The sequence below is a fragment of the Micromonospora sp. CMU55-4 genome, assembly GCF_011602315.1.
GTDB classification, from domain to species: domain Bacteria; phylum Actinomycetota; class Actinomycetes; order Mycobacteriales; family Micromonosporaceae; genus Micromonospora; species Micromonospora chalcea.
This window is the reverse complement of record NZ_JAAOLH010000012.1, coordinates 1-56,717: the sequence shown is the minus strand read 5'-3', so window position 1 is coordinate 56,717 and position 56,717 is coordinate 1. Positions and strand designations below refer to the sequence as shown.

General features: G+C 72.8%; 51 protein-coding genes and 5 tRNA genes (1 of these 56 running past the window's edge). 25 read left to right on the top strand and 31 right to left on the bottom strand.

Translation table 11 applies throughout. The annotated features are described in order from the left end of the window. Positions 1–354, bottom strand: partial view of a cell wall metabolism sensor histidine kinase WalK gene (locus HA073_RS20770; RefSeq protein WP_166457091.1) — the beginning only. 1,050 nt of this gene lie to the left of the window's left edge; the window shows 354 of its 1,404 coding nt (coding positions 1–354); its start codon is at positions 352–354; the stop codon falls past the left edge of the window. Further along, a complete protein-coding gene (locus tag HA073_RS20765; protein ID WP_043325535.1) occupies positions 351–1,007 on the bottom strand; it encodes a response regulator transcription factor in 657 nt (218 codons plus the stop codon). The genes HA073_RS20770 and HA073_RS20765 overlap by 4 nt, the downstream gene beginning before the upstream one ends. Before the next feature lie 95 nt (positions 1,008–1,102). On the opposite strand from HA073_RS20765, the gene HA073_RS20760 reads away from it, so the two are divergent. Both HA073_RS20760 and HA073_RS20755 read left to right on the top strand, forming a co-directional pair. Then, entirely contained in the window at positions 1,103–2,212 is a 1,110-nt protein-coding gene (locus HA073_RS20760) for a sigma-E factor regulatory protein RseB domain-containing protein (RefSeq protein ID WP_166457090.1), read from the top strand. Positions 2,213–2,453: 241 nt separating this feature from the next. Beyond that, positions 2,454–4,673, top strand: a complete 2,220-nt coding sequence (locus HA073_RS20755; protein WP_240925874.1) for an AAA family ATPase — start codon at positions 2,454–2,456, stop codon at positions 4,671–4,673. 499 nt (positions 4,674–5,172) lie between these two features. Here HA073_RS20755 and HA073_RS20750 read toward each other — a convergent pair whose 3' ends face one another. Further along, on the bottom strand, positions 5,173–5,595 hold the full coding sequence (locus tag HA073_RS20750) for a hypothetical protein (protein WP_043325539.1): 423 nt from the start codon (positions 5,593–5,595) through the stop codon (positions 5,173–5,175). A gap of 286 nt (positions 5,596–5,881) precedes the next feature. Here HA073_RS20750 and HA073_RS20745 point away from each other — a divergent pair, with 286 nt between their 5' ends. Then, entirely contained in the window at positions 5,882–6,256 is a 375-nt protein-coding gene (locus tag HA073_RS20745; RefSeq protein ID WP_043325541.1) for a hypothetical protein, read from the top strand. A gap of 61 nt (positions 6,257–6,317) precedes the next feature. On the opposite strand, the gene HA073_RS20740 is transcribed toward HA073_RS20745, so the two are convergent. The 4 genes from HA073_RS20740 to HA073_RS20725 form a co-directional block, all read right to left on the bottom strand. Then, entirely contained in the window at positions 6,318–7,310 is a 993-nt protein-coding gene (locus HA073_RS20740; RefSeq protein WP_104114908.1) for a sporulation protein, read from the bottom strand. Positions 7,311–7,410: 100 nt separating this feature from the next. Further along, the gene (locus HA073_RS20735) at positions 7,411–8,130 is read right to left on the bottom strand and encodes a hypothetical protein (protein WP_104114909.1); all 720 of its coding nucleotides are present in this window, start codon (positions 8,128–8,130) and stop codon (positions 7,411–7,413) included. A gap of 57 nt (positions 8,131–8,187) precedes the next feature. Next, entirely contained in the window at positions 8,188–8,964 is a 777-nt protein-coding gene (locus tag HA073_RS20730; RefSeq protein ID WP_030501763.1) for a DeoR/GlpR family DNA-binding transcription regulator, read from the bottom strand. Positions 8,965–8,999: 35 nt separating this feature from the next. Then, positions 9,000–11,009, bottom strand: a complete 2,010-nt coding sequence (locus tag HA073_RS20725) for a beta-galactosidase (protein WP_166457088.1) — start codon at positions 11,007–11,009, stop codon at positions 9,000–9,002. A gap of 280 nt (positions 11,010–11,289) precedes the next feature. Here HA073_RS20725 and HA073_RS20720 point away from each other — a divergent pair, with 280 nt between their 5' ends. The 4 genes from HA073_RS20720 to HA073_RS20705 are packed head-to-tail and all read left to right on the top strand — an operon-like array spanning position 11,290 to position 16,685. Then, positions 11,290–12,621, top strand: a complete 1,332-nt coding sequence (locus HA073_RS20720) for an ABC transporter substrate-binding protein (protein ID WP_043325545.1) — start codon at positions 11,290–11,292, stop codon at positions 12,619–12,621. Positions 12,622–12,643: 22 nt separating this feature from the next. Further along, positions 12,644–13,600: a carbohydrate ABC transporter permease gene (locus HA073_RS20715; protein WP_064447215.1), complete on the top strand. Its 957-nt coding sequence runs from the start codon at positions 12,644–12,646 to the stop codon at positions 13,598–13,600. Further along, complete coding sequence (locus HA073_RS20710) at positions 13,597–14,478, top strand: carbohydrate ABC transporter permease (RefSeq protein WP_013284905.1); 882 nt, start codon at positions 13,597–13,599, stop codon at positions 14,476–14,478. Before HA073_RS20715 ends, HA073_RS20710 begins: the two co-directional genes overlap by 4 nt. Next, a complete protein-coding gene (locus tag HA073_RS20705) occupies positions 14,475–16,685 on the top strand; it encodes an alpha-galactosidase (protein ID WP_166457087.1) in 2,211 nt (736 codons plus the stop codon). The genes HA073_RS20710 and HA073_RS20705 overlap by 4 nt, the downstream gene beginning before the upstream one ends. Before the next feature lie 87 nt (positions 16,686–16,772). Here HA073_RS20705 and HA073_RS20700 read toward each other — a convergent pair whose 3' ends face one another. Next, positions 16,773–18,161, bottom strand: a complete 1,389-nt coding sequence (locus tag HA073_RS20700; RefSeq protein ID WP_166457086.1) for a cellulase family glycosylhydrolase — start codon at positions 18,159–18,161, stop codon at positions 16,773–16,775. Between the two features lie 293 nt (positions 18,162–18,454). Here HA073_RS20700 and HA073_RS20695 point away from each other — a divergent pair, with 293 nt between their 5' ends. Further along, positions 18,455–19,417 carry a TIGR03557 family F420-dependent LLM class oxidoreductase gene (locus HA073_RS20695; RefSeq protein ID WP_166457085.1) on the top strand — a complete coding sequence of 321 codons (963 nt, stop codon included), beginning with the start codon at positions 18,455–18,457 and terminating at the stop codon, positions 19,415–19,417. Positions 19,418–19,646: 229 nt separating this feature from the next. Here the strand turns inward: HA073_RS20695 and HA073_RS20690 are convergent, their stop codons facing one another. The 7 genes from HA073_RS20690 to HA073_RS20660 all read right to left on the bottom strand — a co-directional run bounded on the left by HA073_RS20690 (position 19,647) and on the right by HA073_RS20660 (position 25,425). After that, the gene (locus HA073_RS20690; protein WP_166457084.1) at positions 19,647–20,444 is read right to left on the bottom strand and encodes an endonuclease/exonuclease/phosphatase family protein; all 798 of its coding nucleotides are present in this window, start codon (positions 20,442–20,444) and stop codon (positions 19,647–19,649) included. A 4-nt stretch (positions 20,445–20,448) separates the two neighbouring features. Next, positions 20,449–21,939: a phosphatase PAP2 family protein gene (locus HA073_RS20685; RefSeq protein ID WP_124778809.1), complete on the bottom strand. Its 1,491-nt coding sequence runs from the start codon at positions 21,937–21,939 to the stop codon at positions 20,449–20,451. A 77-nt stretch (positions 21,940–22,016) separates the two neighbouring features. Continuing rightward, positions 22,017–23,018, bottom strand: coding sequence for a YihY/virulence factor BrkB family protein (locus HA073_RS20680; protein WP_043325557.1), 1,002 nt, complete (start codon positions 23,016–23,018; stop codon positions 22,017–22,019). After that, complete coding sequence (locus HA073_RS20675; RefSeq protein ID WP_043325560.1) at positions 23,011–24,018, bottom strand: diacylglycerol kinase family protein; 1,008 nt, start codon at positions 24,016–24,018, stop codon at positions 23,011–23,013. Before HA073_RS20675 ends, HA073_RS20680 begins: the two co-directional genes overlap by 8 nt. Positions 24,019–24,109: 91 nt before the next feature. Further along, positions 24,110–24,685, bottom strand: a complete 576-nt coding sequence (locus tag HA073_RS20670; RefSeq protein WP_064447209.1) for a Clp protease N-terminal domain-containing protein — start codon at positions 24,683–24,685, stop codon at positions 24,110–24,112. Further along, complete coding sequence (locus tag HA073_RS20665) at positions 24,685–24,921, bottom strand: HTH domain-containing protein (protein ID WP_043325563.1); 237 nt, start codon at positions 24,919–24,921, stop codon at positions 24,685–24,687. The genes HA073_RS20670 and HA073_RS20665 overlap by 1 nt, the downstream gene beginning before the upstream one ends. 78 nt (positions 24,922–24,999) lie before the next feature. After that, the gene (locus HA073_RS20660; RefSeq protein WP_069089423.1) at positions 25,000–25,425 is read right to left on the bottom strand and encodes a helix-turn-helix domain-containing protein; all 426 of its coding nucleotides are present in this window, start codon (positions 25,423–25,425) and stop codon (positions 25,000–25,002) included. Positions 25,426–25,566: 141 nt separating this feature from the next. On the opposite strand from HA073_RS20660, the gene HA073_RS20655 reads away from it, so the two are divergent. The 6 genes from HA073_RS20655 to HA073_RS20630 all read left to right on the top strand — a co-directional run bounded on the left by HA073_RS20655 (position 25,567) and on the right by HA073_RS20630 (position 31,809). Continuing rightward, the gene (locus tag HA073_RS20655) at positions 25,567–26,055 is read left to right on the top strand and encodes an SRPBCC domain-containing protein (RefSeq protein WP_069089422.1); all 489 of its coding nucleotides are present in this window, start codon (positions 25,567–25,569) and stop codon (positions 26,053–26,055) included. Further along, positions 26,052–26,615: an NADPH-dependent FMN reductase gene (locus HA073_RS20650; RefSeq protein ID WP_069089421.1), complete on the top strand. Its 564-nt coding sequence runs from the start codon at positions 26,052–26,054 to the stop codon at positions 26,613–26,615. The genes HA073_RS20655 and HA073_RS20650 overlap by 4 nt, the downstream gene beginning before the upstream one ends. Before the next feature lie 88 nt (positions 26,616–26,703). Further along, on the top strand, positions 26,704–27,504 hold the full coding sequence (locus HA073_RS20645) for a PP2C family serine/threonine-protein phosphatase (protein ID WP_043325565.1): 801 nt from the start codon (positions 26,704–26,706) through the stop codon (positions 27,502–27,504). 83 nt (positions 27,505–27,587) lie between these two features. After that, entirely contained in the window at positions 27,588–28,418 is an 831-nt protein-coding gene (locus HA073_RS20640) for a universal stress protein (RefSeq protein ID WP_064447207.1), read from the top strand. 128 nt (positions 28,419–28,546) lie between these two features. Further along, positions 28,547–30,949 carry a phosphoketolase gene (locus HA073_RS20635; RefSeq protein WP_166457083.1) on the top strand — a complete coding sequence of 801 codons (2,403 nt, stop codon included), beginning with the start codon at positions 28,547–28,549 and terminating at the stop codon, positions 30,947–30,949. After that, complete coding sequence (locus HA073_RS20630) at positions 30,946–31,809, top strand: universal stress protein (RefSeq protein WP_064447205.1); 864 nt, start codon at positions 30,946–30,948, stop codon at positions 31,807–31,809. Before HA073_RS20635 ends, HA073_RS20630 begins: the two co-directional genes overlap by 4 nt. A gap of 48 nt (positions 31,810–31,857) precedes the next feature. Here the strand turns inward: HA073_RS20630 and HA073_RS20625 are convergent, their stop codons facing one another. Further along, entirely contained in the window at positions 31,858–34,206 is a 2,349-nt protein-coding gene (locus HA073_RS20625; RefSeq protein ID WP_166457082.1) for a heavy metal translocating P-type ATPase, read from the bottom strand. A gap of 118 nt (positions 34,207–34,324) precedes the next feature. Here HA073_RS20625 and HA073_RS20620 point away from each other — a divergent pair, with 118 nt between their 5' ends. After that, the gene (locus HA073_RS20620; protein ID WP_064447203.1) at positions 34,325–35,335 is read left to right on the top strand and encodes an Acg family FMN-binding oxidoreductase; all 1,011 of its coding nucleotides are present in this window, start codon (positions 34,325–34,327) and stop codon (positions 35,333–35,335) included. A 93-nt stretch (positions 35,336–35,428) separates the two neighbouring features. Continuing rightward, the gene (locus HA073_RS20615; RefSeq protein WP_176722880.1) at positions 35,429–37,096 is read left to right on the top strand and encodes a GAF domain-containing sensor histidine kinase; all 1,668 of its coding nucleotides are present in this window, start codon (positions 35,429–35,431) and stop codon (positions 37,094–37,096) included. A 7-nt stretch (positions 37,097–37,103) separates the two neighbouring features. On the opposite strand, the gene HA073_RS20610 is transcribed toward HA073_RS20615, so the two are convergent. Then, positions 37,104–37,742, bottom strand: a complete 639-nt coding sequence (locus tag HA073_RS20610; protein ID WP_013284884.1) for a response regulator transcription factor — start codon at positions 37,740–37,742, stop codon at positions 37,104–37,106. 186 nt (positions 37,743–37,928) lie between these two features. Here HA073_RS20610 and HA073_RS20605 point away from each other — a divergent pair, with 186 nt between their 5' ends. Next, entirely contained in the window at positions 37,929–38,903 is a 975-nt protein-coding gene (locus tag HA073_RS20605) for an Acg family FMN-binding oxidoreductase (RefSeq protein ID WP_030501785.1), read from the top strand. 51 nt (positions 38,904–38,954) lie between these two features. Here the strand turns inward: HA073_RS20605 and HA073_RS20600 are convergent, their stop codons facing one another. Next, a complete protein-coding gene (locus HA073_RS20600; protein WP_064447201.1) occupies positions 38,955–39,956 on the bottom strand; it encodes an NAD-dependent epimerase/dehydratase family protein in 1,002 nt (333 codons plus the stop codon). A 926-nt stretch (positions 39,957–40,882) separates the two neighbouring features. Between HA073_RS20600 and HA073_RS20595 the strand changes: the two genes are divergently transcribed. Continuing rightward, positions 40,883–41,470: a hypothetical protein gene (locus tag HA073_RS20595; RefSeq protein ID WP_166457081.1), complete on the top strand. Its 588-nt coding sequence runs from the start codon at positions 40,883–40,885 to the stop codon at positions 41,468–41,470. A gap of 64 nt (positions 41,471–41,534) precedes the next feature. Here the strand turns inward: HA073_RS20595 and HA073_RS20590 are convergent, their stop codons facing one another. The 3 genes from HA073_RS20590 to HA073_RS20580 form a co-directional block, all read right to left on the bottom strand. Then, positions 41,535–43,184 carry a PKD domain-containing protein gene (locus HA073_RS20590; protein WP_166457080.1) on the bottom strand — a complete coding sequence of 550 codons (1,650 nt, stop codon included), beginning with the start codon at positions 43,182–43,184 and terminating at the stop codon, positions 41,535–41,537. Between the two features lie 153 nt (positions 43,185–43,337). Then, positions 43,338–43,409, bottom strand: a tRNA-Val gene (locus HA073_RS20585). 11 nt (positions 43,410–43,420) lie between these two features. Further along, positions 43,421–43,493 (bottom strand) — tRNA-Gly (locus HA073_RS20580). A gap of 159 nt (positions 43,494–43,652) precedes the next feature. On the opposite strand from HA073_RS20580, the gene HA073_RS31190 reads away from it, so the two are divergent. After that, positions 43,653–43,898 carry a DUF6458 family protein gene (locus tag HA073_RS31190; protein WP_158559994.1) on the top strand — a complete coding sequence of 82 codons (246 nt, stop codon included), beginning with the start codon at positions 43,653–43,655 and terminating at the stop codon, positions 43,896–43,898. A 76-nt stretch (positions 43,899–43,974) separates the two neighbouring features. Here HA073_RS31190 and HA073_RS20570 read toward each other — a convergent pair whose 3' ends face one another. The 6 genes from HA073_RS20570 to HA073_RS20545 form a co-directional block, all read right to left on the bottom strand. Continuing rightward, complete coding sequence (locus HA073_RS20570; RefSeq protein WP_166457079.1) at positions 43,975–44,658, bottom strand: hypothetical protein; 684 nt, start codon at positions 44,656–44,658, stop codon at positions 43,975–43,977. A 96-nt stretch (positions 44,659–44,754) separates the two neighbouring features. Beyond that, on the bottom strand, positions 44,755–46,140 hold the full coding sequence (locus HA073_RS30350) for a response regulator transcription factor (RefSeq protein WP_205798030.1): 1,386 nt from the start codon (positions 46,138–46,140) through the stop codon (positions 44,755–44,757). 124 nt (positions 46,141–46,264) lie between these two features. Next, entirely contained in the window at positions 46,265–47,083 is an 819-nt protein-coding gene (locus tag HA073_RS20560) for an isocitrate lyase/phosphoenolpyruvate mutase family protein (protein WP_064447195.1), read from the bottom strand. Between the two features lie 111 nt (positions 47,084–47,194). Further along, positions 47,195–47,269, bottom strand: a tRNA-Val gene (locus tag HA073_RS20555). Positions 47,270–47,281: 12 nt separating this feature from the next. After that, positions 47,282–47,352: transfer RNA gene (locus tag HA073_RS20550), tRNA-Cys, on the bottom strand. 34 nt (positions 47,353–47,386) lie between these two features. Next, positions 47,387–47,459: transfer RNA gene (locus HA073_RS20545), tRNA-Gly, on the bottom strand. A gap of 275 nt (positions 47,460–47,734) precedes the next feature. Between HA073_RS20545 and HA073_RS20540 the strand changes: the two genes are divergently transcribed. Beyond that, positions 47,735–48,337, top strand: a complete 603-nt coding sequence (locus HA073_RS20540; RefSeq protein ID WP_043330511.1) for a TetR/AcrR family transcriptional regulator — start codon at positions 47,735–47,737, stop codon at positions 48,335–48,337. Positions 48,338–48,376: 39 nt separating this feature from the next. Here HA073_RS20540 and HA073_RS20535 read toward each other — a convergent pair whose 3' ends face one another. Beyond that, positions 48,377–49,204, bottom strand: coding sequence for a hypothetical protein (locus HA073_RS20535; RefSeq protein ID WP_064447271.1), 828 nt, complete (start codon positions 49,202–49,204; stop codon positions 48,377–48,379). A 189-nt stretch (positions 49,205–49,393) separates the two neighbouring features. On the opposite strand from HA073_RS20535, the gene HA073_RS20530 reads away from it, so the two are divergent. Together HA073_RS20530 and HA073_RS20525 are read left to right on the top strand one after the other, a co-directional pair. Then, positions 49,394–50,062 (top strand): methyltransferase, encoded by a 669-nt coding sequence (locus HA073_RS20530; RefSeq protein WP_064447194.1) that lies wholly within the window; start codon positions 49,394–49,396, stop codon positions 50,060–50,062. 9 nt (positions 50,063–50,071) lie between these two features. Beyond that, complete coding sequence (locus tag HA073_RS20525; protein WP_166457078.1) at positions 50,072–51,235, top strand: cytochrome P450; 1,164 nt, start codon at positions 50,072–50,074, stop codon at positions 51,233–51,235. A gap of 61 nt (positions 51,236–51,296) precedes the next feature. Here HA073_RS20525 and bioD read toward each other — a convergent pair whose 3' ends face one another. Together bioD and HA073_RS20515 are read right to left on the bottom strand one after the other, a co-directional pair. Continuing rightward, the gene (bioD, locus tag HA073_RS20520; protein WP_069089410.1) at positions 51,297–52,025 is read right to left on the bottom strand and encodes a dethiobiotin synthase; all 729 of its coding nucleotides are present in this window, start codon (positions 52,023–52,025) and stop codon (positions 51,297–51,299) included. After that, the gene (locus HA073_RS20515) at positions 52,022–53,158 is read right to left on the bottom strand and encodes an 8-amino-7-oxononanoate synthase (protein ID WP_166457077.1); all 1,137 of its coding nucleotides are present in this window, start codon (positions 53,156–53,158) and stop codon (positions 52,022–52,024) included. The genes bioD and HA073_RS20515 overlap by 4 nt, the downstream gene beginning before the upstream one ends. 156 nt (positions 53,159–53,314) lie before the next feature. Here HA073_RS20515 and bioB point away from each other — a divergent pair, with 156 nt between their 5' ends. From bioB to HA073_RS20500, 3 genes are read left to right on the top strand one after another with little or no spacing between them, the layout of a single operon-like run. Next, complete coding sequence (bioB, locus tag HA073_RS20510; RefSeq protein ID WP_064447187.1) at positions 53,315–54,310, top strand: biotin synthase BioB; 996 nt, start codon at positions 53,315–53,317, stop codon at positions 54,308–54,310. Positions 54,311–54,317: 7 nt separating this feature from the next. Then, a complete protein-coding gene (locus tag HA073_RS20505) occupies positions 54,318–54,533 on the top strand; it encodes a hypothetical protein (RefSeq protein ID WP_064447186.1) in 216 nt (71 codons plus the stop codon). 3 nt (positions 54,534–54,536) lie between these two features. Next, positions 54,537–55,043, top strand: coding sequence for a GNAT family N-acetyltransferase (locus tag HA073_RS20500; protein WP_043325589.1), 507 nt, complete (start codon positions 54,537–54,539; stop codon positions 55,041–55,043). 68 nt (positions 55,044–55,111) lie between these two features. Here HA073_RS20500 and HA073_RS20495 read toward each other — a convergent pair. Next, positions 55,112–56,717: non-reducing end alpha-L-arabinofuranosidase family hydrolase (locus HA073_RS20495; protein WP_166457076.1), on the bottom strand; the 1,606-nt coding region annotated here is incomplete at its 5' end.

The following is a 56,717-nucleotide window of genomic DNA, read 5'->3' as shown; positions in this document are numbered from 1 at the left end:
CAGCCGCTGCCGCTGCCCGGGCCGCAGCTCGTCCGGGCCGAGCATCGGCACCAGGCGGTCCGCGTCGATCGAGGCGGCCCGGATCCGGCCCTGAACGTCGACCACCTGCACCCGCAACTGCCCGCCGGCCACCGGCAGCGGGTCCGGCAGCGCGTCCTCGGCGGTGAGCAGCGCCACCGCGTCGGCGGTACGCAGCGCCTCCTCGTCCACCGAGCGCTGCAGCGTCCAGCCCAGCGCGCCGACCAGCAGCGTCCCGCCGAACGCGAACCCGACCGCCAGCCCCAGCACACCCAGCGCGAGCAGCCGGGCCCGCAGGCCGAGGCGCGGCAGCGGCCCGCGTACCCAGCGGCTCACGTGGCCAGCCGGTAGCCCGCGCCGCGTACCGTCTCCAGCCGTTCCCGGCCGATCTTGCGGCGCAGGTAGCCGACGTAGACCTCCACCGCGTTCGGGGCGGTGTCGACCGAGGCGTCCCAGACGTGGTCCAGCAGCTCGGTCTTGGAGACCACCTCGCCGGGGCGGCGCATCAGATAGTCCAGCAGCGCGTACTCGCGACTGGTCAGCACCACCTCGGCGTCGGCCCGGGTGACCCGGCGGCGGGCCGGATCGAGGCGCAGGTCGCCGACGGTGAGCACGGTCGGCCGGCGGGGCGCGCCGCGACGCAGCAGCGCCCGCAGCCGGGCCAGCAGCACCACGTACGAGAAGGGTTTGGTCAGGTAGTCGTCGGCGCCGCAGTCCAGGCCGTCGGCCTGGTCGTACTCGCCGTCCTTGGCCGACAGCATCAGCACCGGCAGCCAGCGCTGCTCGGCGCGCAGCCGGCGCACCACCTCGTAGCCGGACAGGCCGGGCAGCATCACGTCGAGGATCATCGCGTCGTACTCGCCGTGCCGGGCCGCGTCCAGCCCGGCCGGGCCGGTCGCCGCCACGTCCACCGCGAAACCCTCCGCCGACAGACCACGGCGCAGCGCCGCCGCGAGCCGCGTCTCGTCCTCCACCACCAGCAACCGCACCGGTCCAGGGTGCCACCATGGGGTCACCCGTAGGGGATCTCCTCAGCGTGGTCACAGCGACGCTCGCGCAGCATGGTGCGCAGGAGGTGCACACTATGTCCGTGATGAAGAACCGCGCCGTGCTGCGCTGGCTGGTCCCGGTGACCGCGGGGGTCGCCGTGATCGGCGGTGGCGCCGCCGTCGGCACGTTCGCCGCCGGCGCCGACCCGGCGCTGCCGCCGCGCAGCGCCGCCCAGCTCCTGGAAGACCTGCGCACGTCCCGCCTGGACGGGCTCTCCGGCACCGTGGTGCAGCGCGCCGACCTCGGCCTGCCGCCGATCGCCGCGCTCGCCGGCCGGGCCGCCGGCAACGACCTGGCCGGCCTGGTCTCCGGTACGCACACGCTGCGCGTCTGGTACGGCGGCGAGGACCGGCAACGGCTCGCGCTGGTCGACACGCTCGGCGAGCAGGACATCCTGCGCAACGGCCGCGACGTGTGGACCTGGAACAGCCGGGAGAACACCGCCACGCACCGGGTGCTGCCGGCCGACGCGCCGGACCGGGCCACCGTGCCGGCCACCCCGGCCGACGCCGCGGACCGGGCGCTGGAGGCGATCGACCCGACCACCGCGGTCACCGTCGGCCGCACCGCCACAGTCGCCGGGCGGGACGCGTACGAGCTGGTGCTCACGCCGCGCGACAAGGCGTCCCTGGTCCACCAGGTCCGGATCGCGCTGGACGCGAAGGAGCACGTGCCGCTGCGTCTGCAGGTGCTCGCCGACGGGCAGGACGAGCCCGCGTTCCAGGTGGCGTTCACCCAGGTCGACTTCCGCACGCCGGAGGCCGACCAGTTCCGGTTCAACCCGCCGCCCGGCGTGAAGGTCACCGAGGCGACCGAGGGCGAGCGGCCCGGACCGGCGGGCAAGCGGTTCGACCGCAAGGACGCCGAGAAGCCGGACGTGCGTACCGTCGGCACCGGCTGGACCACCGTGGTGGTCGCCAAGATCGGCGATGCGGCGACCGGCGACGGCGCGAAGCCCGGCGCGGACGCGCCGGACGCCCAGATGCTCGCCCAGGTGCTCGGTGACCTGCCGAAGGTCAGCGGCGACTGGGGCAGCGGCCGGCTGCTCAGCGGCAAGCTGTTCAGCGTGCTGCTGACCGACGACGGCCGGGTGATCGCCGGTCTGGTCACGCCGGAGCGGCTCTACCAGGCGGCCAAGGGCTGAGAATCGCCGTGCCCGGGGCCCGGTCGGCTGACGTCGACCGGGCCCCGAGTCGTGTCCGGGCTTGGTCGGGTGGCGGCCGACGCGCTATCTTTCTCAGTTCAGGCACAAAAAAGGAATGGCTTCTGAATGCCATTCCTGCGGCAATTTTAGTCAATGAGGAGCCGGATTGTCAACGCACTCCGACGTGTCGGCTGACCTGCGCCAGGACGACGAGATCGGCCGCGAGCAGGAATACGTCTCGATGCTGTACGACCGGCTGGACGGCATGCGGGAACAGGCCGCCCGGCGGCTCGACGAGGAGTTGCGTCACACCGGCGGCACGCAGCAGGCCCGCTCCCAGCGCGACTCGACCGTGGCGATGTACGCCGACCAGGTCGAGCAGTTCTCCGCCGTGGAGAGCGGCCTGTGCTTCGGCCGCCTCGACGGCGACGACGGCGCGGTCCGCTACATCGGCCGGATCGGGATCTTCGACTCCTCCGGCGACTACGACCCGCTGCTGATGGACTGGCGCGCCCCCGCCGCCCGCCCGTTCTACCTGGCCACCGCCGCCAACCCGCAGGGCGTACGCCGCCGCCGGCACCTGCGTACCCGCGACCGGAAGGTGACCGGGCTCAACGACGAGGTGCTGGACATCACCGCCGCCTCCCCCACCGCCCACGAGGAACTGACCGGCGAGGCGTCACTGCTCGCCGCGCTCAACGCCGGGCGCACCGGCCGGATGCGCGACATCGTCGAGACCATCCAGGCCGAACAGGACCGGATCATCCGCGCCGACCTGCCCGGCGTCATGGTGGTGCAGGGCGGGCCCGGCACCGGCAAGACCGCGGTGGCGCTGCACCGCGCCGCGTACCTGCTCTACACCCACCGCCAGCAGCTCTCCACCCGAGGCGTGCTGCTGGTCGGCCCGAACGCCACGTTCCTGCGCTACATCTCCCAGGTGCTGCCCACACTGGCCGAGACCGGCGTGCTGCTGCGTACCCAGGCAGACCTGTTCCCCGGCGTGCACGCGCGCCGCGCGGAACCCGCCACCACCGCGGCGCTGAAAGGCCGCGCGGTGCTGGCCGACGTGCTCGCCGCCGCGGTCCGCGACCGGCAGTGGGTGCCCGACGAGCCGGTCACCATCGAACTGCCGCAACGGGAGGTGCTGACGCTCGACCCGGACACCGTGCGGCAGGCCCGCGACCGGGTACGCCGCACCGGCCGCCCGCACAACCTGGCCCGCGCCCTGTTCGACGTGGAAATCGTGCACGCGCTCGCCGACCAGGTGGCCGAGCGGATCGGCGCCGACCCGCTCGGCGGGGAGAACCTGCTCTCCGAGGCCGACCGCGCGGAGATCCGCCGCGAACTGCGCGAGGAGCCGGAGATCCGGGCCGCGCTGGACGAGCTGTGGCCGGTGCTCACCCCGCAACGCCTGCTCGCCGACCTGTACGCCTCGCCGGAGCGGATCGCCACCGCCGCGCCCATGCTCACCGACGCCGAACGGGCCGCGCTGCACCGCGAGCCGGGCGGCTGGACACCCGCCGACGTACCGCTGCTGGACGAGGCCGCCGAACTGCTCGGCGAGGACGAACGCGCCGCCGTCGCCCGGCGGGAGCGGATCCGGGCGCTGGAACGCGAGTACGCCGAGGGCGTGCTGGAGATCTGGCGCGGCTCCCGCTCCATCGACGTCGAGGACGAGGCAGACGGCGGCGAGATCCTCGGCGTCACCGACCTGATCGACGCCGACCGACTCTCCGAACGGCAGGAGGAGTCCGACCGGCTCACCACCGCCCAGCGCGCCGCCGCCGACCGGACCTGGGCGTTCGGGCACGTCATCGTGGACGAGGCGCAGGAGCTGTCGCCGATGGCGTGGCGGCTGCTGATGCGCCGCTGCCCCAGCCGGTCCATGACGATCGTCGGCGACGTGGCGCAGACCGGCGCGCTCGCCGGCACGCCGTCGTGGGGCGAGGCGCTGGCGCCGTACGTGGCGGACCGGTGGCGGCTGGAGGAGCTCACGGTCAGCTACCGCACCCCGGCCGAGATCATGGCGGTCGCCGCCGACGTGCTCGCCGAGATCGACAGGGCGCTGCGGCCACCCCGCTCGGTACGCGCCACCGGCGTACCGCCGTGGGACCGGACCGTGCCGGCGGACCGCCTCGTGACCGAACTGGTCGAGGCGACCGCCCGGGAGGCCGCGTCGCTCGGCGACGGGCGGCTCGGCGTGCTGGTGCCCACCGGGCGGGTGGACGAGCTGGGCGGCGCGGTGGTGGCGGCGCTGCCGGAGGCGACAGTGGGTGAGCAGCCCGAGCTGGCGAACCGGGTGGTGGTGCTGACCACCGAGCAGGCCAAGGGCCTGGAGTTCGACTCGGTGCTGGTGGTCGACCCGGGCCGCATCGTGTCCGAGTCCCCGAGGGGCCACAGCGACCTCTACGTGGCCCTGACAAGAGCCACCCAGCGCCTCGGCATCCTCCGCACCCCCTGACCGCCTCCGCCTCCGCCCCGTTGATCATGAAGTTGGCGGCCTTGTCGATCTCCAAGTCGGCCGCCAACTTCATGATCGACGGGGTCGAGCACGTGCTGCCCCATGTCCCGCCGTGCCCACTCTCGCCCCTCGCCCCGCTCGGCGATCATGGAGTTGCGGCCCCGGAAAAGCGCCATCAAACGGACATTTTTCGGGTCGGAAGTGCAAGATCGGCGAGTGCGGGCTTGGGGGCGGCGGACGGGGGCGTGTGTCCGGGTGGCCTGTTCGCGCCAGTTCGCCGGAGTGGCGGTCACGCGCACCAGATCGGGGAAGTTGCTGCATCACACCCGCCCCGACCACACCACCCCGCCGAACTGGCGACCCTCGCACCAGAACGGGGAAGTTGCTACATCATGGCCGTGCTGACCACGCCACTTCGGCGAAGTGGCGTAGTCAAGACGCGGGTGCGCGAGGGCGGGGGTGGCCGGAGGCCGCCCCCGCCCTTGCCGTGCTGCCTCGGTCAGCCCGGATTGGGGCGATTGTTGGTGAAGTTGCCCACCTGCGCGCCGGTGGCCGAATTGTCGCTCGTGGAGCCACCGGCCGGGGTGCTCAGGCCACCCGTACCCGCGTCCCCGGTCGTCGTCGGGGCCACCTTGCCCGGGTGCTTCTCGGGCTGCCGGGCCAACCGGCGCACACTGGCCGGGCCGGCCGTGCCACCGGTCGTGGTCACCGCGCCCTGACCCCGGGTCGGTCCGCCGTCGCGCAGCACCGTCGGGTCGACGGGTACGTCCGCCGGGTCGTCCGGGTCGAGTTCCTGCCGCATCCGTTCCACGTCGGTCTGCGGCACGGTGATCTCGTCCAGCGCGCCGTCGCCGTACACGCCGCCGGCGACCCGCTGCTCGGCCCGCCGGGCGGCGTCCTGCCGCATGTCGTCCTCACGCACGTCAACCACCTCGCAGCTCTCTCGGGGTATCGGTGTTGCGTGCCCGAGGGTGGGTGGCTGAAACCGGAACCGGCGGCGGGAGGACCGGTGTGCGCCTTCGTGTCCGGTTCCGGCTGAGAGGCCGAGCGTGGTGGCCATTCGACGGCGACCGGCGGTTACCTTGTCTCCGGCCTCGGGTAGACCCAGGGTGCCCCCGCCACAGAGCGCGAACCGCGCCGTGGCCGACCTGCGGTAGCGGGGCGAGGGTGTGCAGGTTAACGACTCATCAAATCCTGAGGAGGACCAGATGAGCACGCAGGCTGCATCCACCAGGCCGATGAACCGGCCGATGTCCGACGTCCAGAACCGGTCGAGCATGCAGGACACGTCGACCCGGCACATGCCGTCGATGCACGACGGTCACCGGGAGAACATGCCGTCCCCGGGTACGGAGACGAAGCAGGCGTTCCTGACCACCGAGTTCTGGGTGTACGCCGCAGCGGTCGCGCTCGTGGTGATCGCCGCGTTCTGGAAGGGCACCACCGCCAACGGCCTGAACATCAACAACCCGAACCAGGCCTGGTGGTACCTGACCGCGCTGACCGGCGCGTACCTGGTCAGCCGTGGCCTGTCGAAGGCGGGCAGCGCGCGCCGATCCGGCAAGGAGCGCCGCGGACGTTGATCCGACGCCGCGCGAACGGCGACGCCCCCGGGATCCGTCCCGGGGGCGTCGTCGCGTCTGCTCACTCCTCGCCAAAGTCCCCGAAGTCGTCGCCGCCGCCGTCGAAGGCGTCGTCGAGCATCTCGCCGGCGATCATGCCGCCGGCGACGCCCAGCGCGGCGCCCGCGATGACGCCGCCCATGCCCGGGCCGCGCCGCCCGTGGCCGGCGTAGCCGTGGTGACCCGGGTAGCCGTGGCCGCCGTGGTGCGGCATGCCGAAGCCCTGGGCGCGCATGCTGCCGTAGCGGCCGGTGGTCTCCCGCAGCCAGCCGTCGACGACCTGCACCCAGTCGGTACGGGCGGCGTCGGTGTGCGGGACCGAGTAGCGGCCGATCACGTCGTGCCCGGGGCTGAGGAAGCCGCCCCGCTTGTCGCACTCCAGGATCACCTCGACGCCCTGCGGGCTGGTCACGAACGTCAGCTCGACCTCGGTGACGGTCTGCGCGTACTGCGGCGCGGCGAAGAACTCGATCTCCTGGTAGAACGGCAGCGTCTGCGGCACGCCGTAGATGTGCCCGCGCTCCAGGTCGGCGTGCTTGAACCGGAAACCGAGCGCCTGGAACGCCTCCAGGATGCGCTCGTGGACCGGCAGCGGGTGCACCGACACCTGGTCCAGGTCGGACTTGTCGACGGCGCGGGCCACCGCCAGCTCGGTACGCAGGCCCATGGTCATGCCGTGCAGGCGCTGACCGTAGACGTCGGTGATCGGGGTCTCCCACGGCACCGGCATCTGGAACGGGATCGACAGTTGCTGCTTCGGCGCCAGATCGAACGCGCCGCTGACGGGCAGCCGGTGGAACTCCATGACGCCCGCGTACTCGTGGTTGCCGCTCTCGATCTCGACGCGGGTGACCAGGCCGAGGTTGATCTGCTCGATCCGCGCCGGGCTGTCGCCGCCGACCAGGTTGACGTGACCGTCCAGGGTCAGCCCGGGCCGGGTGTTCGGGTTGGTGAGCACCGTGTCGACGCTCGGACCGCCCACGCCGAACGCGCTCAACATCTTCTTGAAGACCATCGGTCACTCCCGCTGAACTGCATTCCGACATGGACCGTCGGACGCTTCGTCAGGGCACCCTAAATGCCGCGACTGAGAAGTGGCTGTGAGGCGCACCGGATCACAGGCCCTCCTCCTGGTGCTCGGTCTCCAGCGTCGGCGGGCTGTCGGCGTCGGGGGTGATACGGATCCGGCTGGTCTTGATCCGGTCGTCGAGTTTCGCGTAGCAGAACTGCGGCAGGGGTTTGCCGACCGGCACCAGCGCGACCTCCGGGAACTCGTCGCACCGCAGGTCGCTCCAGCGGTTGTCGCTCGTGTACTGGCGGTGGAACAGGGCGAGCAGCCCGTCCCGGGTGACCACCGTCCGCTCGGCGGTCGCCGTCCACTTGAAGAGCTGGGAGCCCGACGGTGTGGCGACGACCGTGTAGACCACGTCGAGTCCGGCGTACGTGACTGTGCAGTCGAACGTCGCCGCGTGTTCGCCGGTGAATCCCTTGTTGTCGCAGGAGCTCGTCATCGGCTTCAGCACACCGGCGGAGTCGAGCACGTTCTGCTCCAGCGTGTGCCGGATGCCCGGATCGGGTCGGCCGTAGAGGAGGTTGGGCTTGGGCCAGGTCGGTTTCGGCGACTCGGGCACCGCCGGTGACGTCACCGGGCGGCCGAGGCCCTCCCAGTCGTCCTGGTTGACCACGTTGGTGATGAGCTGACCGACGCCGCAGAGACCGCCGCAGACGAGCAGCGCGGCGAGCACGCCGAGCAGGATCTTCCGCCTGCCGGGTCTCGCCTGCTGCGGGCCTGCCGGCTGGGCTGGCGCCTCGGCGTACTGACGATCACCGTCCATGTTGTCTCCCCCGTCGGTCATGGCGAGGGCAGAGGGTAGCCGACGGCGGGCCGGCTGTCAGTCCGCCCGGACCACCACCAGTTCGCCGACCTGCTCGCCGAGTTGGCGTCGGGCCTCCGGCAACAGGCCGCTGTCGGTGATCAGCATGTCGGCCTCCTCCAGCGGCGCGATGGTGGCGATGCCGATCGTCTCCCACTTGGTGTGGTCGGCCAGCACCACCAGCCGCCGGGCGGAACCGATCAGCCGCCGGTTCACCGCCGCCTCCAGCAGGTTCGGCGTGGTGAACCCGGTACGCGGGCTCATCCCGTGCACGCCGAGGAAGAGCAGGTCGACGTTGAGCGCGGCTATCGCCGCCTCGGCGACCGGGCCGGTCAGCGCGTCCGACGGGGTACGGATGCCGCCGGTCAGCACGACTGTCTGATCGGCGCGGGGGTTCTGGTAGAGCGCGTCGGCCACCGGTATCGAGTTGGTGACCACAGTGATCCCGCGTACCTCGGCCAGCCGCGCGGCCAGCGCGGCGGTGGTGGTGCCGGCGGACAGCGCCACCGCCATCCCCGGTTCGACCAGGCCGGCGGCCCGCTCCACGATGGCGCGTTTCTCGGCCTGCTGGCGGACCGACTTGGCGGCGAAGCCGGGCTCCTCGGTGGAGCCGGGACCGGCGAGCGTCGCGCCGCCGTGCACCTTGTCGATCAGGCCGCGTTCGGCCAGCACCTCCAGGTCGCGGCGGATCGTCATGTCGGACACCCCGAAGCGGCTGACCAGGTGACTGACCCGGACGCCGCCACTCTGGCGGATCAACTCCAGGATGGCGCTCTGCCGTTGCTGGGCGAGCATGTGGACCTCCATCGGCGCGAACGGCAGGGTTGCGGTCAGGCGCTCACGGGCGCCGGCGCGGGCTCCTCGCGGACCACCGCCACCTCCCCCGCCGGCACCTCCAGCTCGCCGTCGCAGCGGGCGCCGCCGAGCAGCTCGACGCCGGTGACCGGCAACCGTACCGGCTCGGTGGTGTGGTTGATCAGGAAGAGCCAGCTCCGGTCCTCCGCGCGGCGGCGGACCACCTCCACCCCGGTCGGCGCGCTCACCGGCGGCCGGACGCCGGTCTCGGCCAGCAACCGGGCCACCAGCCGGTCGGTGGCCTCGTCGTCGAGCCGGGTGCCGACGTACCAGGCCGCGCCCGCGCCGACGGTGTTGCGGGTCAGCGCCGGCACGCCGGGCAGGGGCCCGTCGGCGTACGCGGCCAGCACCTCCGCGCCCTCGGCGTGCAGCCACTCGGTCCACACGTCGGCGCGGGCGCCGTCGTCGAGGCGTACCGTCTCGCCGGCCCGCAGCGGGAAGAACTCCTCGACGTGTACGCCGAGCAGGTCGCGGTACGCGCCGGGGTAGCCGCCGAGCCGGATGTGGTCGTGCTCGTCGACGATGCCGCTGAAGTAGGTGACCACAGCGGTGCCGCCGGCCTCCACGAACCGGCGCAGCGCGTCGGCGTCGGCGTCGCGGACGAGGTAGAGCGTGGGAACCACGACGAGCCGGTAGCGGGACAGGTCGGCCGAGGGGTGCACCACGTCGGCGGTGATCCCGGCCCGCCAGAGCGCGGCGTGCAGCGCGGACAACCGGTCGGTGTAGGTGACGTCGACGCTCGGGTGGGAGTCGAGTTCGGCGCCCCACCACGCCTCGTAGTCGAAGAGGATGGCCACGTCGGCGTCGACGCGGCTGCCGCGTACCTCGGCGAGCGCGCGCAGGTCGGCGCCGAGCCGGCAGACCTCGCGGAACACCTTGGTGTCCGGGCCGGCGTGCGGCACCAGCGCGGAGTGGAACTTCTCCGCGCCGGCCCGGGAGGCCCGCCACTGGAAGAACAGCACGCCGTCGGCGCCGCGCGCGACGTGGGCGAGGCTGTTGCGGCGCATCTGACCGGGTGTCTTGGCCACGTTGCGGGGCTGCCAGTTGACGGCGCTGGTGGAGTGCTCCATCAGCAGCCAGGGCGCGCCGCCCGCCACGCCCCGGGTGTGGTCGGCCGCGAGCGCCAGGTTGACCTGTGGCTGCGGGTCGGCGGCGGTGAGGTAGTGGTCGTTGGCGACCACGTCCACGTCGGCGGCCCAGGAGTGGTAGTCCAGGTACTTGATGCCGGTGCCGATCATGAAGTTCGTGGTGACCGGCTGCGGGACGAGCCGGTTCAGCAGTTCCCGCTCGGCGCGCAGCTGGGCGCGCTGCTCGTCGGAGGAGAACCGCAGGAAGTCCAGCTGCTGGGTGGGGTTGGCGAACGTCGGCGCGGTACGCGGCGGGTTGATCTCGGCCCAGTCGTGGTAGCGCTGGCTCCAGAACGCGGTGCCCCAGGCGGCGTTGAGTGAGTCGAGGTCGCCGTAGCGCTCGCGCAGCCAGCCGCGGAACGCCTCGGCGCTGACGTCGCAGTAGCAGTGCACGTTGTGGCAGCCGAGTTCGTTGGAGACGTGCCAGAGCACGACGGCGGGGTGCCGCGCGTACCGCCGGGCGACCGCCTCGACCAGGGCGAGCGAGTGGTCCCGGAACACCGGCGAGCTGGGGCAGTACGCCTGCCGGCCGCCGGGCCAGAGCACCGTGCCGTCGGCGCGGCGGGGCAGCGTCTCCGGGTGCCGGTGCGCCAGCCACGGTGGCGGGCTGGCGGTGGCGGTGGCCAGGTCGACGCTGATGCCGCCGTCGTGCAGCAGGTCGATCGCCCGGTCCAGCCAGTCGAAGACGTACCGACCGGGGGTGGGCTCCAGCAGGGCCCAGGAGAAGATGCCGACCGAGACCAGATTGACGCCGGCCCGTCGCATGAGTTCGACGTCCTCGGTCCACGTCTGCTCGGGCCACTGCTCCGGGTTGTAGTCGGCGCCGTACCAGATGCCCTCGCCGTGCCAGTTCCGCATGACAGCAGAGGTTGCCCCCCGAACAGCACCCAAGTCAACACTTTCCAACATCGACTGAAGTTCCAACGTTTACCGGCTCTTTGCCCTGCCTTACCACCAACGGCGTCGCCTTTTTGCCCTCTTGACAGCGCCGCGCCAAGGGGTAGCTTCAAGCGCCACCGGCTGTTTGTGTTCGGACGTGTGGATTCTCGGTGGATCTACCGCGACCGACACGAACACCGCTCACCGCCAACGATCACGGTCCATGAGCGCAGCGCACCTCTTCCACGCAGGAGGCACCATGTCCCGTCCCCGCTCGCAAGCCGAATACCTCGCCCGGCTCGTACCCCCGTCCGTCGCCGGCCTGAACCGGCGCTCGCTGCTCGCCGGCGCGGCCGGCGCGGGAGCGCTGCTCGGCACCGGTCTGCTCGCCGGCTGCGGCGACTCGGACTCCGGATCCGGCGGTGACGCCAAGAGCGTCTCGGTCGGCTCGAACCAGTCGGACCCGAAGCCCAAGGACGTCGTCGCGAAGGTGATGGACGGCTTCAAGACGTCCTCCGGGGTGACGGTCAACATCAACACGGTCGACCACAACACGTTCCAGGAGAACATCAACAACTACCTGCAGGGCAAGCCGGACGACGTGTTCACCTGGTTCGCCGGCTACCGGATGCGGTTCTTCGCCGCAAAGGGCCTGGCCGGTGACCTCAGCGACGTGTGGGGCAAGCTCGACGGTTACTCCGACGCGTTCAAGAAGGCGTCCACCGGCGACGACGGCAAGCAGTACTTCGTGCCCGCGTCGTACTACCCGTGGGCCGTCTTCTACCGCAAGTCGGTGTGGCAGCAGCGCGGCTACGAGGTGCCGAAGACGCTGGACGACCTGAACACGCTCGGCGCGCAGATGAAGAAGGACGGGCTGAACCCGATCGCGTTCGCCGACAAGGACGGCTGGCCGGCGATGGGCACGTTCGACATCCTCAACCTGCGGATCAACGGCTACCAGTTCCACATCGACCTGATGGCCGGCAAGGAGGCGTGGACCTCCGACAAGGTGAAGAAGGTCTTCGACACCTGGGCCGGGCTGCTCCCCCTGCACCAGCCGGACTCGCTCGGCCGCACCTGGCAGGAGGCCGCCCAGTCGCTGCAGCAGAAGAAGAGCGGCATGTACCTGCTCGGCCTGTTCGTCGGCCAGCAGTTCAGCGGCGCCGACCTGGAGGACCTGGACTTCTTCACGTTCCCCGAGATCGACTCCACCATCGGCGCGAAGGCCCTGGACGCCCCGATCGACGGCTACATGATGGCCCGCAAGCCGAAGTCCAAGGACGCCGCGCAGAAGCTGCTGACGTACCTGGGCTCGAAGGAGGCCGCGGACATCACGGTGAAGAACGACCCGAGCACGCTCGTCGCCAACAGCGGCGCGGACACCGGTGCCTACACCGCGCTGCAGAAGAAGGCCGCCGAGCTGGTCGGCTCCGCCACCGAGATCGCCCAGTTCCTCGACCGCGACACCCGGCCGGACTTCGCCTCCACCGTGATGATCCCGGCGTTGCAGCAGTTCATCAAGGACCCGAAGGACATCGGCGGGCTGCTCACCAGCATCGAGAACCAGAAGAAGTCGATCTTCACCAGCTGACGGCGGAAGGGGGAAGGACATCATGTCCGACCTGCCCCTGATCCAAGCGGATCGCGCCGTGCCGCCGCCGGCCGCGACCACCAGCAACGGTGGTCGCGGTCGCCGGCTACGGCTCCTGTCCCGCACCGACCGCGTGGTCATCACGCTCATGGTGCTGGTACCCCTGCTGCTCGTCGCCGGCCTGGTCTGGCTGCCCGCGGTGGCGACGGTGCTGCTCTCCGGCACGAACTGGGACGGCATCGGCCCGGTCTCCGAGATCGAGTGGGTCGGCCTCAAGAACTACGACGACGTGGTGAACATCTACCCGCCGTTCGTCCCCGCGGTGCAGAACAACCTGCTCTGGCTGGCCGCGCTGTTCGTGGTGGCCACCCCGTTCGGCATGTTCCTCGCCGTGCTGCTGGACAAGGAGATTCGCGGCAGCCGCTTCTACCAGACCGCGCTCTACCTGCCGGTGGTGCTGTCGCTGGCGCTCATCGGCTTCGTCTGGCAGCTCATCTACAGCCGCGACCAGGGGCTGCTCAACGGCGTGTTCGGCGGCGAGACCGACTGGTACGGCGACCCGAACGTCAACATCTGGGCCGTGCTGGTCGCGGCCGGCTGGCGGCACGTCGGCTACATCATGCTGCTCTACCTGGCCGGCCTCAAGGGCGTCGACCCGTCCCTGCGGGAGGCCGCCGCTGTCGACGGCTCCTCGGAGACCAGCACGTTCTTCCGGGTCGTCTTCCCGGTGATGCGCCCCATCAACATCATCGTGCTGGTGGTGACGGTGATCGAGTCGCTGCGCGCGTTCGACCTGGTCTGGGTCATCAACAAGGGCCGCAACGGGCTGGAGCTGATCTCCGCGCTGGTCACCCAGAACGTGGTCGGCGAGGCCAGCCGGATCGGCTTCGGCTCCGCGCTGGCGACGATCATGCTGGCCGTCTCGCTCGTCTTCATCACCATCTACCTCTGGACCGTGATGCGGGAGGACAAGCGATGACCGCCGTCTCCGCCGGCCGCCGCCGACCCGTGCGGCCCGCCCGGGTCGTCCTGCACCTCTTCCTGGGTACGGTCGCAGTGGGCTGGCTGTTCCCGATCCTGTGGGCCGTGCTCACCTCGTTCCGCTCCTACGAGTACACCGCCGCCAACGGCTACGTGTCGCTCGGCGGCTGGACCGTCGACAACTACGTCACCGCCTGGCGCACCGCCGAGTTCGGCAAGCACTTCCTCAACTCGGCCTACATCACCGTCCCGGCGGTGCTGCTCACGCTCTTCCTCGCCTCGTGCGTGGCGTTCGTGATCGCCCGGTTCAGCTGGAAACTCAACATCGCGCTGCTCGGCCTGTTCACCGCGGCGAACCTGCTGCCGCAGCAGGCGCTGCTCATCCCGCTGTTCCGGATGTTCACCGAGATCCCGCTGCCGGCCTGGATGAGCGACTCGGAGCTGCTCTACGACAGCTACTGGGGGCTGATCCTGGTCAACGTCGCGTTCCAGTGCGGCTTCTGCGTGTTCGTGCTCAGCAACTACATGAAGGCGCTGCCGCACGAGCTGTACGAGGCAGCGATGGTCGACGGGGCGAACGTGTGGCGGCAGTACTGGCAGGTGACGATGCCGCTGTGCCGGCCGGCGCTCGCCGCGCTCGCCACGCTGGAGGTCACCTGGATCTACAACGAGTTCTTCTGGGCCACTGTGCTCATGCGTACCGGCGACAAGTTCCCGGTCACCAGCTCGCTGAACAACCTGCGCGGCGAGTTCTTCACCGACAACAACCTGGTCTCGGCCGGTTCGGTGCTGGTCGCGATCCCCACCCTGGTGATCTTCTTCCTGCTGCAGAAGCAGTTCGTCCGGGGTCTGACGCTGGGAGCCTCCAAGGGATGACGATCGTCCACCTGCGCCGCGCGCGGACCAGCCTGGTGCTCGACGCACGCGGCCCGGGGCTGCCCCGGGTCGTGCACTGGGGCGCCGACCTCGGCCCGCTGCCCGACGAGGACCTGCCGGCGCTCGCCGACGCGACGGTGCCGCCGGTGGTGCCGAGCAGCTTCGACGCGCCCACTGTGCTGTCGCTGCTGCCCGAGGCGAGCGCCGGGTGGAGCGGGCGGCCCGGTCTCGCCGGTCACCGCGACGGCCGGGACTGGTCCACTGCGTTCCGCCTCACCGGCCTCGACGTGCACGACGAGCCCGCAGCGCAGTCGCCCGACCTGTTAGGAGGGGCCCCTTTACATGCACCAGGCGTTAACAAGGGGCCCTTCCTTTCCTCCGGGCGGGTGGTGGTGCGGGCGGCGGACCCGGGCGCCGGGCTGAGCCTGACCGTCGAGATCACGTTGGACCCGGCGGGCGTGCTCACGCTGCGGCACCGGCTGCGCAACGACGGCGACGGCCGGTACGAGCTGCGGGAACTGACGCCCGTGCTGCCGGTGCCGGCGGTCGCCACCGAACTGCTCGACCTGACCGGACGGTGGTGCCGGGAACGCGCGCCGCAGCGGCACCCGTGGCCGATGGGCGCGTGGGTGCGCGAGGGGCGGCACGGCCGCACCGGCCACGACGCCACGCTGCTGCTGGTCGCGGGGACCGCCGGGTTCGGCTTCCGGCACGGCGAGGTGTGGGCGGTGCACACCGCGTGGAGCGGCGACCACGTCACCGCCGCCGAGCGCCGCCCGACAGGTGAGTCCACGCTCGGCGGCGGTGAGCTGCTGGCGCCCGGCGAAGTGGTGCTCGGGCCGGGCGAGGAGTACGCCACTCCCCTGCTCTACGCGGCACACTCCACCGACGGGCTGGACGGGCTCAGCGAGGCGCTGCACACGCACCTGCGGGCCCGCCCGTCGCACCCGCGCACACCGCGGCCGGTGACGCTGAACGTGTGGGAGGCGGTCTACTTCGACCACGACCTGGACCGGCTGCGGGCGCTCGCCGACGCGGCCGCCGAGGTCGGTGTGGAACGCTTCGTGCTCGACGACGGCTGGTTCCGGGGCCGGCGGCACGACCAGGCCGGGCTCGGTGACTGGTGGGTCGACGGCGAGGTCTGGCCGGACGGGTTGCAGCCGCTGATCGACCACGTACGCGGGCACGGCATGCAGTTCGGGCTCTGGGTGGAGCCGGAGATGGTCAACCCCGACTCCGACCTGTTCCGCGCCCACCCGGACTGGGTGCTCCAGACGCCGGGCCGGCTGCCACCGCCGTGGCGGCACCAGCAGGTGCTCGACCTGGCCAACCCGGACGCGTACGCGTACCTGCTCGAACGGCTCGACGCGGTGCTGAGCGAGCACGACGGGATCGCGTACCTGAAGTGGGACCACAACCGCGACCTCACCGAGGCCGGGCACGCCGGACGGCCCGGCGTGCATGCGCAGACCCGGGCGGTCTACCGGCTGCTGGACGAGCTGCGCGCCCGGCACCCGGGCGTCGAGATCGAGAGCTGCTCGTCCGGCGGTGCCCGGGTCGACCTGGAGATCCTGCGCCGCACCGACCGGGTGTGGGCCAGCGACTGCAACGACGCGCTGGAACGGCTGTCCATCCAGCGCTGGACCGGCCTGCTGCTGCCGCCGGAGCTGATCGGCACGCACATCGGGCCGCAGCGCTCGCACACCACGCACCGCGTGCACGACCTGGGTTTCCGGGCGGTCACCGCGCTGTTCGGCCACCACGGCATCGAGTGGGACATCACCGCGATCGACGCGACCGAGCGGGCCGAACTCGCCGCCTGGGTGGCGCTGCACAAGCGGCTGCGCCCGCTGCTGCACGGCGGCCGGGTGGTCCGGGTCGACCACCCGGACCCGGCCGTGCAGGCCCACGGCGTGGTCGCCCACGACCGCGACCACGCGGTGTACGCGGTCAGCCGGGTCGCCACCTCGGCGGCGCAGGTGCCGGGCGCGGTGCGGCTCCCAGGGCTGGACCCGGCCCGGCGCTACCGGGTCCGTCCGCCCACCGAGGCGCCCGAGCCGGCGATGCTGGAGCTGTCCCCGCCGGGCTGGCTGGCCTGGCCGGGCGACGGCATCACGGTGACCGGTTCGGTGCTGACCTCGGTCGGCCTGCAACTGCCGGCTCTGCACCCCGAACAGGCCCTCCTGCTGGAGGTGGTCGCGGCCTGACCCCGCGCCCCACCCCGGTGATCAAGGAGTTTGTGTCACCGCAGGCGTCCGAACGGGACACAAACTCCTTGATCACGCACGAGAGGGTCAGGCGGAGGTGCAGGTCACCGCGGGGGTGGAATTCGTGCCCTGCCAGCTGCCGATGAAGCCGAAGGTGGTGCTCGCGCCCGCGCCGAGGCGGCCGTTGTAGTCGACGTTGCGGGCGGTGTACGCCGACCCGCTGTTGCTGACGCTCGCGTTCCACGCCTGGGTGACGGACTGGCCGTTGGCGTACGTCCAGCGCACCGTCCAGCCGGTGATCGCGGCCGCTCCGGCGGTCACCTTGACCTCGCCCTGGAAGCCGCCCTGCCACGAGTTCGCGACGGTGTAGGTGGCGGTGCAGCCACCGGACGGCGGGGGCGTGGTGGGCGGCGGCGGGGTCGGGCTGACGGTCGGGCTGGTCGTCGGGCTCGCGGTGGGGCTGACCGTCGGGCTGGCGGTCGGGGTGGTGCTCGCGTACACCGACGCCTCCCGGGAGGTGGCGGCGATGCCGTTGGCGCCGTTGAAGATGCGCTGCCCCCAGCTGGTGAGCTGGGCCGGGTTGAACGACGTGGTCATGTCCAGGTACTCCACGCCGCCGCCGTTGCCGCTCCACGACCAGCCGAGGTAGCCGATGCCGTTGGCCTGGGCGTACGCCATGATGGCGTCCTCGTCCGGGTTGCCGTCGGAGTGGTTGAACCCGAACTCGCCGACCACGATGGGCAGCCCGGCGGTACGGAAGCGGCCCAGGTAGTCGCTGATCTCGGCGGCGGTGTCGAACACGCCGTACATGTGGATGGAGAAGACGGTGTTGCGCTGCGGATCGGCGGCGAACACGGTGCCGGCGTTGTCGCGCATGGTGAACGACCAGTCCTGGCCCCAGTTCGGCGCGTCCACCATGATCGTGTGGGTCAGGCCGGCGGCGCGCAGCCGCTTGATCGCGTTCGACGTGTCGGTGGTCCAGGCGCTGTAGCCCTGGTTGCCGAACGGCTCGTTGCCGATGTTGACGATGACGTACCTCTCCTGGCCCTTGAGCACGTCGGCGATGCTCAGCCAGTAGTCGGTGGCCTTGGCCAGCGTGGTGGCGGCGCCGTCCTCGCCGTACCCGGTGGTGTCGTGCACCTCCAGCACGCAGATCATCCGGTTGCCCTTGCACAGGGAGATCACGTTGGCCACGTCGGCGGCGCTGTTCTTCGTCCAGCGGTCGCCGCTGGACAGCACCACCCGGACGGTGTTCGCGCCGAGCGCCTTGATGTTGGCGAACGAGCTGGTCTGCTGCGGGTACCAGGTGTGCGCGTGGTTGACGCCACGCATGACGAACTCGACACCGTTGGCGTCGTAGAGACGCCCGTTGGAGACGGAGAAGCCGGTGGCCGCCTGGGCCGGCTGCCCGAGGGCGAAGACGGCGGCGAGGGCCGTCAGCAGGGCGGCGCCCGCGACGGAGAGCAGTTTCTTCATGGCTGTCCTCAGGGGAAGGATCCCCCGTGCCCGAGCGGGGGTGCGGTGACGGTGAGAGGGTGGTGGCGACTGAGCCCGGTAGCCGCCGCCCGGTTCCCGAACGGACGCAGGCATCAGCGTAGGACGATGGAAGGCGTGAGGCAACCGGTTAAGCAGGATCGGCCGGGAGGCGACACCGCTTGACGCGCCGTATGAACTAAACCGGTTAAGCGACGAATGCGAAAGCGGACAGCAGGGTTGACCCGCGCCGGGCGGGGTATCCGGGGACGATCCGCCCGGGAAGGAGACGTGCCATGGTCAACGTCGGTTACACCCTCATGTGCGAGCAGGCCGGCCCGAAGGAACTCGTCGACCACGCCGTACGCGCCGAGGCCTCCGGCTTCGACCATCTGGTCATGTCCGACCACTACTACCCCTGGCTGGAGTCCCAGGGCCACTCCCCGTACGCCTGGTCGGTGCTCGGCGCGGTCGCGCACGCCACCAGCCGGGCCGAGCTGATGTCGTTCGTGACCTGCCCGATCCGGCGGTACCACCCGGCCGTGGTGGCGCAGAAGGCCAGCACCATCGGGGTGCTCTCGGACGGCCGCTTCACGCTGGGCCTCGGCGCCGGGGAGAACCTCAACGAGCACGTGGTGGGCGGATGGCCGCACGTGCAGCAGCGGCACGAGATGTTCGAGGAGGCGTTGCAGATCATCCGGCCGCTGCTCAACGGCGAGACGCTGACGTTCTCCGGCAACCACTTCGACGTGCCCGACGCGTACGTCTGGGACCGCCCGGACCGGCCGGTGCCGATGGCGGTGGCCGCGTCCGGGCGACAGTCGGCCACGCTCGCCGCCGAGTACGCCGACGCGATGATCGCCACCGACCCGCTGTCGCACCTGATCGACATGTACGAGGAGGCCGGTGGCGCGGGCCGCCCCCGCTACGGGCAGGTCGCCATCTGCTACGGCCCGGACGAGGACGAGTGCCGCAAGATCGTGCACGACCAGTTCCGCTGGTTCGGCCTGGGCTGGAAGGTCAACGCCGACCTGCCCGGCCCGGAGTCGTTCGAGGCGGCCACCCGGTTCGTCCGCGAGGAGGACGTGGCCGAGGGCATCTCCTGCGGCCCGGACACCGACCGGCACGTGGAGGCGTTCAAGAAGTTCGTCGAGGCGGGCTTCACCCACGTCGCGCTGGTCCAGGTGGGCGGCGACACCCAGCCGATGTTCCTCGACTGGGCCCAGGAGGAGCTGCTGCCCCGGCTGCGGGAGCTGTGACCGCTGAGGAGTTGACGCCATGCGTATCGGAAACACCGAGATCCGGCCCGCCGGGGGCGGGCTCGGCTGCCTGCTGATGATCCTCTTCTCGATCGTCGCCTCGGTGGTGCTCACCGTGCTGCTCAACCTGGTCCTCTAGCACCCGGCCCGGCGCGCTCGGCGGCGACACCAGAACGGGCTGGCTGCGCCCCCGGCCCACGTACGCCTTCGGTCTGGGCTGGCGCGCCGTTCAGCCGGCCGTGAGGTCCACCTCGGCCAGCACCGGATAGTGGTCCGACGCCGAGTCGGCGTCACCGTCGTGGACCACCCGCACCGCGCGTACCCGGTCGGCCAGCGCCGGGGTGGCGAGCAGATAGTCCAGCCGCATCCCGGCGAACTCGGCGCCGCCGTGCCGGGTCGGCACGGTCCGGCCGCCGGGCTCGTCGCCGCCGGAGCGCGGCCACAGGTCCACCAGCCCGGCGTCGAGCAGCCGGGCCACCGCGCGGGTGTCCACGGTACGGCCGTCGCGGCGCAGGTGCCGCCGCCGGTACGGAGTGGCCAGCCCGGCCAGCCGGGCGGTGTGGTCGACGGTGGGCTCCAGCGTGTTCAGGTCCCCGGCCAGCAGCGCCAGCTCTCCCCCGGTCCGCCGCAGCGCGGCGGCGAGCCAGTCCGCCTCCATCCGCCGCCGCCCACCCGAGTAGGGGTACAGGTGCGTGCTCAGCACGGTCAGCGGTCCCGCGCCGGTGGCGACCTGCACCCGGGCGGCGGCGTGGTGGAACGGGCGGCGGACCCGGCCTGCGCGCAGCACCCGCAGCGGCGGGCGGACCAGCACCGCCACCGGCTGGCCGAGACAGGACCGGGCCAGGTACGCCGCCATTCCGAGCCGGTCGGCCAGGCCGCCCAGCGTGGCGTCCATGCCGCGCAGCTCCTGCAACGCCAGCACGTCGGGGCGCTGCGCGGTGACGACCGAGACGATCCGGTCCCGGCGGTCGGCGCCGCCCGCGTCCCGCCCGCCGGTCCGGATGTTCCAGGTCATCACCCGCAGCATCGGCTCAGTCCGGCCGCGCGGCCTTGGCCAGCTCGTCGTCCAGCTCGTCCACCTGTTCGGACTCGATCGCCGGCTGGTTGCCCTCGTGCACGTCGGCGTTCGGCTTGATCACCCAGTACAGCAGCGACAGCCAGAGCGCGCCGAGCAGGATCGCGCCCATGAAGTCGGTCGGGTGGTGCATGCCCCGGTACATCCGGGAGGTGGCCACGCCGACCGGCATCAGCACGGCCATGCCCACGAACAGCCACCGCCACCACCTGTCGGTACGCGGGAACACGATGACCGCCATGGCCGCCCAGAGGCAGATGGTGGCCGCGATGTGCCCGGACGGGAACGACGAGGTGGGCATCTGCCCGTCCAGGTTCTCCACCGGCGGCCGGGGCCGGTCCACCACCCGGGCGCTGGCCAGGAAGAGGCTCAGCTCGCCGAACATCGCCAGCACCACGTACAGCACCGGCCGCCAGCGCCGCCACACGGCCAGCACGATCGGGCAGAACACCAGCGACACCAGCAGGATGGCGTGGGTGTCGCCGAACTTGCTCCACCACCAGCTCAGGTCGGTGAGCGCGTCGGTGTGCCGCTCGGCGAACCAGCGCGGCACCTTCGTGTCGAGCGTGTCGAAGAACGTGCCCTTGGCGTGGTAGCTGACGAACATGCCGAACGCGTAGAGCGCGCCGAAGACGAGCACCCAGCCGACCAGCAGCTCGGCCACCGCGGAGCGGGGGTGCTCCAGCACCTTCTCCTCGTCCGGCGCGAGCGCCAGCTCGTCGCCCGCCTCCGGTTCCAGGCCCTCGCGCAGCGGCGGCACCGGCCGGCCGCGCTCGCGCCGCCACAACCGGAAGGCGTACGCGGTGACGCCCAGCCAGGCCGCGCCGAGCAGCCAGCCGCCGATCACGTCGGAGACGAAGTGCACGCCCAGCGCGATCCGGGTCAGCCCGACCAGGAAGACCAGCACGGCGGCGACGGCGATGGCGGGCTTGCGCCAGCGCGGCGACATGGCCGGCAGGAACACCAGCAGCAGCGCCCCGTACGCGACGAACGAGCCGAGCGCGTGCCCGCTGGGGAAGCTGTTGCCGGGGGCGTCGGCGATCGGCACGTCCACCACCGGGCGCAGCCGGCCGACGAGCGCCTTGAGCGACGGGTCGAGGATCAGCCCGCCCACGCCGGTGACGATCAGGTAGACCGCCAGCCGGGACTGGCGGCGGATCAGCAGACCCACCACCGCGATGGTGACCAGCCAGATCAGCACCGGCCGGCCGCCCAGGTCGGTGATCGCCTGGAGCACCGTGACCAGCGGGCCGTGCGGCGCCACCAGGCCGTTGAACCACTCGGCCGCCGCATGATCGGCGTCGCGCAGCGGGCTCCAGCGGAACCGGACGAGCATCAGGAGCAGCCCGAACCCGACTCCCGCACCGGCCACGGCGAGCAGGCCCGCCAGACTCCGCTCGGCGAAATGGCCCAGCGGCCGGCGCCCGGCTTCCTTGACCGCGGTCACACCGCACCTCCCTCGTTCCTCTGCGAGGCGCGCTGTACCCGATCGGCGTGTCCCGTACACGCCGGACCGGCGCGGCGTCAGAGCGAGGTCATCTCACCGGTGTCGAACAGGTCCTCGCGGTGCGCCTCCGGCTGCCACAGATCCGGCTGGGCCGGCTCCTCCACGCCGATGCGCATCGCCTCCAGCTGGGCGGCGAAGGCCAGCCCGCCGAAGAGCGCCATGCCGGTGAGGTTGGCCCAGAGCAACAGCGCCATCATGCCGGTCAACGCGCCGTAGGTCTGGCCGAATCCGCCGCTGTACTTCACGTAGGCGGCCAGCAGCAGGCTGGCCAGCCACCAGATCGCGATGGCGATGGCCGCGCCGAAGACGAGCCAGGACAGGCCGGGCTGCCGGCGTCGCGGCGCGTGCCGGAACAGCACCGCGACGGCGATCACCGTCAGGCCGAGGCTCAGCGGCCAGCGGATCACGTCCCATCCGGCCATCGCGGCGTCGCCCCACTCGTAGTGCCGCCGTACCGACTCGCCCATCGCCCGGCCGCCGACCAGGATGAGGAAGCCGGCCAGCGCGGGTACGCCGGCGACCACCGCGAGGACCGTGGCGCGCAGGTACTTGGCCAGCGCCGGGCGGTCCCGCTCGACGCCGTAGATCCGGTTCGCGCCCCGCTCGATCTGCGCCATCGTGGTGGTCAGCGCGACCAGCCCGGTGAGCAGGCCGAGGGTCAGCGCCAGCTCGCCGGCGTCCTCGCTGCGCTCGCTGTCGGTCAGCAGGTCCTGCACCATCGCCTCGCTCTGGCCGGGCGTGATGGCCAGTACGGTGTCCGCGACGACCTTGCCGCCCTCGTCCACCCCCAGGTCGGTGATCAGGCCGGTGAGCGCGATCAGGAACGGCACCACCGCCAGGCAGAGCTGCAACCCCAGCGCCCGGGAGTGGCTGAATCCGTCGCCGTAGCGGAACCGGACGAACGCGTCCCGCAGCAGGCACCAGCCGCCGTGCCGGCGCAGCGTGTGCCAGGCGTCGTCGGCGGACAGCTCGTTCTCGGTCATCAACCGGGTCTCGGGGACCAGCTTGGTGCTACTCACGGCGGGCCTCCTCGACCAGGTGCTCGCCGCGCTCGCCGACCGCGTCGGCGTCCACCGCCAGGTCGGGGTGCTCCTCGGGGCGCGGTACGCAGAGCCAGAGCGACTCGGGGCGGATGGTGGCCTTCAGCGAGCGGCCCGGCTCGATCAGGTCGCCGTCGAGCTGCCGGGGCTGCGCCCGGGTGCTGGTGATCTCGACCGAGCGGGCCCGGAACACCTCCATCCGGGGCACGCTGTCGCGGCGGCGCAGCACCGCCCAGCCCATGGCGAGCCAGTGACGCAGCGCGCGCGGTGTCAGCACCGCCACGTCGAGCCAGCCGTCGTCCGGCTCGGCGTCGGTGAGCAGGCGTACCCCGCCCTGCAGGCGCCCGACGTTGGCGACCAGGACCGACCGGGCCCGGCGGCGCAGCGGCGGGCGGCCGTCGATGCGCACCGAGACCCGCATCGGCCGGTCGCGCAGGTGGCGGGCGGCGCCCATCAGGTACGCCGGCCAGCCGATCCGCTTCTTGGTGGTCTCGGAGGTGGAGTCGAGCATCTGGGCGTCGAAGCCCATCCCGGCCATCACCGCGAAGCACTGGTCGCCGACCACGCCGACGTCGAGGCGGCGCATCCCGCGTTCGACGGCGACCTGGAGCCCGGCGGCCAGGTCGTTCGAGAGGCCGAGGTTGGCGGCGAGGAGGTTTCCGGTGCCCTGGGGCAGCACCGCCAGCGCCACGTCGGTGCCGGCCAGCGCGGTCACGCACGCCATCACCGTGCCGTCGCCGCCGCAGGCGAAGACGACCTCCGCGCCCGCCTTCACCGCCTGTTCCGTCTGCCCGCGGCCCGGGTCCTCGACTGTCGTCTCGTACCAGGTCGGGGCCGGCCAGCCGGCGGCGGCGAGCGCGCCCTCCACGGTCCGGCGGAACTCGTCCAGGTCGGCCACCTTGACCGGGTTGACCACCACTGCCGAGCGCGGGGTGCGGTTCTCCGCGTTCACCGGGCGCTTGTCGTCTGCACCGTCCACGGCGTCAGTGTGCAGGACACGGGGCGTGACGGCGACCCGGCGCAGCGGGACGTTGCGATGACCGCAAACAGGTTTGAAAACCGGGTACGGGTCAGGCGGCCTCGCGCAGCGCCGTGTCGATGCGGCGTCGCAGGTCGTCGATGTCCACCCCGGCCTCGGTGAGCACCGCGGCGGCCAGGCCGTCGCCCTCGCGCAGCAGGCCGAGCAGGATGTGTTCGGTGCCGATGTGCCGGTGGCGCAGCCGCAGCGCCTCGCGCAGCGACAGCTCCAGCACCTTCTTGGCGCGGGGCGAGAACGTGCCGTGGTGCGTCCCGCGACGCCACCACCGGCGCGGGCGCGGGGTCGCCTCACGCAGCGCGTCCGGGCCGAAGGACTCCTCGATCCGGGCCACTATCGCGGCGAGGTCGATGCCGATCTCGCGCAGTGCCGCGGCGTCCGCCGCGCCGAGCCCGTCCACGCCCTGCGCGGTGTGGCGGGCCACCGCGGCGCGCAGGGCGTCGGCCTCGACGCCACCGGCCGCGAGCAGCCGTACCGCCAGGTTGTCGCGGTCGGCGAGCACGCCCAGCAGCAGGTGCTCGGTGCCGACCGGCCGCCGTCCCTCGGTGCGGGCCTCGTCGAGCGCGTGGTGCACCACGGCACGGGCCCGGTCGGTGAATCGTTCGAACATCACGCCTCCCAGCTGTCGCGTACCGCCGGTCGCCCGGCGTGCTTCTTGTGGACCGCCTGCCGGCTGACCTCGAGGGCGTCGGCGATCTCCTGCCAGGACCAGCCCTGTCGCCGGGCGTTGTCCACCTGGATCACCTCCAGCCGCTCCAGCAGCCGGCGCAGGGCGAGCACGGCACGCAGGCCGACCTTGGGGTCGGTGCTGCCGGCCGCCGCCGCGAGTTCCGTCGCCTGACTCATGGTGTCAATGTAGGTTGACAAGCACCCGCGTGTCAACCCCGGTTGACACGCGGCCCGGCACGCCGCCCCGGGGCGGGACTATGCCCGGGGCGGGGTGGTTTTGTTCGCGGTGGACGTCCGGTCGAACTCGTCACGGTTGCGGACGATGTCGCTCTGGTGATCACGAACCCAGTGCACGAGTCCACTCACGGCCTCACCCAGTGAGCGGCCGAGCGGCGTCAGGGCATACACGACCCTCGGAGGCACTTCCGGGTACGCGGTCCTGGTCACCAGCCCGTCGCGGTTGAGGGCGCGCAGCGTCTGGCCGAGCATCCGCTGGGAGACGCCGGCGACCTGCTCGTGCAGCGCGGTGAAGCGCAGCGGGCCGGACGCCAGGGCCGTGATAGTCAGCAGCGTCCACTTGTCGCCCACCCGCGCCAGCACGTCACGGACGAGCTCGATCGTCTGAACGCAGTCCGGCGCGACCCCGCGCTGCGCAAGTTCGGCACCAAGGAGGCTTGCCATGCTCTTCCGTTCCTCGCGCGTCAGTAACTGACTTCAAAGTGCGTATCGGGCGGCCGGACTAAATCCGTTGGACGCATGTTTCTTACTAATCGTAACTGGCGTGCGGTCACCCATTCGTGGCCGTGACAGCGGGAGGACGGCATGGTCCGGCACGACACGTTCACGATCACGCGGCACCTCGACGGGCCGCCGGGCGAGGTCTTCACCGCCTTCGCCGACACCACGATCAGGCGCCGATGGTTCCGGCTTCCCGGCAGCGGAGCCTCGTACGAGCACGACTTCCGGGTGGGTGGTGGCGAGACGGCACGCAGCACCTTCACCGTGCCGGACACGGCACCCGAGCGACTGGAATACCGGTCGCGGTACATCGACATCGCGGACGCGCGCCGGATCGTCTACGGCTACGAGGCCGTCGTCGACGACGAACTGCGATGGACCTCGCTGGTCACCATCCGGCTCGGCGCCGAGACGACCGGAACCCGCCTGGAGTGGACCGAACAGGTGACTTTTCTCAGATACACGGGGGACGGCAGTTCCGACCTCGCGCACCTGCGCGGCGCCAGCGTGCTGCGGCTGAACGGACTGGACGCCGCCCTGCAATTCGAATCGACGAGAACGGATCACTCATGACGAACATCGGGATCATCCTCGGCAGCACCCGCCCCGGCCGGGTCGGTCACCAGGTGGCCGAGTGGGTGGCGAAGCACGGCAGCCGGCACGAGGGCGTCGACGTCGAGGTGGTGGACGTCAAGGACTACAACCTGCCGGTCTTCGACGAGCCGCAGTCACCGCTACTCGGCTCCTACACCCACCCTCACACGTGGCACTGGAGCAAGAAGATCGCCGAGTTCGACGGATACGTCTTCGTCACTCCGGAGTACAACCGATCGATTCCCTCGGCGCTGAAAAACGCCATCGACTACCTCTACGGCGAGTGGAACAACAAGGCGGCCGGATTCGTCTCCTACGGCAGCAACGTCGGCGGCGCCCGCGCGGTGGAACACCTACGCCTCATCACGGCAGGTCTTCAGCTGGCAGGCGTACGCACCCAGGTCAGCCTGTCACTCGCCACCGACTTCGCGGCATTCACCACGTTCACTCCTGGCGACCGCCACGACACCATGCTCCGCCAGCTCTTCACCGAGGTGGCCGTCTGGGCCGACGCGCTCGCGCCACTGCGCCGGCCCTGACCGCGCAGGCCGCTCACGACCACCGCCAGTACCAAAATGCGCCCTGAAGATTCCACACCCCGGCCCGTCCCGGTGTTAGGTTCCGCTGGTGTTCCGCCGCCGTCCGCTGGACCGGCCGGTCGAGCCCGCGCGCCGGCTCACCGCCGGCCGCCTCACCCTGGAGATCGCCGGGGGCAGCGTCGTCGGGCACCGCTACCCGGAGAACTACGACGTGCTGCACGTCGACCCGGAGCTGCCGCTGGCGGTGGTCTGCGACGGCATGGGCGACGGCGAGGGCAGCCGGATCGCCGGCACCACCGCCGCCGAGACGTTCGTGGCGCGGGTCCGCGCCGACTGGCCCGCCGTCGGCCCCACCGGGCTGCGCGCCGCCGTCGCCGAGACCCAACGGCGGGTACGCCAGGCCGGAGCGGCGCAGCCCGGCCTGACCGGATGCACGCTCACCGCGCTCGTCGTCCAGCCCGACGGCGACCAGGGCTGGCTGGTCCAGCTCGGCGACTCGCGGGCGTACCGGCTGCGCGACGGGCTGCTGGAGCTGGTGACGGTCGACCACACCATGGCCTGGCTGGGTCTGCTGCACGGCTGGTGGCCGCCGGACTCGCCGGAGGCGGCCCGGGCCCGCTACCAGCTGCTGCGCTACGTCGGACACCCGGACCGGCCCGAGCCGGACCTGCTCGCCGTGCCGCTGCGCCGGGGCGACACCTGGCTGCTGTGCACCGACGGGGTCAGCGACCAGCTCGGCTACCACCGGCTGCGCGACCTGCTCGCCGCCCGGCGCGACCCGGCGCGCACCGCCGAGGCCCTGCTCGCCGCCAGCCTCGACGAGGGCGGCGAGGACAACGCCACAGTCGTCGTGCTGCGCGTCCACCCCGCCCTGCCCGCCCCGCGCTGACCGCCGGTTTCCGCCGACCCGGTCCGGCGCACCCGGTCCCGCGACTACGGTGAGTAAAAAGCGGGGTCGGGAGGTGAGCCGGGGTGGCCGCACCCAGCCACGGTTCGGTGGTCGTCGGCGTGGGCCGGTCGGCGGAGGATCTGGCGGTGGTCCGCACCGCCGCCGCCGAGGCCGCCGCCCACCACCGGCCGCTGCATCTGCTGCACGCGTTCAACTGGGCCGCGACGCCCGGGCCCGCCCCGGCGGGCGGCAGCCGCACGGACGCGGAGAACCTGCTGGAGGCCGCCGGGCAGGCAGCCTCCGAGTGCGCGCCGGAGGTGCCGGTCAGCGGCGAGATCGTCGAGGGCTCACCCGTCGAGGCGTTGTTGCGGGCCGCCGACACCGCGTTCCTGATCGCGCTCGGTGACGGCGGCATGTCGACCCGCCCGCACTCGGTACCCACCGACACGCCGGCCGTGGAGGTGGCCGCCCGGGCGGGCTGCCCGGTGCTTGTCGGCCGCGCCGAGCCGGCCCCGCCCGGACCGTTGGTCGTCGGCTTCGACGGGTCGGCCAGCTCCCGCGCCGCACTCGGATACGCCTTCGACTGCGCGGAGAGCCGCGGCGCCCGCCTGCTCGCCGTCCGGGTGATCGAGCCCGGGTGCGGCGACGGCGACGACGGGCTGCTGGAGGAGGCGGTGAACCGGCACGCCGTCCGGCACCCCCGGGTCACCACCGACTGCCTCACCGTCCACGGTGAGCCGACATCCGTCCTGCTCGACCGGTCCCGCGCGGCGCAGCTCGCAGTCGTCGCCGCCCGCGGCGACGGGCCGGTACGGTCGACTCTGGGCGCGGTCAGCCAGTCCCTGCTCTACCATTCGCCGGCCCCGCTGATCGTCGTACGGGGACTCGACACGGGCGCCGGGGACGGATCGTGACGCCCACCCGAGGCGGGACCTACGGCCCTGACCGGCGGCCCCGGACCGGGGCGAAGCTGAACCCGCCGGGGAAGAAGACGTGGTCCCCGAGTGGCAGCAGATCCCGAGCCACGAGAGGCTAAGGCAGCATGGACACCGCGGTGAACCTGCACAGCCCCCTGACGGAGGACGAGTTGCGCCGGCTGGACGCCTACTGGCGGGCGGCGAACTACCTGACCGTCGGCCAGATCTACCTGCTCGACAATCCGCTGCTGCGCGAACCGCTCAGACCCGAGCACGTCAAGCCGCGCCTGCTGGGCCACTGGGGCACCAGCCCCGGGCTCAACCTGCTCTACACGCACCTCAACCGGGTCATCGTCGACCGGGACCTGTCCGCCATCTTCGTCACCGGTCCCGGCCACGGCGGCCCGGCGCTGGTCGCGAACACCTGGCTGGAGGGCACCTACAGCGAGCTGTACCACCACATCCCCCGCGACGAGACCGGCATGCAGCGGCTGTTCCGCCAGTTCTCCTTCCCGGGCGGGATCCCGAGCCACGTGGCGCCGGAGGTGCCGGGTTCGATCCACGAGGGCGGCGAGCTGGGGTACGCGCTGAGCCACGCGTACGGCGCCGCGTTCGACAACCCGGACCTGCTGGTGGCCTGCGTGATCGGCGACGGCGAGGCGGAGACCGGCCCGCTGGCCGGGAGCTGGCTGTCGAACGTGTTCCTCAACCCGGCCCGCGACGGCGCGGTGCTGCCGATCCTGCACCTCAACGGCTACAAGATCGCCAACCCGACCGTGCTGGACCGGATCCCCCGTGTGGATCTGCGCGAGATGATGCGCGGCTTCGGCTACCAGCCGTACGTGGTGGAGGGCGACGACCCGGCGACAGTGCACCAGTCGCTCGCCGCCACGCTGGACCGGGCGGTCGACGAGATCGGCGAGATCCAGCGCCGCGCCCGCTCCGGCGGACGCGTGGAACGCCCGCGCTGGCCGATGATCGTCCTGCGTACGCCGAAGGGCTGGACCGGGCCGTCCCGGGTCGACGGCAAGCAGGTCGAGGGCACGTTCCGCGCCCACCAGGTGCCGATCTCCGGCGTCCGGGACAACCCGGAGCACCTGGCCGAGCTGGAGCGCTGGCTGCGCAGCTACCGTCCGGAGGAGCTGTTCGACGCCACCGGCGGCCCGGTCGCCGAGGTGGCCGACCTGCCGCCGACCGGTGACCGCCGGATGAGCGCGAACCCGGTGGCCAACGGCGGCCGGCTGCTGCGCGACCTGGAGCTGCCCGACTTCCGCGACTACGCGGTAGACGTGCCGACGCCGGGCGAGCCGATGGCCGGCGCGACCGGTGTGCTCGGCCCCTGGGTCCGCGACGTGATCGCGCGTAACCCGGAGACGTTCCGCCTGTTCGGCCCGGACGAGGTTGCCTCGAACCGGCTCGGCGCGGCGTTCGAGGTGACCGGCCGCGCGTTCATCGGCGCGGAGGTGCCCGGTGACGACCATCTCTCCCCCGACGGCCGGGTGATGGAGGTGCTCTCCGAGCACCTGTGCCAGGGCTGGCTGGAGGGCTACCTGCTGACCGGCCGACACGGCATCTTCACCAGCTACGAGGCGTTCATCCACATCGTCGACTCGATGGTCAACCAGCACGCCAAGTGGCTGAAGGTGACCCGGGGCATCCCGTGGCGGGAGCCGGTGGCCTCGCTGAACTACCTGCTGTCCAGCCACGTGTGGCGGCAGGACCACAACGGCTTCTCGCACCAGGACCCGGGCTTCATCGACCACGTAATGAACAAGAAGGCCGAGGTGGTCCGCGTCTACCTGCCGCCGGACGGCAACACGCTGCTGTCCACCATGGACCACTGTCTGCGCAGCCGGCAGTACATCAACGTGGTGGTGGCCGGCAAGCAGCCCGCGCCGAACTGGCTGACCATGGACGAGGCGATCCAGCACTGCCGCCGCGGCCTGGGCATCTGGGACTGGGCCAGCACCGACGACGGCGTCGAGCCGGACGTGGTGCTCGCCTGCGCCGGCGACGTGCCGACGCTGGAGACGCTCGCCGCTGTCGACCTGCTGCGCCGGCACCTGCCGGACCTGAAGGTGCGGGTGGTCAACGTGGTCGACCTGATGCGCCTGCAACCGCCGTCGGAGCACCCGCACGGCCTGCCGGACAACGAGTTCGACACCATCTTCACCCGCGACAAGCCGGTCATCTTCGCCTACCACGGCTACCCGTGGCTGATCCACCGGCTCACCTACCGCCGGACCAACCACGAGAACCTGCACGTACGCGGCTACAAGGAGGAGGGCACCACCACGACGCCGTTCGACATGGTGATGCTCAACGACCTGGACCGCTTCCACCTGGTCATCGACGTGATCGACCGGGTACCTGGGCTGCGGTCGCGGGCCGCGCACCTGCGTCAGGACATGGTGGACGCCCGCCAGTCCTGCCGCGACTACACCCGGCGCTACGGCGAGGACGACCCCCGCGTCGCCGAGTGGCGCTGGGTCCGCGAGAACGATCCGGCGGTAAGGAGTGGCGAATGAACGAGGAGATCCTCGTCGGCTACGACGGCTCCCCTGACGCGGCTGTCGCCCTGAACTGGGCGCTGGACGAGGCGGGCCGCTCGGGCTGGCCGGTGCGGCTGGCGTACGTCTTCGAGTGGTTGACGGTGACCGGCTGGATCGGTCCCGGGGTGGCCCCGGGGGTGTGGCCGGACGAGGCCGCCCGCCGGCAGGTCGAGGAACTGGTCCGCAAGGCGGCGGCGGACGCCGCCGCCGACCGGCCCGGCCTCACCGTGCACGGCGAGGTGTTCGACGGCCCGCCCGCGCTGGTGCTGCAGGAACGGTCCGCCGAGGCCGGGATGCTGGTGCTCGGCAGCCGCGGCCACGGCGGCTTCGGCGGGCTGCTCGCCGGCTCCACCGCGGTCTCGGTGACAGCGCACGCCCACTGCCCGGTGGTGGTGGTCCGCGACGGTCAGGCCGCCACGTCCGGGCCGGTGGTGGTCGGCTCGGACGGCTCGGAGACGGCGCTGCGGGCGCTCGGCTTCGCGGTCGAGCGGGCCGCCCAGCGGGACGTGCCGCTGCGGGTGCTGCGGGCCTGGGAGCGGCCCGGCGACAGGTGGGTGCCGCCGGGCTTCGACCCGGAGGAGACCGCCGCCGCCGAGCGGGCCGCTGCCGAGGCGGAGCTGGCCACCTGGCGGGAGAGCTTCCCCGACGTGCCGATGGAGGTCGAGGCCGTTCCCGGCAGCCCGTCGGCGCTGCTGGTGGAGGCGAGCCGGTCGGCGCAGCTCGTGGTGGTCGGCAGCCGGGGCCGCGGCGGGTTGCGCGGCATGCTGCTCGGCTCGGTCAGCCAGCAGCTCATCCAGCACTCGCACTGCCCGGTCGCCGTGGTACGCGAGCGCTGACCAGACGGGCGCGCTTGGCTCGTGGAGCACCTGCCGCGAGGACGGTGGTCAGCGGCCGGACGCGGTGGAGCCCTCCTCCGGATTGAGCGAGAAGTAGTCCTCCTCCTCCTGCGCCAGGTGCAGGCGCAACACCGCGTCCAGGCCGTAGAGCGCGGCGAGCAGATCCGGCACCTCGTCACGGCGCAGCCGCCCGTCCGGCTGCGCCGTGAGATGCCCGCCGATCCGCTCCACCAGCCGCACGATCTCCACGTGCGCCCGGCTCATCGTGGAGGTCGCCTCGTCGCTGCCGAGCGGCCCGGCCAGCGCCGGGTACAGCTGCCGGTCCTCGGCCGCCTCGTGCGGCAGCACCTCGTCGACCAGACGCCGGTGCACCTCGCGCAGCGCCGGCAGGCACGCCGGGTCGTCCGGTCGGGTCGCCACCATGTCGGCGGTGTCCCGCAGCCGGGCCAGCACGTCCCGGATGCCACCGTGCTCGCCCGCGTACCTGTCGATCAGCTCCGCCGTGTGCGGGGGCAGGTCCCGCCGCCGCAGGCCACCGCCGAGCGCGCGCAGCGCATTGAGGATCACCAGGACGTCGATGCCCTCCTGCAGGAACGCGCCGGCCACCGGGGGCAGCCGGCCGGCGGCCGCCACCAGCATCGCCAGCACCGCCAGGCCCATCCCGACGGTGGCGCTCTGCACCGCGATGCGGCGGGCGTACCGGGCGATCTCGACGGCGTCCGCGAGCCGGTCCAGGCGGTCCACGGTGAGCACCGCGTCGGCCACGTCGGCCGAGGCGGTCGCCCCGGTCGCGCCCATCGCCACCCCGACGTGCGCCTCGGCCAGCGCGGGCGCGTCGTTCACGCCGTCGCCGACCATCACTGTCACCGCGTGCGCCGACTCCTCGCGTACCCGCTCGGCCTTCTCCTGCGGCGAGCAGCGCGCGATCACGTCGTCCACGCCCACGATCTGCGCCACCTGGCGGGCCGTGCCCGGACGGTCGCCGGTCACCATCACCAGCCGGGTCAGGCCCGCCTCGCGCAGCCGCCGCACGGTCCGCCGGGCGTCCGGGCGCACCGGGTCCTCCAGCAGGATCGCGCCCAGCGGCCCGTGGTCGTCGCTGACCCAGACCGCGGAACGCCCGGCCCGTTCGGCGCGCTCACCGAGCCGGCCCGCCCACTCCGGCGGCTCACCCGCGAACTGCCCGACGTGCACCGTCCGCCCGTCGACGCGCCCGCTCACGCCGTGCCCCGGCTCCTCGGTGACATCGGTCGGCTCGGCCAGCGCCAGCCCGCGCTCGCGGGCCTGCCGGACCAGCGCGGCGGCCAGCACGTGCGGGGAGAACTGCTCGACCGAGGCGGCCAACCGCAGCACCTCGTCCCGGTCGCCGCCCGGCGCCACCACCACCTCGGCCGCCCGGGGCCGCCCGGCGGTGAGCGTCCCGGTCTTGTCCAGCAGCAGCGTACGAGCGCGGCCGAGCTGCTCCAGCGAGCCACCGTCACGCACCAGCACGCCGCGCCGGGCCACCCGGGACAGGCCGGACACCACGGCGATCGGGGTCGCCAGCAGCAGCGGGCACGGGGTGGCCACCACGAGCACCGCCACCGCCCTGGTGAACTCGCCGGACAGCAGCCATGCCAGCCCCGCCAGCACCAGCGTGAACGGCACGAACGCGGCGGCGTACCGGTCGGCGAGCCGTACCATCGGCGCCTTGCGGGCGGTGGCCTCCCCGGCCAGGCGGACGATGCCGGCGTAGGTGCTCTCCGCCGCGTTGCGGCGGGCCCGCAGCCCGAACCCGGCGCCCGCGTTGACCACGCCGCTGGCGACCTCGTCGCCCGCCGCGCGGGTGACCAGCTGCGACTCGCCGGTGACCACCGACTCGTCGAGCGTGGCCGCCTCCTCGACCACACCGTCGACAGGCACCACGTCGCCCGGCCCGACCACGAGGCGGTCCCCCACCTCGACGCGGTCCAGCGGCACCACCTCGATCCCGCCGTCCGGGGTCCGCCGCCGCGCCTGCCGGGGCGCGCGTTCCAGCAGCGCCCGCAGGTCACGGGTGGCGCGGCGCTGGGCGTACTCCTCCAGCGCCCGCCCGGTCGCGACCATCACCGCGATCACGGCGCCGGCCAGGAACTCCCGCACCAGCAGCGCGCCGAGCAGCGCCAGCACCGCGATGACGTCCACGCCGAACTGCCGCAGCCAGAGCTGGCGCAGCGTGGTCCAGGCGGCCGGGACGAGCGCGACCACCGTGACCGCCGCCCAGACCAGCCGGGCGGCGTCGTGCGCGCCCACGAACCACAGCGCCGCCCCGGCCAGCACGGCCGCGGTGAGCAGCACCAGCGGCGCCCACTCGGCCCACGCCCACCGCCGGGCACGGGCCGGCTGCTCGGGTACGCACTCGCGTGGTTCGCTTCCCACGTGTGGATCGTCTCAGCCGGACGTGGGGCGGGCGGGCCGACACGGGTAATCCGGGGGATGGAACGGCGTCCCCACCCGGGCGTGGGGCACGATGGGGAAAACAGGAAAGGTCGTGACGATGAGCCACGAGACGCCGGCCGGCGATCGCCCGTTGACCACCGCGCTCGCGGAGGCCGCCGGAATGGCCGGCCATGCTCCCTCGGTGCACAACACGCAGCCGTGGCACTGGACGGTCCTGCCCGACGCGCTGGAGCTGCGGGTGGTACGCGAACGGCACCTCAGCGCCATGGACCCGGAGGGTCACCTGCTGGTGGTGAGCTGCGGCGCCGCGCTGCACCACGCCCGGGTGGCGCTGGCCGCCGAGGGCTGGACCCCGGTGGTGGAGCGGCTGCCCGACCCGGCCGAACCCGACCTGCTGGCCAGGATCACCAGTCTGAAGCACACCGGAGCCGACCCCGACGCCATGCGCGTCGTGCAGTGCATGCAGGTCCGGCACACCGACCGGCGTCCGGTCAGCGACGAGCCGATCCCGACCGCCGCGCTCGATGACATCGACCGGGCCGCCACCCGCGAAGGCGTGAACCTGCAACTGCTCGACGACACCCAGAAGATCCAGCTCGCCAGCGCCGCCCAGCAGGCCGCCGCCGTCGAGGCGGACAGCCCGGAACTGCGCGAGGAACTGGCGTACTGGACCAGCCGGGCCGGCACCGGCACCGGGCTGCCGCCGGAGGTGCTGCCCGAGCAGGCCCCCCAGACGACCGTTCCGGCCCGCGACTTCGGCCGCGCCGGATCGCTGCCGATCGGCCCCGGCCACGACAAGACCGCCGTGTACGGGATCCTCTGGGGCGCCGACGACGAGCTGATGAGCTGGCTGCGCGCCGGTGAGGCCCTCTCCGCCGCCTGGCTCACCGCCACCCGGCACGGGGTGTCGCTGGTGCCGCTGTCCGGCGTGGTGGAGGTCGAGGGCACCCGCGAGGTGCTGCGCCAGATGCTCGCCGGCCTGGGGTTCCCGTACATCAGCATGCGGCTGGGTGTGGCCGACCCGAACCACGCCGGCCCGCCGCACACCCCCCGGCTGGACGTCGCGCAGACCGTCGACACCTCGGCGGTCCGCGACCGGCTCACCTGACCGGTCTCGATCAGGGCGGCCGCCGGGCGATACCATCGCCCGGTGGCCGCCGCACCCCAGCCCCAGCACGAGCACGTCGCGCCGTCGCTCGGGCTGACCCCGCTGTCCCGCGTCCGCCTGGACGAACTGCTCCAGGAGATGCTCGACCGCGTCGGCGAGGTGGTGACCAGCCGCGAGCGGCTCCGGGCGCTGCTGGACGCCGTCGTCGGCATCGGTTCCGACCTCGACCTGCGCAGCACGCTGCAGCGGATCGTGCAGTCGGCGTGCGAGCTGGCCGGCGCCCGCTACGGCGCGCTGGGCGTGATCGGCCCCGACCGGATGCTGCACGACTTCATCGTCCACGGCATCAGCCCCGAGCTGCACGCGAAGATCGGCGAGCTGCCGCACGGCCGCGGCGTGCTGGGCCTGCTCATCGACGAGCCGAAGCCGGTACGCATGCCGGACATCACCAAGCACCCCAACTCGTACGGCTTCCCGCCGCACCACCCGCCGATGCACAGCTTCCTCGGCGTGCCGGTGCGCATCCGCGACCACGTCTGGGGCAATCTCTACCTGGCCGAGAAGCAGGGCGCCGCCGAGTTCACCGAGGACGACGAGGAGATCGTGGTGGCGCTGGCCGCCGCGGCCGGCGTGGCGATCGAGAACGCCCGCCTCTACGCGCTGGCGCACCGGCGCGAACGCTGGCTCGCCGCCGCCGCCGAGATCACCTCGGTGCTGCTCGGCGAGGTACGCCGCACCGACGCGCTGACGCTGGTGGCCCGCCGCGCCCGCGAGGTCGCCGAGGCCGAGCTGGCCCTGGTGCTGCTCTACGACGAGGACGAGGCGCAGTTCACCGTCGAGGTGGTCGACGGCGCCGACCCGGTCACCCGGGAACTGGTCGGCGCGGTGCTGCCGGCCGCCGAGACCAGCTTCGCCGCGTCCGCCACGTCGGGCCGGCACGACCAGGTGGAGAACCTGGCCGCCGCGGCGCCCTGGCCCCGGCCCGTGGTCGCCGGCCCGGCAGTGGTCTCCCCCCTCGCCGCCGCCGACACGCTGCACGGCGTCCTGGTGATCGGCTACCGGCCCGACCACGGCCCCGCCGCCGACGACGACCTCGCGCTGCTGGCCAGCTTCGCCGGGCAGGCCGCGCTGGCCATGGAACGGGCCCGCGGGCAGGAGGAGCGGGAACTGCTGGTGGTCCTGGAGGACCGCGAACGCATCGCCCGCGACCTGCACGACGTGGTGATCCAGCGGCTGTTCGCCACCGGCCTGCAACTGCAGAGCGGCGCGATGAACGCCCGCCCCGAGGCTGCCAAGCGGATCAACCAGGCGGTCGACGACCTGGACGCCACCATCCGCGACATCCGCCGCACCATCTTCGAGCTGCGCACCCCGATGAGCGCGGCGCTGCGCACCGAGATCCGCGAGGCCATCGAAGTGGCCGCCGAGTCGCTCGGCTACCGGCCCGACCTGGAGCTGGTCGGCCCGATCGACAGCGCCGTGCCGGACGAGCTGCGCGGAGAACTCACCGCCGTGCTGCGCGAGGCGCTGTCCAACGCGGTACGCCACGCGCAGGCCGACCGGGTGTCGGTGCGCGTACGCGTCGACTCCGGCCGGGTCGAGATCACCGTCACCGACGACGGGATCGGCTGCGACCCGGAGGCGGCCCGCAGCGGTCTGGTCAACCTGCGGGAGCGGGCCGAGCGGCTGGGCGGCGAGTTCTCGCTGCGCCGGGCCGAGCCGCGCGGCACCGAGGTGCGCTGGAGCGTCCCGCTCGGCTGAGGCGGCGTCAGGTGTTCTTGCCGAGCAACCGGGTCGCCAGCACCGCCGCCTGGGTGCGCCGCTCCAGACCGAGCTTCGCCAGCACGCTGGAGACGTAGTTCTTCACCGTCTTCTCGGCCAGGAACATCTTCCCGGCGATCTCCCGGTTGGTGAGCCCCTCCGCCACGTACTCCAGGATCCGCCGCTCCTGCTCGGTGAGCGACTTCAGCTCCCGGGGCTGCTCCACGCCGCTGCGGATGCGCTCCAGCACGCGGGTGGTGATCGCCGGGTCGAGCAGGGACTGCCCGGCCGCCACCCGGCGGACCGCGTCCACCAGGTCGGTGCCGCGGATCTGCTTGAGCACGTACCCGGCGGCGCCCGCCATGATCGCCGCGAACAGCGCCTCGTCGTCCTCGTACGAGGTGAGGATCAACCCCTTGATCGAGGAGTCCACGGCGCGGACGTCCCGGCACACGTCGATGCCGTTGCCGTCGGGCAGCCGGGCGTCGAGGATCGCCACGTCGGGGCGCAGCGCGGGGATGCGGCGCGCCGCCTCCTGGGCCAGGCCGGACTCGCCGACCACCTCGATGTCGCCGCTGCTCTGCAGCAGGTCGGCAAGGCCACGACGGACGACCTCGTGGTCGTCGAGCAGGAACACCCGGATCATCAGTCCTTTCTACCCGCTTTCCCGCGTCAGTAGCACGGGTCGAAAGTCCCGTCCTGCACGCGCCGGCCGGGACCGACGGCCGGGCCCAGGTGGGGACCTCCGGCCCTGCTCACCGCGCCGCCCGCTGACGCACCGTAGTGGTGTACCGGACGGGGGAGCCGGCGCCGCACGAGAGGAAGCACCACCATGACGACCGAATACACCACCGCGGACCTGCGGGCCGCGGTCGCCGACGCGGTCCGGGCGCCGTCGCTGCACAACACCCAGCCGTGGCGGTTCCGGGTGGTCGACGGCGGCATCGAGGTGTCCGTCGACCCGCTGCGCGGCCTGCCCGCCACCGACCCGACCGGCTGGGGCGCGCGCATGGCGGCCGGCGCGGCGCTGTTCAACCTGCGGCTCGCGCTCGCCGTGGCGGGCACCCCGGCCACGGTGCGGCTGCGCCCGTACCCCTCCGACCCGGACGTCGTGGCCCGGCTCGTGCCGGACGTGCCGCGCCGCCCCACCCCGACCGAGCAGAGCCTGTACGGGGCGATCAGCCGCCGGTTCAGCAACCGCGCGCCGTTCTGGCCGGACCCGGTGCCGGCCGAGGCCCGCTGGCGGCTCGGCGAGGCGGCCCGGGCCGAGCAGTGCTGGCTGGAGCTGGTGATCGGCACCAGCGCGGTGAACGCGGTCGCCGAGGTCGCCCGCAGCGCCCACCGGGTGCTGGAACGCGACCCCGCGTACGTGGCCGAGCGGGCCGAGTGGATCCGCTCCGAGCCGGCCCCGGACGGCGTGCCCTCCGGCGCCGGCGGACCGCAGAGCGAGCCGCAGGACCTGCTTCCCCAGCGCGGCTTCGGCGGCCGCAACCGCGCCCCCGGCCGCGACTTCGAGCCGGAGCCGCTCGTCGCGGTGCTCGGCTCGGCCGGCAACACCTCCGCCGACCAGATCCTCGCCGGGCAGGCGTTGCAGCGGGTGCTGCTCACCGCCACCGACGCCGGGCTCAGCGCGTCGATGCTGTCCCAGCCGATCGAGGTGCCGGCCGCCCGGGAGGCGCTGCGGATGTCGCTGGGCCGGTTCGGCACCCCGCAGATGGTGATGCGGATCGGGTACGGCCAGCCGGGCCGCGCCACCCCGCGTCGCCCGGTCGAGGAAGTGCTCGACCTGCCGGTCGTGCCGGCCTGACCCGAACCCCTCCGCGGGTCAGGCCGGCCGCACGGCCCCTTCTGTGCCGGTTCAGGCCGGGAGCGAGGCCAGCAGGGTGGCCTCCCGCTCCGGCGCCAGGCCGACCGGCGCGCGTGTGGGCCGCCCCGCCCGGGCCGGCACCTGCCCCACCTCGCGCAGCCACCGCCAGGTGTCGGCGACCGTCTCGGTCACCGGCCGGCACACCAGCCCCGCCGCGTACGCCCGCTCGACGTTCCGCTCCTGCAACCACCGGTACTCGTGCCCCCGCGGCACCCAGACCGGCAGGTCGTTCCACGGCACCACCCCGGCCGCCAGGATCGGCTCCGGCGGCGTCCACCGCAGCGTCGCGCCCGACCCGGTCGCCGCCACCGCCGCGTCGAGCAGCTCACCCATCGTCGCGTGCCCGGTGCGACCGATCACGTTGTACGCCCCGCCGACGCCCTCGGCACCCCGGTCCAGCAGCCAGGTCGCCAGGTCACGGACGTCCACGTACTGGATCGGCAGGTCACGCGGCCCGGGCGCCAGCACGTCCCCGCCCCGGGCGATCCGGTTCAGCCACCACGGCAGCCGCCCGATGTCCTCCCCCGGCCCGAGGATCAGCCCGGCGCGCACGAGCAGCGCCCGGTCACCGAACACCCGCGTGGCGGCGAGTTCCCCGCCCGCCTTGTTCTCCGGGTAGTCGCCGTCGTCGGCGTCCGGGTCCGCCGCCACCGTCGGCGCCTCCTCGCCGGTGCCGAGCTCGACGGGTGGCGCGTACACCGAGCCGCTGGACACGTAGACGTAGTGCGGCACCGCGCCGACGAGCGCCGACGCCGCGTCCCGGACCGCCCGGGGCGCGCCGTCCCAGGTGTCCACCACCAGATCCCACTCGCCGCCGGCCAGCGCGGCCAGCCCGTCCGGCGCCGTCCGGTCACCCCGCAACCGGTGTACGCCGGGCGGCGCCTGCCCGTGTACGCCCCGGTTGAACACTGTCACCTGCCAGTCGCGGCGTACCGCCTCGGCCACCACGGCACCACCGACAAAGCCCGTACCACCCAGCATCAGCAGTCGCATGCGTCCCAGCCTGCCGCCGCCCGCCGGCCATGGCGCCCCTTGTTCACGGTGAGCGGATCTGCCAGCGGCAGAACCCGGTCCGAGGGCAGCTCGGCCCGGACGGGGCGGCGGCGCATGTCTTTGTCCGAGCCCTCTCAAACAGCCCTCGCCCCAGTCCTCCGCGATCTTGCACTTCGGTACCCCGCATAACGCGCAAACGGGGACACCCGAAGGGCTGCACCTGCAAGATCGACGCGGCACTACGCCGCCCTTCGGTCCGATCCGGCCCCGCCCCGCCCCGCGCGAGCCGCCCCAAGGGCGTCGATCATGAAGTTGACGGCACTTGGTGTCCGGTTTGTCGCCGCCAACCTCATGGTCAACCGATGGCGGGGTGCCTGGGGAGGGCTTGTTCGATCTTGGAGTTGTGGTGCCCAGGATGCCCGGCTTGACATCGTTCGTGAGGCGCCACAACTCCAAGATCGCGGTGATCAAGGAGTTTGTGTGCTCGTGGGTGCCGGAAAGGGCCGCAAACTCCTTGATCACCTGTGCAGAGCGAGGTGCCGGGTGGGGTGGGTGTGTCTGGTCGGTGGTGGGCGGGGTGTCGGGTTCGGGGGTGGTGGGCGGCACTCTGGTGGCGGAATCGTGGGCGGGTGCGGGGCGTTGTAACCGGGTGAACGACCGAGCAGGACCGCCCCCGAGCGGTCGGCTGAGGGAACACGGCCTGCGGGTCGTTGAGCCTGGTTCCGACGACGTGAACCCGCGCCCGGGTGGTGTGAGGTGCCCGGGAATGATGCCGGGTCGACGGTCGTTGGACATCCTTCCGGCGCCGCGTGAAGGCCCCCCGCCCTCCGCGAGCAGCCCGAGACCCCTGAGACTTTTGAGCGCCTGACGGTGCCCACGTATCCCGTCCCCCACGGGTGCGTCGACCCCCGAACGGAGCCCCCATCATGAACACGATTCTGCGCAAGAGCATCCTGGGTATTGCTGGTCTGGCTTTCACCGGTGGCGTGTTCGCCGGCCCGGTCGCCGCTCACGCGGCCGACACCGCCCACGCGGTCAAGCCGGTCACGGCCACGGCCACGGCCACGGTGCAGGGTGACAAGCTGATCCCGCACGGCGTGCAGGGCGACCAGTCCCGTATCGACCTCAATGACGAGCAGACCAAGAACGTGAAGGCGATCATCGCGGCGACGAAGAAGGCCGGCATGGACGAGCGTGCCGCGGTCGTGTCGATCGCGACCGCGTTGCAGGAGTCGAAGCTGGAGAACCTCGGCCACCTCGGTGACCGTAACGACCACGACTCGCAGGGCCTGTTCCAGCAGCGCCCGTCCTCCGGTTGGGGCACGGTGGAGCAGATCACCGACCCCGAGTACTCGACCACCGCGTTCCTGAAGGGTCTGAAGCAGGTCGACGGCTGGCAGGACATGCCGCTGACCAAGGCCGCCCAGACCGTCCAGGTCTCCGCCTACCCCGACCACTACGCCCAGTGGGAACAGCAGGCCGCCGACCTCGTCGCCCAGCACTGGAACAAGTAAGAAAAAACGTGAAGGCCGGCACCCCGCACCAACGGGGTGCCGGCCTTTTCGCGTACCCGACGGGTCAGGCCGGGGGCAGGACGAACGTCCACGTGGTGGTGGTCGTGCTGGCCGCGGCGCCGGTGGCGGTGAGCCCGCCGTAGCTGCCGGTCGGCACGCTGCTCGCCGAGTCGGCGAGCAGGCCGGCCACCCGGCCGCCGCCGGTCTGCGAGGTGTTGCTGCGCACCGCCACGCCGGCCGGCGGGGTGAGCGCGGTGGAGGTGCTGTCGCCGTGCAGCCAGTACGACACGGCCCAGCTCTGCGCCGCGGTCACCGGCGCGTACGGGGTGATGCGGGTGGCGGTGCTCGCCGGATCGGTGGCCCGGGTGAAGACCGGCGCCCCGGGCGCGACACCCCGGTACGCGGCCAGCACCAGGTTGCCCTTCGCCTGACTGTCCAGCGTCACCCGGACAGCAGTGCCCGCGTCACCGGCCCCGGCGGTCTTCCACCAGGCGGTGGTGGTGGCGAAGCCGCCGTCGAGGCGGTCGAGCCTGCTCCAGCCGGTCACGCCGGCCGGCTCGCCGGTGCCGGTGTGCGTGTTCTGGCTGAGCAGAAGCAGCAACATGTCACCGGCCTGCACGCCCGCCGGGACGGTCACGGTGTGGCTGGTCCAGTTGGCGTTCGCGGTGGCCTGGCCGACGTACGAGATCCGCTCCGGTACGGGCGCGACGGTAACCTCGACGGTCGCGGTGCCGGTGGCGCCCCGGTCGTCGGTCACGGTGAGCGTGACCGGGTAGGTGCCGGCCGCCGCGTACGTGTGGGACGTGGTCGGTACGGAGGCGGTGCCGGTGGTGTCGCCGTCGCCGAAGTTCCAGCTGTGGTCCTGGATCGCGCCGTCGGCGTCGGTGGAACCCGCGCCGGTGAACGTGCACACCAGCCCGGAGCAGGTGGGCGTCAACGCGGCCACCGGTGCCTGGTTCGCGGGGCCGCCCGATCCCTTCAGGATCTTCACGTAGTCGATGTCGCCGGCGAAGTAGTCGCAGGTGACCTTCGTACCGTCGCACTGGCTCTTGCCGCCGACGGACAGCGGCCAGGTGTTCGCGATGGTGCCGGTCGGCCCGTTGAGGCGGCTGGTCCGCACGCCGTCGACGTACATCTCCACGTACGCGGAGGTGCGGTTGCAGGTGATCGTGTGCCACTGGCCGTCGGAGATCGGCACGTCGGTATAGCCGGTACGGGAGGCGCCGTCCGCGCCCCGGAACAGGCACTTCGGCTTGCCGTTCGGGGCCTCGAACTTCCAGTAGCCGCCGGCCGTGTTGCCCTGTCCCTTCTGGAGGATGTTGCCGAAGGAGTACGTGGTCCGGTAACGGATGGTCACCGAGAAGTCCCCGGCGTCCGGGTTGAAGTCGGTGGTGTGCGGCACCAGGTCGACGTGGCCCGGGACGTACTCCTTGTCGGTGGGTAGGTGCGTGGCGAAGCGGTGGCCGGTCGCCCCGGCGTAGAGCGCGCCGGTGACCACCTCACCGCCGATCGTGCCGTGGCGGCCGTTGCCGCTGTAGTCGGTCAGCACCGTCGACGACGACGCCGGCTCGTCCATGCTGTAGAACGCCACCGTCCGCGTCGCGGTGGCCTGCGCGGGCGCGGCCGATACCGTCACCCCGGCCGCCGCGACCACGGTCGCCACCCCTAATCGTGCGGCCGTCCGCCGCCACCGTCCCCGCTCGATCGTTGCCATGTGACCGCCTCCCTGCGCATCGGGCCTCACAGTGACACGCGCGGTGGCGGCGGCAGAATAATCCGCACGGTGGACCTGGGAGACCGATGTAGCCGGTGCCGGCTGTCCGGTGGGAGACGACCGCCTGTCGACCGGCGGCGTGGTGACTCTCGGTGGGCGATACTGGGTTTGAACCAGTGACCTCTTCCGTGTCAAGGAAGCGCGCTCCCACTGCGCCAATCGCCCGGGCAATCGCGAGCGGACGACGGGATTCGAACCCGCGACCCTCACCTTGGCAAGGTGATGCGCTACCAGCTGCGCTACGTCCGCGTGCCGCCGGTTCGCGCCGGCGACGGGGTGAACTCTACCCGATGCCAAGATCGCCGTGCGGCAGACCCCCGCCGCGCCGGGTGGCCGTGTGGTTGCGCCGCTCACCGCCGGGGTACTGAGGCCGGTGACAGCACAACCATCCCCCCGAAGGAGGCTGTCGTGGGTATCGGTACGAGCATTTTCCTGATCGCGGTCGGCGCGATCCTCACGTTCGCGCTCAACGCCAGCGTCGGCGGGGTCGACCTCGACGTCGTCGGCTGGATCCTCATGGCGGCCGGCGTCCTCGGCCTGATCATGACCACGCTGGTCTGGGGTCGGCGCCGTCAGGTGGTCGCCACGACCGCCGACGAGCCGGTGGAGTACCGCCGGGTCGAGGAGCGCCGGGACGTCGCGCCGCCCATGTGATCGTGAGCGGGGCCGACGGAGCTGATCGGTCCCGGGACCGGACCGGCCGGATCGAACATCCGGCCGGTCCGGTCTGCTATGCCCGCTCGCCGTCGGGGGCGGCACCGTCGGTGGCGGCGCGCAGCCCGTACCAGCCGATCGCGGCCACCAGCGCCACCTGCGCCAGGTAGCTCGCGACGACCACCGCACGAGCGGCGTCCTGCGGCACCAGCACGAACGCCACCACGTAGACGAGCGCGGCGACGACCAGCGGACGCGGCATGGTCCGGCCGATCAGGATCCCGACGAGCGCCAGGACCATGCCGAGGACGATCGCCACCTGGCTGCCGAGGACGGCCGGGAGCAGCCCGTCCAGTTGGTCGTTGAACACGTCGAACAGCGCCCGTCCCTGCGCCTCCGGCACGACCGCCGGATCGGCGGCGTAGGCGAACGGCAGCACCTCCGCGGTGATCGCCAGCGCGAACACCACGCCGCCGAGGCCGGCCAGGAAGGCACCCACCAGGTTCAGCACGCCCGCGCGGCCCCGGGCCAGCCCGACGATGAACACCGCCGCGGCGATCCAGGACACCGCGTACGCGGGCCCGCCCAGGTAGAGGTTCATCGGCCAGTACGCGGACCCCAGCTCGCGGACGTCGTCGTAGTGGATCGCGCCGTCGAACGGCGGCTCCCACAGCATGAAGACGGTCCGTCCGGCCAGGGACGCCAGGAGCAGGACGAAAAGGGCGACGAGCGCGGCACGGCGCAACTTCGGTACGGGCACGGTGAGAGCCTCCGTCGATTCAGGTGTCGCCCCACCGTGCCGAGGTACCGCCCGCGCGGGCATCGGCCTCAGCACCTATCTTCGGAAAATCCCTGCTCAATGCGACTGTCGGGCGTGCTCCAGCCAGATCCGCGCGGCCCGCACCCGACGGTTCGTGGCGCCGCCGGGCGTCAGGTCGAGCTTGACGAAGATCGCGCGCAGATGGGCGTCGACGGTCCGCTCGGAGACCACCAGCTGCGCGGCGATCCCCGCGTTGCTGGCGCCGTCGGCGAGCGCGGCGAGCACCTCGCGTTCACGCGCCGTCAGCCCGCCGACCGACACCGGGCCCGCGGCATCCACAACCGCCGTGGCCGGGGCCGCCGGCTCGATGACGTTCGTCGTCTCCGCCGCACCGCCTCCCGTCGTACCCTCTGCGCCGCCTCGCGGCGTCACCGGCGCTGTCGGCGCGGCGGTGAGCAGCGCCGCCAGCCGGCCGGTGCCGGCCCACGCCCCGCCGACGACGGCGACGGTCAGCGCCGACACGACCAGGGCGACCGAGGTCGGGCCGAGGGACGTCCCGGGAGCGGCCACGAGCGTGCCGACGCCGACCACCAGCAGGGCCGCGGCGGCCAGGCCCGCGCCGCGCACCACGGCGCCGACCCGGCGCGGCTCGGTGGCGCCGCGGGCGGCGGTGACCGCGCACGCGGCGGCGAACACGGCGGCCCCGGCCAGTGCCACCAGGAAGGCGACCGAGCCCAGCGACGGTTCGACGTCGCCGGGCGTGCGGGCGACGGCGAGCAGCAGGCAGAAGACGACTGTCAGCGGCGCGGCGGTGGTGGCCGCCGCGGCCACGCCGAGTCGCGCCCGGACGGCGTGGTGCGATCCGAGAGCGGCCCGCCAGAGCGTCACCGGGAGCAGGAACAGCGCCACCGCTGCCAGCAGGGTGACGGCGGCGCCGACCGGCGCGAGCGCGGTACGCCAGGACTCCGCGGCGATCGTCGGAACCCCCGCGAACGGCTGGGTCGCCGTGGTCAGCAGCGCGTTGACGAGCGTGGCCACGCCCAGGGTGAGGCCCACGAGCCGGTGCGTCCACGGGACGGCGTCGCCGGTGCGGACGGCGGCCGAGGCGGTCAGCTGAAGGAGTGCCAGCGGCGGGATCCACGCCGAGTTCCACGCCGCGACGGCCGGCCCGGCCCACGGATGCCCGGCCGCGACGGCGGCCACCGCGACGACGGCGAGCGCCAGGTACGCCAGCAGCGACGCGGCGAGCCCCGCCGCCAGCCGGCCGGCGGCCCGGTGACCCGACCGGCTGAGCCGGAGCGCGGCGAGCGCGGTGACCACGGCTGCCGTCGCGAGGGCCACGGCGCCGACCGGGTCGCTCGCGAAACCGCCGTGCCCGGCCGCGCCCAGGACGGCGAGCGCCGCGACGCCGAGGGTCGCCGTGGCGGCGATGAGGACGGGCAGGCTCCGCAGCGCGGGCACCGGGCGGACGCCCGCCGTCATCCGTGGTGATCCCGTCGGGACGGGCGCCGGGGACAGCCGGTCGCCGTCCGCCGGCTCGGACGCGGGACAACGGCCACCAGCACATTCAACCCGGTCCCCCGCCCGAGGTCGATCCCGTGGCCGGTCAGTCGCGCATCAGCTCGTTCAGCTCGCCGAAGTCGAGCCCGCCGGCGAGCGCCTCGTACGTCCCGGCGCCGAACACCTCCGCCGCCGCGCGCCGGACCACCGCATACGCCGTCTCGGCCAGCGCCGGGCCGAGGCTCACCCGGGCCACCCCGAGCCGCGCCAGCTCGGCCACCGGCGGCGCGCCCGGCCCGGCCAGCACGTTCAGCGGGGCCGGGATCGCCGCCGTCAGCGCGGCCACCGTCTCCGGCTCCACGGTTCCGGGTACGAAGATCCCGTCCGCGCCGGCGGCCAGGTACGCCTCGGCGCGCTCGACCGTCTCCGGTACGCCCCCGGCGCCCCGCAGGTACGTGTCGACGCGGGCGTTGACGTACAGCGGGATGCCGGCGCGGTCGGCGGCGGCCCGGACCGCGGCGAGCCGGGCGACCTGCTCGTGGATCGGGCGCAGCGGACCGCCGCCGTCGTGCCGGGCGTCCTCGACGTTGACGCCGACGGCTCCGGCGGCGAGGACGGCGGCGACGGTCTCGGCGACCTGGTCGGGGTTGTCGCCGTACCCGGATTCGATGTCGGCGGTGACCGGAAGGCGGACCGCGTCGGCGACGCGGCGGATGACGTCGACGGCGGTGTCGCGGGCGAGCAGGTCGCCGTCGGGGGCGCCGCGACTCCAGGCGACGCCGGCGCTGGTGGTCGCGATCGCGTGGGCGCCGGCCGCGGCGACGAGCCGGGCGCTGACCGCGTCCCAGGCGTTGGCCAGGATCAGTGGGTCACCGGGCCGGTGCAGGGCGCGGAAACGCTGGGCTCGGGTCTGTTGATCGTCCACCGGGCCAGTCTGGGTGGGGCACGCGGGTGCGGCAATGGCCAGCGGCGCGGCACTGGACTGATCGATGGCGACGAGAAAGGCCGTGTCGAATGATCGACACGGCCTTTCCGCTGGTGGGCGATACTGGGTTTGAACCAGTGACCTCTTCCGTGTCAAGGAAGCGCGCTCCCACTGCGCCAATCGCCCTCGTCTACTGCGAGGTGGAGACGGGATTTGAACCCGTGTACACGGCTTTGCAGGCCGTTGCCTCGCCTCTCGGCCACTCCACCGAGGTTGCCCCCGAACTGCGTGGCGGCATCTCCGAGCGGACGACGGGATTCGAACCCGCGACCCTCACCTTGGCAAGGTGATGCGCTACCAGCTGCGCTACGTCCGCACGCCCCCGGTGTTATCCGGTGACGGATGAGAACTTTAGCCGAGCCCGGGAACGGTTGCCAAATCGGGTTCCGTTTCCGGCGCGTCCGGTGGTGGCGGACCCCGCTCCCCCTCGGCTTCCTAGGAGCCTGGGTGGCTTCCGTCCGGGAGCACCGGCGAGCGCTCCCACCTGCGGAAGCAGACCGGCGCGTCGAGTGTCCGGCATCCGACTGCCCGCCCGCCGACCAGCCGCTTCGGTAACTCCCCGTGGTCATGCGGATGGGTTACCGTAACGCCGTGACGAGACGAGCCGCCGAGATCCGCCTGGACGCGCTGCTGCGTACGGCCTGTGAGGTGATCGCGGAACGAGGGCTCGCCAACACCCGCACCGCCGACGTGGCGGAGGCCGCCGGGGTGAGCCAGGCCCTCGTGTTCTACCACTTCGCCACCAAGGACCGACTGCTCGCGCAGGCGTTCGCGTACGCCGTCGAGCAGGACCTGGCCAAGCTCGACGCGGTGCTCCGCTCCTCCGCGCCGCCGCTGGCGAAGCTGCGCCGCATGCTGCGCCTGTACGCGCCGGCCGGCCGGGCCACCTCCTGGTCGATGCGCATCGACGGCTGGGCGGAGTCGCTGCGTACCCCGGAACTGGAGAAGCTCTCCCGGCGGCTGGACCTGCGGTGGCGGCAGGACCTGGCCGCGCTGATCACGGACGGGGTCGCCGAGGGCACGTTCGACTGCCCCGACCCGGCCGGCGCGGCCTGGCGGATCAGCGCGGTGATGGACGGCCTCGCGGTCCAGCTCGCGGTGCACGAGCGGGTGATCACGCGCCGCCAGATCGCCGAGTGGATCCGCCTCGTCGCCGCCCGCGAACTGGGCCTCGAACCCAGTCAGCTCGACTGACCGGGCCCCGCCCCCGGCCCGCGCGGGCGGGTCCGCCGGTCAGGGCCAGGTCGGGCGGGGGCGCTCGAAGGGCGGTGGCAGGGTTTCCGGTTCGGTGACGGCGGCCGGGCGCAGCAGGCGGCGCATCCGCAGCAGCAGCCCGGCGCCGAGGAACAGCAGCAGCCCGCCGAGCAGGAACGCCGCCTGCACGAGGCCGAAGCCGCCGCTGTCCGCGACCGGGCGTCCGGCCACACCACCGGGCGGCGGCGGCTCCACCACTGCCGCGTCGGTCGGCTCGTCGGTCACCGGGTCGTCGGTGGGTGGCTCCTCGCTCGGCGTCTCCGAGGGCTCCGCGCTGGTGGGCGCCGGCGTCGGCGAAGCCTCCTCCCCCACCACCTCACGCGAGGCGGTCCGCCGGGCCAGCAGCCGCAACTGCGGGTCGTACGCCTCGGCGGCGAAACTCACCCGGCCGCGCGCGACGTCCTCGGCGAACGCCACCCGGTAGCGGGCGGTCACGGTCCGGCCCGGGCAGAGCACACCCGGGTCGAGTTGCCGGTCGGTGAGCCGGGCGGTGTCTCCCTCGGTGCGGATCTCCAGCGGGAACGACCCGCTGTCCTCCACCCGGTCCACCTTGAGCTGGTCCAGCCGCAGGCCCTGCACCCGCACCAACATCGACCAGCGCACCTTGACACAGCCGCCCCCGTCGGAGCGGGACACCACGGCGGACAGCGTCTCCACCCGGTTCCCGGCGGTGAACTCGTCCGGCAGACCGCTCAACTCGGTGGAGAAGGCCGCCGCCGCCCGCGCGGGCAGGGCTCCCCCGTACCCGGTCCCGGCCACGAAGGTCAGCACCAGTCCGATCCGTAGCGCGTGCCGCCACCCGCTCACCACGCCTCCTCACCCTCGGTCGTGTCCACAGGCAACGCTAGGAGCGCGCCGGGCACGCCGGTAGACGGGCGTGTTCGCATCCAACGCCACAACACGGGGGCCATTTCACCGAACGTGGTGAACCGGTCACGGCCCCGCCGCGACACGCCCGGGATCGGGCCCGCCCCGCGGGTGGGACACAATTCTCCGGTGTCCGAGCTGTCCGCCGCGTTCGTCCGGCTGCACGCCCGCCTCGCCCCCGTGGCGTTCGTACCCGAGGTGCGCCTGCACCAGGCCGACGAGCCGATCGGCCTGTGGGAGCTGACCGAGGGCGAGTTCCGCAGCGCCCAGCCGCCGCCGTTCTGGGCGTTCGCCTGGGCCGGCGGGCAGGGCCTGGCCCGCTACGTCACCGACCACCCCGAGGTGGTCGCCGGCCGCCGGGTGCTCGACCTGGCCTCCGGCTCCGGCCTGGTCGCCATCGCCGCCGCCCGCGCCGGCGCGGCCGCCGTCCGGGCGGTCGAGGTGGACGAGCGGGCCGTCGCGGCCGTCGCGCTCAATGCCGAGGCCAACGGGGTACGCGTCGACGCCGAACTCGGCGACATCCTCGACACCGACGCGGGCGACGCCGAGGTGGTGCTGGCCGGGGACGTCTTCTACAGCGAGGCGATGGCCCGCCGGATGCTGCGCTTCCTGCTCCGGGCCGCCCGCGCCGGCGCCCGGGTGCTGGTGGGCGACCCGGGCCGGGCGTTCCTGCCCCGCGAGCGCTTCCACGAGCTGGCCGCGTACGACGTGCCGGTGTCCGAGGCGCTGGAGAGCGTACGGGTGAAGCACACCACCGTGTGGGAGCTGGACCCGAACCCGCCCGGCGCCCGCCGCTAGCGTTACCGCGTGCTGTTCCGGGGCTGGGGGGCGTCCGTCGACGGGCAGTGGCCGGACACGGCCACCGTTGTCGACCACGTCGGCGTGCCACACCTGGTGGTGACCCGGCACGCGCTCGTCCGCCGGGTGCTCACCGACCCGGTGACGTTCCGGCCGGACAACGCGCTCGACGCGGTCACGCCGATCCCGGTGGCCGCGCTGCGGGTGCTCGCCGGGCACCGGTTCCGGCTGCCGCCGACGCTGGCGAACAACGGCGGCGCCAGCCATCCGGAGATCCGCGGCATCGTCGCCGACGCGCTGCACCCGCACCGGGTGGCCGCCCAGCGCCAGTGGCTGACCGGGCTGGTCCGGGAGCGGGTGGCCGGGCTGGCGGCGACGCTGGACGCGGGCCGCCCGGTCGACCTGTACGCCGGGCTCGCCGCCGACCTGCCGCTGCTGGTGCTGGCCCGGCTGGTCGAGCTGCCGGACGCGCCGGTCGGCGCGGTGAAGGACTTCGCCCGGGCGGCGCTGGAGCTGTTCTGGGCGCCGCTGGACTCCGCCCGGCAGCTCGCGCTGGCCGCCGAGGTGGGCCGGTTCCACACCGTGCTGCGCGAGTTCGCCGCGACCGGGGGCGGGCTCGCCGCGCGGCTGCGCGACGCCGGGCACTCCCCCGACGTGGTCGTCGGCGCGCTGTTCTTCCTGCTGGTCGCCGGCCAGGAGACCACCTCGCAGTTCCTGACCCTGCTGCTGCACCGGCTGTCCGGCGAACCGGCGGTACGGGCCGGCCTGCGCGCGGGCACGGTCGCCGTGGACGACGTGGTCGAGGAGGGGCTGCGGCTGGAGCCGCCGATCGTCACGTGGCGGCGGGTGGCGGCGGTCGACACCACGCTCGGCGAGCTGCCGGTGGCGGCGGGCACCAGCGTGGTGGCCTGGCTGGCCCGCGCCGGGCGCGACCCGTCGGTGGTCGGCGCGCCGGGTGAGTTCCGCCCGGGGCAGCCCGGCTCGCGGCGGCACCTGGCGTTCGGCGCCGGGCCGCACCGCTGCGTCGGCGCGCAGCTGGCCCGGATGGAGGCGGCGGTGGTGGTCGCCGAGGCCGTCGCGCTGCTGGACGACGTGACTGTGGTCCGTCCACCCTGGTGCCCGGACAACCTCACGTTCCGGATGCCCGACGCGTTCGTGGTCCGCCGCGCCTGAATCCTGCGGGTGTTAACAGGGGGCCCTTCCTCTACCGGAGGCGTTAATAAGGGGCCCTTCCTTACTCCTCGGCCCAGGCGCGCCAGTCGTCGAGCACGCCGTACAGGGCGGGGGTGAGCCACCCGGGAGCGGACCGGCGGAACACGCCGGGGTCCATCCCGCCCGCGCCGGCCGGTACCGCGCCGAGCAGGTTCGGCACCAGCTCGGACAGGTTGAGCCAGTGCACCAGTTCCGGTTCGGCCGGCCAGGCGCCGATCACCACGCCGGCCGGTACGGCCCGCCGCTCCAGCGCCTCCAGCGTCAGCGCGGTGTGGTTGAGCGTGCCGAGTCCGGCCCGCGCCACCACCACCGCGGGCGCGCCGAGCGACACCGCGAGGTCGGCCACCGTCCACGGCTCGCCGGACGGGCGCAACCCCATCGGTACGAGCAGCCCGCCCGCGCCCTCGATCAGCACCAGGTCGTGCTTGTCCGCCTCCTCGCGGATCGCGTCGACGGCGTTGTACAGCTCCAGCGGCGGCAGGTCGGCGACCCGGGCCGCGGCCAGCGGCGCGAGCGGGTCGGGATAGCTGGCGAGCGTCCGGCCGGTGAGCGGGGCGGCCAGCCGGGTCACCGAGTCGACGTCGCCGGGCTCGCCGGTGGCCGTACCGGTCTGGCCGGGCTTGACCACCGCTACCCGCAGCCCGGCGGCCTGCGCGGCGGCGGCGACGGCGGCGGTCACCACCGTCTTGCCGATCTCGGTGTCGGTGCCGGTCACCAGCACCGGCCCGGTCCAGGCGTCGCCGAGGCTCATGGCGCACACTCCACGATCACGTCCAGGGCCCGGTCGAAGTCGGCCCGGTCCACCCCGGCGCTGACGGTGAGGCGCAGCCGGGAGCGGCTGTCCGGTGTGGACGGCGGACGGAAGCAGCCGACCGCCACGCCGCGTTCCCGGCAGGCGGCGGCCCAGGCGGTCGCCGCCTCCGGTCCGGGCGCGGTCACCGAGATCACGGCGCCGTCGGGGGCGGACACGGACAGTCCGGCCTCGCCGAGCCGGCGCACCGCCGTCGCGGCCCGGTCGGCCAGCTCGGCGCGCAGCGCGTCGCCGTCGCGGGCCAGGCGCACCGCGGCGCGTACCCCGGCCACCACGGCGGGCGGCGGCGCGGTGTCGAAGATGAACGTGCGGCCGGTCTCCACCAGGTGGCGGACGAACTCGGCCGGCCCGGCGACCACGCCGCCGGCCCCGCCGAGTGCCTTGGACAGCGTCGCGGTGACCACCACGTCGGGCGCGCCGGCCAGCCCGGCGGCGGCCACCCCGCCGGCCCCGGCCGGGCCGGTGACGCCGAGCGCGTGCGCGTCGTCGACGAGCAGCAGCGCGCCGTGGCGGCGGGCCACCGCGTGCAGCTCCGCGAGCGGGGCCAGGTCGCCGTCGACGGAGAAGACCGACTCGGTCACCACCACGGCCGGGCGGCCCGGCGCGGCGGCCAGCGCCGCGGCCACCGCTGCGACGTCCGCGTGCGGCGTCACCAGCGTCTCGGCGCCGGAGATCCGGCAGCCGTCGATCAGCGAGGCGTGGTTGTGGGCGTCGGAGACGAGCAGCGTACGCGGCTGCGTCAGTCCCCGGACGGCGGCGAGGTTGGCCAGGTAGCCGGAGGAGAACACCAGCGCCCGGTCGACGCCGAGCCAGTCGGCCAGGTCGTCCTCCAGCGCGTGGTGGGCGTCGGTGGAGCCGCGCACCAGGCGTGACCCGGTGGCGCCCAGCCCGTACGCGGACAGGGCCTCCGCGGCGGCGGCGGTGACCTCCGGGTGGGTGGCCAGGCCGAGGTAGTCGTTGCCGGCCAGGTCGACCACCGCGTCGTCGGCGGCCCGGGGACGCAGCGTGCGGGTCAGTCCCGCCCGGGCCCGCAGCTCGGCGCGGCGGTCCAGGGCCGCCAGCCAGTCCGCCACCGTGCCGTCCCCTCCCGCCGACCACCGCCCCGCCGGGCGCTTCCGCGGGGCGAAGTTACCACCCGTCCCGAGGGCTCCGGCGTGGCGCGGTCCCGGCTCGCCGGGGCTGCTGGCGGCGGTTTCCCGGCCCCTCGGTGGCCTGTTAGGTTACGAGCCATGCCAGAGATCCTCGACCAGGCCCGGGAGCGGGTGCTGGGCAACGGTGTCGGCCTCGACGAGGCCGGTGTCCTCGCGGTGCTGAACCTTCCCGACGAACACCTGCCCGCCGCCCTCCAGCTCGCGCACGAGGTCCGGATGCGCTGGTGCGGTCCGGAGGTCGAGGTCGAGGGCATCGTCTCGCTGAAGACCGGCGGCTGCCCGGAGGACTGCCACTTCTGCTCGCAGTCCGGCCTGTTCACCTCGCCGGTCCGGTCGGTCTGGCTGGACATCCCGGCGCTGGTCGAGGCCGCGAAGCAGACCGCCGCGACCGGGGCGACCGAGTTCTGCATCGTGGCCGCCGTGCGCGGTCCGGACGCCCGGCTGATGAAGCAGATGCGTGAGGGCGTCGCGGCCATCCGCGCCGCTGTCGACATCCAGGTCGCCGCGTCGCTCGGCATGCTCACCCAGGAGCAGGTCGACGAGCTGGTCGAGATGGGCGTGCACCGCTACAACCACAACCTGGAGACCTGCCGCTCCTACTTCCCGAACGTGGTCACCACGCACTCGTGGGAGGAGCGCTGGGAGACGCTGCGGATGGTCCGCGAGTCGGGCATGGAGGTCTGCTGCGGCGGCATCCTCGGCCTCGGCGAGACGGTCGAGCAGCGGGCCGAGTTCGCCGCGCAGCTCGCCGAGCTGGACCCGCACGAGGTGCCGCTGAACTTCCTCAACCCGCGGCCGGGCACGCCGCTCGGTGACCGTCCGGTGGTGGAGGGCAAGGACGCGCTGCGCGCCATCGCCGCGTTCCGGCTGGCCATGCCGCGCACCATCCTGCGGTACGCGGGCGGCCGCGAGCTGACCCTCGGTGACCTGGGCACCCGCGACGGTCTGCTGGGCGGCATCAACGCGGTGATCGTCGGCAACTACCTGACCACGCTGGGTCGCCCGGCCAACGCCGACCTGAAGCTGCTGGAAGACCTGAAGATGCCGGTGAAGGCGCTCTCGGCGACCCTGTGAGGCAGCGGTGACCGATCTTTCCCCCGCCCCGGCCGCGCCCGTGGCGCTGTGGTGCGACAGGTGCGGCGAGTCGGTGGCGGCCGGGCCGCATCCTGCGTGCGAGGCGGCCCGGGCGTGGGAGCCGCCGCGCTGGTGCGCGTCCTGCCGGCGGCGGATGAAGGTGCAGGTCGTACCGGCCGGCTGGTCGGCGGTCTGCGTCGAGCACGGCGAGCGGCGGGGCTGAGGCGTGCTGCGGGGGCGGGCGGTGACGCTGCGGCCGGTGACCGACGCCGACGTGCCCGCGCTGGCCGCGATCCGGGCCACCCCTGAGGTGCGCCGCTGGTGGCGCGGCGGGGACGATCTGGCCGAGTCGGTCCGGGCCGACCTGGCCGACGACGCGGTGACGATCTACGCGGTCGAGCACGACGGCCGGCTGGTCGGGGCGATCCAGTGGTACGCCGAGACCGACCCGGACTACCGCCACGCCAGCCTGGATGTCTTCCTCGACCCGGCGGTACGCGGCTCCGGGCTGGGCGGCGACGCGATCCGCACGCTGGTCCGGCACCTGATCGACGAGTACGGCCACCACCGGTTCACGATCGACCCGGCGGCGGCGAACACGGCGGCGATCCGCGCGTACGCGAAGGTGGGGTTCCGTCCGGTGGGCATCATGCGCCGCTACGAGCGCGGGGCGGACGGGCGCTGGCACGACGCGCTGCTGATGGATCTGCTGGCCGAGGACCTGGCCGGCTGAGCTGACGGACGGGCGTGCCCGGCACCACGCGGGTGCCGGGCACGCTTTCCGGTAACTGTGTGACGGTGTCAGCGCTGGAGGGTCAGCACACCCGGCCGCCACGGCAGCAGGTTGTAGTCGCCGCCCGCACTGGGGTTCTTGCCCTGGTACAGGAACTGCAGGTTGCAGGGGTCGATGGTCTTGGTCTGGTCGGGGTTGTTGCGGACCAGGTCACCGTGGCTGATGTCGTTGGTCCAGGTCGCGCCGCTGTTGGCCTTGCCGGCGAACGGGTTGCTCTCGGTGGCGGCCTGCGGGGTCCACGAGCCGCTCAGGCTGTTGGACGTGAACGACCGGAAGTAGCGTCCCTGGCTTCCGATCGCCTCGACGATCATCAGGTACTGGTTCTGGCCCGCCACCTTGTAGACCTCGACGCCCTCGAACAGGTTGTTCGTCGAGTCCGACATGATCGTCGTGTAGCTCGAGCCGAAGCTGCCCGGGAAGTTCCCGAGCGGCATGCTCGACCGGTAGATCTTGCCGTTGTCCCCGGCGAAGAACAGGTACATGTTCTGGTCGTCACCGATCAGGGTCTGGTCGATGACGCCGTACGGGGCGTCCGGCAGGGTGGCGGTGGACAGCGTCTGCGCCGAGGACCAGCCGTTGGCGTTGGTCGGGTCGCTCGACGTCTTGTAGCTGAACGAGGTCGGTCCCCACTGGTACGCCAGCACCCAGATGTTCTTCGGCGCGAAGTACAGCAGCGTGGGCGCCACGGTGCCCTGGCTCATCCCGTTCTGGCCGGCCGAGGCCATGTCGGACCAGTTGGTGAACGGGGTGAAGTTCATCGAGCTGTACTGGCCGCTGCTGTTGACGTACGACCCGTAGACCAGGTGCTTGCCGTTGTGGACGACGTTTGTGAAGTCCTTGAGCGAGACCCAGCCGTTCTGCGGGTTCGCCAGCGCGCCGGTCGACGACCACCGGTAGGTCGACGGGAGCGAGCAGCCGCCCGGCGGGGGCGTCGTGGTTGGCGGCGGCGTGGTCGGGGACGGCGAGGTGCCGCCACCGAAGTCGGTCCGCCACTGCTGGTTGGTCTGTCCGTGGCAGTCGTACAACTGGACCTGCTGGCCGTTGCCGGTGCCCCAGACGTCCAGGCAGCGACCGGACTGCACGCCGCTGATGGTGCCGTTGGAGTTGATGTTCCACTGCTGGTTGGACTGGCCGTTGCAGTCCCAGATGATGATTCCGGTGCCGTTGGCGGTGGCCGCGCCGTTCGCGTCGAGGCACTTGGTGCCGTAGACCATCAGCTGCTTGCTGGAGGTGTACGTCCACTGCTGGTTCGACTGACCGTTGCAGTCGTAGAGCTGGACCCGGGTGCCGTTCGTCTGGGTGGCGTTCGGCACGTCGATGCACCGGCCCGACTGCACGCCGACGATCCGGCCGGCGCCGCCGCTCGGCGGCGGTGCCGTGGTCGGGGTCGTGGTCGGGGTCGTGGTCGGCCCGGAGGTCGGGGCGGCCGCGTTGAGCGCGTTGAGGACCGAGTTGTACGCGGCCTTCTTGTTGCCTCCGCCGTCGAACAGCAGCGGGCTCTCGCCTGAACGCCACGAGTCGCTGTCACGCACGCCCCACACGGTGATGCCGATGCAGCGCGGCACGTTGATGCACGCCTGCGTCAGACCGGCGTACTGGCTGGTCGAGGAGTTG

What these genes read in the sequence shown, in the direction of transcription:
- HA073_RS20760 (WP_166457090.1), top strand. Translation starts at nt 1,103, where the DNA reads ATGTCCGTGATGAAGAACCGCGCCGTGCTGCGCTGGCTGGTCCCGGTG.
- HA073_RS20755 (WP_240925874.1), top strand. Translation starts at nt 2,454, where the DNA reads ATGCTGTACGACCGGCTGGACGGCATGCGGGAACAGGCCGCCCGGCGG.
- HA073_RS20745 (WP_043325541.1), top strand. Translation starts at nt 5,882, where the DNA reads ATGAGCACGCAGGCTGCATCCACCAGGCCGATGAACCGGCCGATGTCC.
- HA073_RS20740 (WP_104114908.1), bottom strand. Translation starts at nt 7,310, where the DNA reads ATGGTCTTCAAGAAGATGTTGAGCGCGTTCGGCGTGGGCGGTCCGAGC.
- HA073_RS20735 (WP_104114909.1), bottom strand. Translation starts at nt 8,130, where the DNA reads ATGGACGGTGATCGTCAGTACGCCGAGGCGCCAGCCCAGCCGGCAGGC.
- HA073_RS20730 (WP_030501763.1), bottom strand. Translation starts at nt 8,964, where the DNA reads ATGCTCGCCCAGCAACGGCAGAGCGCCATCCTGGAGTTGATCCGCCAG.
- HA073_RS20725 (WP_166457088.1), bottom strand. Translation starts at nt 11,009, where the DNA reads ATGCGGAACTGGCACGGCGAGGGCATCTGGTACGGCGCCGACTACAAC.
- HA073_RS20720 (WP_043325545.1), top strand. Translation starts at nt 11,290, where the DNA reads ATGTCCCGTCCCCGCTCGCAAGCCGAATACCTCGCCCGGCTCGTACCC.
- HA073_RS20715 (WP_064447215.1), top strand. Translation starts at nt 12,644, where the DNA reads ATGTCCGACCTGCCCCTGATCCAAGCGGATCGCGCCGTGCCGCCGCCG.
- HA073_RS20710 (WP_013284905.1), top strand. Translation starts at nt 13,597, where the DNA reads ATGACCGCCGTCTCCGCCGGCCGCCGCCGACCCGTGCGGCCCGCCCGG.
- HA073_RS20705 (WP_166457087.1), top strand. Translation starts at nt 14,475, where the DNA reads ATGACGATCGTCCACCTGCGCCGCGCGCGGACCAGCCTGGTGCTCGAC.
- HA073_RS20700 (WP_166457086.1), bottom strand. Translation starts at nt 18,161, where the DNA reads ATGAAGAAACTGCTCTCCGTCGCGGGCGCCGCCCTGCTGACGGCCCTC.
- HA073_RS20695 (WP_166457085.1), top strand. Translation starts at nt 18,455, where the DNA reads ATGGTCAACGTCGGTTACACCCTCATGTGCGAGCAGGCCGGCCCGAAG.
- HA073_RS20690 (WP_166457084.1), bottom strand. Translation starts at nt 20,444, where the DNA reads ATGCTGCGGGTGATGACCTGGAACATCCGGACCGGCGGGCGGGACGCG.
- HA073_RS20670 (WP_064447209.1), bottom strand. Translation starts at nt 24,685, where the DNA reads ATGTTCGAACGATTCACCGACCGGGCCCGTGCCGTGGTGCACCACGCG.
- HA073_RS20665 (WP_043325563.1), bottom strand. Translation starts at nt 24,921, where the DNA reads ATGAGTCAGGCGACGGAACTCGCGGCGGCGGCCGGCAGCACCGACCCC.
- HA073_RS20660 (WP_069089423.1), bottom strand. Translation starts at nt 25,425, where the DNA reads ATGGCAAGCCTCCTTGGTGCCGAACTTGCGCAGCGCGGGGTCGCGCCG.
- HA073_RS20655 (WP_069089422.1), top strand. Translation starts at nt 25,567, where the DNA reads ATGGTCCGGCACGACACGTTCACGATCACGCGGCACCTCGACGGGCCG.
- HA073_RS20650 (WP_069089421.1), top strand. Translation starts at nt 26,052, where the DNA reads ATGACGAACATCGGGATCATCCTCGGCAGCACCCGCCCCGGCCGGGTC.
- HA073_RS20635 (WP_166457083.1), top strand. Translation starts at nt 28,547, where the DNA reads ATGGACACCGCGGTGAACCTGCACAGCCCCCTGACGGAGGACGAGTTG.
- HA073_RS20630 (WP_064447205.1), top strand. Translation starts at nt 30,946, where the DNA reads ATGAACGAGGAGATCCTCGTCGGCTACGACGGCTCCCCTGACGCGGCT.
- HA073_RS20620 (WP_064447203.1), top strand. Translation starts at nt 34,325, where the DNA reads ATGAGCCACGAGACGCCGGCCGGCGATCGCCCGTTGACCACCGCGCTC.
- HA073_RS20610 (WP_013284884.1), bottom strand. Translation starts at nt 37,742, where the DNA reads ATGATCCGGGTGTTCCTGCTCGACGACCACGAGGTCGTCCGTCGTGGC.
- HA073_RS20605 (WP_030501785.1), top strand. Translation starts at nt 37,929, where the DNA reads ATGACGACCGAATACACCACCGCGGACCTGCGGGCCGCGGTCGCCGAC.
- HA073_RS20600 (WP_064447201.1), bottom strand. Translation starts at nt 39,956, where the DNA reads ATGCGACTGCTGATGCTGGGTGGTACGGGCTTTGTCGGTGGTGCCGTG.
- HA073_RS20595 (WP_166457081.1), top strand. Translation starts at nt 40,883, where the DNA reads ATGAACACGATTCTGCGCAAGAGCATCCTGGGTATTGCTGGTCTGGCT.
- HA073_RS20590 (WP_166457080.1), bottom strand. Translation starts at nt 43,184, where the DNA reads ATGGCAACGATCGAGCGGGGACGGTGGCGGCGGACGGCCGCACGATTA.
- HA073_RS30350 (WP_205798030.1), bottom strand. Translation starts at nt 46,140, where the DNA reads ATGACGGCGGGCGTCCGCCCGGTGCCCGCGCTGCGGAGCCTGCCCGTC.
- bioD (WP_069089410.1), bottom strand. Translation starts at nt 52,025, where the DNA reads ATGAGCCTCGGCGACGCCTGGACCGGGCCGGTGCTGGTGACCGGCACC.
- bioB (WP_064447187.1), top strand. Translation starts at nt 53,315, where the DNA reads ATGCCAGAGATCCTCGACCAGGCCCGGGAGCGGGTGCTGGGCAACGGT.